The sequence below is a fragment of the Paenibacillus sp. S25 genome, assembly GCF_019454085.1.
GTDB classification, from domain to species: Bacteria; Bacillota; Bacilli; order Paenibacillales; family Paenibacillaceae; genus Paenibacillus; species Paenibacillus polymyxa_B.
Genome location: NZ_CP073683.1, coordinates 972,843 through 1,030,513, shown reverse-complemented (window position 1 = coordinate 1,030,513; position 57,671 = coordinate 972,843). Strand labels below are relative to the sequence as shown.

Sequence of the window (57,671 nt, the reverse complement as noted above, 5' to 3'; positions counted from 1 at the left end):
GGGGATGAGACAGTATGCTCACACTTTGCCGGACGCCCTCCACACTTTCGATCATAGGTACAACCATCACCTGTTTATTCGCTTCCTGAATATACCCGGTGAGTGGATACTTGCCGAACACCCCTGGTCGCCCACTGTTCAGACTCCGCATGCCAAGCGGATGAAAATACGCATGACGAACCGCTTCCTCCACCTGTTCCCGCTGTTCCACATGAGGAATGACAATGCCTTGTGCGCCACAGTCCAATACCTTTAGAATCTCTGTTCGCTCTACCTTCGAGATGCGTACCAGCGGGGTCATTCCTGCCAGCTCCGTAGCACGAACCAGTTCTTCCACCGATTCCATATTCGTTGCGGCATGTTCCAGGTCGATAATTACAAAATCATACTCTGCATGTCCAATCATCTCAATGATGACCGGATGTGGGATAGAGACAAAGAGGCCAAACACCGGCTGTTTACGTTCAATTTTCTCCTTCAGCGTGTTGGTTCTCATCCGAGAACGTCCTTCGCCAGCTTCAGCGGATTGCTGGCCTTACGGAAATACAGTTCCCCATCCCCATACAGGCGGCGCTTGGTCATCTCTTCAATCAGCGCATCCTCGGCAAAAAGATCAAACCACTCGAACCGTTCCTCGTACTCCGGATGCTCCCGCTGATAGTCTACAATCGTGGCCGCGCACAGCTGCCAGAACGCTTCTTCCGTCAGACCGAAATTCTCCAGCGTCAGCGCAATATCCGTCATGCAGATAAAAAAGAACGCATCATACGTATAGTCCCGGACTTCCGACACGTCACCCGCGTAGATAAAGGAATACCGATTAAACTTGCGATGGGTCTCCGGTTCGGGGTGCAGCTTGGGGGCTCGTTCTGGATTCAGCAGCTTCTCAGGTACATAGCGGACACCATCATGAAGGTCCTTGATGATGATCCGTTTCGGCAGATCATTTTCCAGCACCAAAATGATATTCTGGGCATGCGATTCCAGCGCGATGCCGTGTGCATAGAGCAGATGAATAATAGGCAGCGATACCGTTCGAACGAGGGCTTCACTCCACTTCTGAATGCCATGATGCTCAACTGTACCCTGGATAAACGGTACCCCGTTCGACTGTACCAGCATAAGTGCATTTAAGGGCCAGGCTGTCTCGCCTTCTTGCAGATGAACAGATACATTTTCACGCCAGATCGCCCCTATTGTGCCATACGCCCGTCCATACTGGATTGCAGGCAAGTTCTCATACCGGAGCGAGAGTCCCATGATCTCTTTCAGAATGGAAAACTCTTCTCGTTGCAACAACTCATCCTCTTGAATGAGTGCTTCCAGCCAGTCGCTGATTAGCGGTGCATTCTGGGTCGTGTGCTGTGCCAAAATGCGTATGCTCGATGTATTGGTAATACTCAGCGACAGCTTGAGATACGGTGCCTTCGAATTCACCCGGTTCGACAGGGAACGAATGGACTGCTGGGCGCGATAGGTTGAGTCCGAAGGGCCGAGAAAAACGATATCTCTGTCCATTCGTTGCCGGGCAAACACCGATTCCAGCTGGTGTTCCCACTGCCACGGATGAACAGGAATGAATATATAGCGTTTACCCTCCGTGTCTTCCGACTGAAGTATCCGATTAAATCGGCTGATATCCTCTTCTGTGAGATGTTGTCTCACCAACTGTTCTGACGTGTAGCCTGTGGAAAGAGCCGTTTGCACAAGTCCTTCTTTCACGGCAATCCAGTATACGGTCACATCCGAGTTAAACTCTGGACCGTAAGCAAGATTGTCTTTTAGGGTGAAGCCGAGCCTCGACTTGTAGCTGGGATGGTAGAGATGACCGTCGCTCATATGGCTTTCGAGGGCATCATAGTGTAGGTCTTCACCCGGAATCTTCTCAGGCAGCAAAGCCCGGCACTGGCTGTCCTTCACCATCGTCTCCAGCAATTCCTGAATGAAGGCCGCCACATTCGCACCCTCCAGAAGGTTCAGCACCATTTCCTCCAGAAACAGATCCAGATCGGTGCAGGGAACGCCCTCTCTTCGAATCGAGCCCTTCGCCACCTTCACTCGGCCAAATGAAAATTTTCGCTCTGCCTCACAGCTGTATGTCACAGCCTGTCCTGACGTACTCCGCCCCACAGTACACCATTCGTTTCCCCCCACCTTACAGTCAAGGATACCCTCGAACCACATGGCTTCCAGCGCCTGCCGCATGATCCGTTCCTGTACATCCGTGTATACTGCCGTCTTGTGACCTTTCTCAGCCCTGTACCCTATGAACCCCACGCCACTTCACTCCCTATTCGGTTCATTATATTTCTCACCGGCACATACGCCGGGGTCTGACTGATCCCCCTGAGACAGCTCACCAGATTTTGTTTCGCCAGAAAACTGTCCGCGGTCAGCAAATGCTGCACGTACACGTTTCCGGTTCGATCTAGTTCCTTCACCAGCACCTCACGGACCTCTGCCCAGAAATACTCCTCCGGTAAGTTCACATCCCTTGCCATCGCATGAATGAGGGAACCCAGATGATTGATGATAAAGTAATAGGATGTCCTCGCCCAAGCCTTGTCCCGTGAATAAAACAGCAATCTGGAGGGAGCGGTATCCTCCTCATGGATCAGCTCCGCATCGACACTGACTCCTTCCAAGTCACGCACGATAAATGCCTCAGGCATTCCGTCCCTTAGCGTCACGAGAGTATTTTGCAAGTGAGCTTCAAAGTGAATGCCGCGCTCTCCAGCCGCTCGTACAATGGGCAGCAAAGACAAGGTCAGATAACGTGCAAACCAGCGCTCGGCTTCAGCACGTACGCCACCCAGCATCGTCATAAGTCGTGATCGCATTCCCGGCAAGGGGGCTTCTACCAGACTCGACAGGACATATGTACACTCCGGGTCAAACTCAATCGGTCTGTATGCGACGGTAAACAGACTCGTTAATTCTCCCTCCTGAAAGTCACAAGTGGCTACACCTGTCTCATAGGCAATCTGCGTATGCTGATCTGCACCGAAGCAATTCTGCTGCCTGACGTACCTGGAGGCGTCCAGCGTCCTTCGCATCTGCTCCGCACTATTGGTGCGAATCATGTTGGTAATCTGCATGTTCAGCGACAGCTTGATATTGCAATTCAGCTCTGGAATATAGACGGTGCGTACCGAGGAGGTCGGGTAGGCCTTCGGCCCGCCGCTGCCCATCGGAATGAGTTTCTTGTCCAGAATATACTGCTGGACCTCGGACAAGCCCAACACGTACGCATACTGCCAGGGATGGATAGGCAGTAGTTCATACTCATCCCCATGCTCACCGCACTCTGCTTCCCAAGCTTGTTCCACATGCCCGTGCAGGCTGGCATGCAGTTTGATCCTAGTGTGATCATCCACCCATTCCTGCATGTACACATCCTTCCTCACAGCAACGTAACAGAGTTGGAACGAGGTACGCAGTTCTGGGCTGTACATCCGTACGTCGTGTTCGGTGAAGCCTTTGGAGTTTTTCGGAAACGGGTGAAAGGGATGACCATATACCAGAGACTGTTCAGAAGTACAGTAATCATACATGCCAAGTCCAGCAGCCTGCTCGATATACAGCGCAAGATTATTCACGCTGTTGTCTACCTTTTCCGCAAAATCACGCACATCAGCCGCATGGGTCATTCTGCCTTGCTCATGCCGGTTGTTTCCATACGCCGTGTCTTCACTCAGCTCCCGTGTGATCCAGCGAACCAGGTCCTGATAATGCACCGCTTGCCCGCGCTGTTGTACGCTTCGGTACTCATGCTCTCCCATAGCCGAGTAATACGCTAATTGTCCGGTTATCGTCACCCCGCTGGCCTGAAAAGCAACTGCGTACGTCATCGCATTCGGATCAATCTGAATGTCGCCCTCCTTCTCCACCGCAAGCTCTCGGATATAACAATTGAGTAGCAGCTTACAAGAGTGTGTATTCGCCTGCTGCTCTGCTTCAGACCTGAGCCTGTTTTCCATCTCGAACAATGTTGCCAACCTTCTTTCGGGTTATAAATAAAACGAGGGACAAGGTCACAGGATGGCACAGCCGAGCCCCATACTAATCTCTTTCAGTGCCACCCATCTGGCCGTATCTGCTGGTGTTCTGACCCGTTGAACCATTAGCAGACCCATCATCCAGAGTACCTACACTTTTGACCAGTAGCGGAATGCTGGATGGATGCCACCGCTTGCAGCGGGCAGGCACGTACATTCGAATATACCGACCACACCATAGGAGCAAGAACAACGCAAAACGCAAGCGGTCCATTGAGCCAGATCAGGCAATGAACTGCTCTTATTCTGCAATCGACTTTTTGAAATGATGTTCCATCTGAAAAAGATACTCCAGGTACAACCGGACGACATCACGTGTGGTCCCCCCAAAGGGGAAGACATGGTGGGTCAGGTCCGGCAATGCGTTGACTTCCAGAATGCCTCCCTGATCTGCTGTCAGCGGCTGGCGGATATCCTCACAACGGATATCAATGCCAGCCACATCAATCCGGAGGGCTCCTGCGGCCTCAATTGCCATTTGTGCATTGTCAGGAAAAATCGCTTCCGTACAGTCCATATAAAATTCACTGATGTTCCCGGCGGCCGAATTGCGAAGATCATATAGCTCGATCTCTCTTCCTGCCGCAGGTACCTCCTCCAGTGTGATTCCCTGTCCAAGCAGAACGTTTCGCAAAGGCTCTGCGTCTTCATCAATCTTGGGAAAGGCCTCGAACTTCCCTATACTGGTAGGCTGGATTCGCTGCTGGTTCAACATTCGAATCAACGCCCGTATGGTTGAGGTGCCGTCCCCTTTTACATAGACAGGTCGATACTCATTTACTGCCGCCACTTCCCCGTTAATGACCAGTACCCTGTAATCTACACCCGTTACGAATTGCTGCAGCATGATGCTGTTACTATGGGGACCCGCCCGGGCAATAGCCGCTTCCAGTTCCTCGTTTGTTCGAACGTCCAGTGTCACACCTGCACTGCCGCTTGCGTCCAGCGGCTTCACTACAACGGAACGATGCAGTTTCAGAAACTCCGTTGCCTTGTCACCCATTGCCTCGATAACGATAAACGGCGGCACAGGCATTCCCCGCTCATGCAGTAGCATATTACAAACCTGCTTGTTCTTGGCGAGTAGTCCAGCGATCAAGGGTAGACGATGCGATCTGGTTTTATTAATGACTCTGCGCTTATCCCCATAGGATAATTCCAAAAAATCTTCACATTCTGCGAGAAGTGGCTCGCAGGTCATTCCCAGTTCTCTTGCTTTGCTTATGATGAGTCGGTTTTGCAGATTATGAATTCCTTTCGGAAACAATGAAAATCCTCCCCGACCGAATGAAGGCGTTCGCTCCTGGTTGTGCTTTCATCGGATTGATTTGATAGAAATAATATTGATAATGATTATCAGTTTCAAACAAAATCTATTTTATGGCAATTTCAGTCACCTTGTCAATAATAAGCTTTTCAGGAAAAATAAGATGGTTTTTGCAGGGAGAGAATCCCCAAATGAAGGAATGTTCATGGAACAATGGGCACAACAAATAAGACAAGCTCTGAATTTCGTTATGTCATAAGCTTGCCTGTGCTATTCGCTGTATTGAGATGCAATGAAGTATAGGCTGGGGATGTGGATGATGATCATTGGCATTAATGCTTTAATTTGGGGCAGGTTGAGCAGTAATCTTGTGGATCATCTGCAGCGAGATAATAGAAACAACAGGTTGTGCGTACACGAATGGGTGTATCTGAAGCAGCTGTTGCCCGCTTGGGTGTGTTAAACTGCTTGAGCGGATTACGGGATTCACCGAAGAGATGTGCAGATGCATCACGAATTAGATAATGGAAGTCCTCTTCGACACGCTGTTTTTCTTCAGGCGTGGCTCCTTCAGCAAATTTGTTCTCATAGAGCCAGTATACATAAATGGCCGTGTTCTCCCACAGAACTGAACGGGAAATCCGGGTTGCTTTGGACAGCGATTGCCACACCTTGGCCAGATTACCGGCGAACATCTGTTCAATCACCTGATCTCTCCATTTGCCACGCTGATCCGCCTCTGGTGAGGTCGTCTGCCAATCGGTCAGACGAGCCTTGGGGAGCCACGCCTCCCCCTGATAACTGGATTCGATCGTGCCGTTGGTAATCTCATAATTCAGGCCTTTGTTGAAGCGTGACATGGCATAGAGGCCCGAAGCCAAAATCAAGTAAGCATACCGTTTAGCAAAGAGAGATACAGTAGCCGTTTGGGAGTCCGTCTCAAAGATGCTACTAACTCCTTGCAAATAGTTCAGGCTTTTGGACGGGTCCAGCAAGTCCGTAAATGGCATCGAAAATGTGCGATCTGTCGAAGGCTCCCAGGTCAGACGGTATTCGGCAGCCAAGGACTGCATCTCTTGATCGTTAAGCCAAGTTGCTGTAGCGTTTGGTTTCATTTAACTTCCTTCCCTTCCCGTGCGGAATGCACATTGGTGTGCCAAATAGCGGATCAACCGCAATGTCGCACTCCATCTGGAAGACCGCGCGGACCATGTCCTGCGTAACAATGTCTTCCGGTTTTCCTTCCGCGTAAATGGACTTGTTGTGGACAGCCACAATATGGTGAGCATAGCGACACGCAAGATTCAGATCATGAAGGACCATCACTATGGTGCGTCCCTCCTGTTCATTCAAATCGAACAGTAGATCCAGAATATCAATCTGATGGGTCATATCCAGATAAGTCGTTGGTTCATCCAGCAGCAGGGTTTCTGTTCCCTGTGCGAGTGTCATCGCAATCCAGGCGCGTTGGCGTTGTCCGCCAGATAATGCGTCCACGGGCCGATCAGCCAGAGCAGTCAGATGTGTGGATTCCAGCGCGAGCCTGACCATGCGTTCGTCCTCGCAAGACCACTGTTTCAGCCATGTCTGGTGTGGGTACCGTCCTTGCCGAACCAGTTGGTTTACCGTCAGTCCCTCTGGAGCAGAAGGACCTTGCGGCAGAATGGACATACGTCTTGAAATTTCCTTGGTAGGCAACTTCGCAATCTCCTCGCCATCCAGCAGCACCGAGCCTGAACTGGACTTCAGCAGTCGCGCCATCGTTCGCAGTAAGGTGGACTTCCCGCAACCGTTGCTGCCAATCAGGACAGTAGTTTTCCCCTTGGGAATAGTCAGGTTCAGATTCTCAATAATAGGCTCTGCGCCATAGGCGATCGTAAGGTCTTTGGCTTCCAGAATACTCACGGCATTCTCCTCCTCAAAACTGATTTCGATTCTTGAACAACAGATACAGGAAAAACGGTGCTCCTACCCCAGCGGTAAATACCCCTGCCGGAACATCGAGCGGTAGAAATACCGTACGGGCAATCAGATCAGCAGCAAATACAAGCAGGGCACCAACCAGTCCCGAAACGATGAGCATGCTGCCAAACATGCGCCCTACCAGCTTCCGGGCAATATGCGGGGCAATCAGACCGACAAAACCAATCGTCCCAGCGACAGCAACAGCCCCCCCAGCCAGCAGTACACTGCACAGTAGCAGTGCCGAACGATGACGCTGTACAGTGACCCCCAGCCCGGTGGCCAGATCATCCCCGAATTCCTGTGCGTTCAGACTGCGGGCAAACCAGATCGCCACCGGAAGCACGATTACAATCACCGGGATGATCGTTCTGACATCGGTCCATGATGCTCCATACACACTCCCCGTCAGCCAGATATACGCCTGACCAGCCGTATAGAATGGACTAAGGATCAGCATGAAGGTCGTCCCGGCCCCCGTAATGGCTGACACTCCGATTCCGATCAACACCAGTCGAATCGGACTAACTCCTTTTTTCCAGGCAAGAAGATATATGATGATTGTGGTAATCATCGCGCCCATAATGGCAAACAGCGGCAACAGCTTGATACTGATGGTTCCACCCAGCAGGGTGACAAAACCCACAGCGGCAACGGCAGCTCCTCCCGTTATCCCGATCACATCCGGTGAAGCGAGCGGATTACGGATAATCCCCTGCAAGAGGGCACCGGACATGCCCAGTGCTGCACCAACAAGCAACGATAACAGCACACGCGGCAGCCTTAGCGTCAACACGACAAAGTCATGATCGCCTGCGCCCAGTCCGAAGATAGTCTGCAGCACATTCAGCGGAGATATGAAATCATTACCCACACTGGTTCCTAGAACGGATGCAATCAATACCAAAACCAAACAGATTCCGATGATGAACAGCGATTTGCGCTCCATTTGCAAAGATAACGTATCTTTTTTATTGCGAAAAGTAATCATCTTCCTCATATCTTCGTCCCCCCCTTGCGGGCAATATAGACGAAGAAGGGACCACCAATGAGTGCTGTCATAACGCCAAGCGGAACTTCCTGCGGCATGATGATCAGTCGTGCAACAACGTCCGCCGCCAATAACAAAATGGCGCCGCCCAGAATGCAGTAGGGAACAAGCCAGCGGTAGTCGTTGCCAACAAACGCCCGCATGATATGTGGTACAACTAATCCTACCAGACCAATCGAACCGGCCACCGCAACAGAACCACCGGCCAGCAATACCGTAACGACTCCCATAAGCACCTTAACCAGTAGCACATTCTGTCCCATGCCTTTGGCGATATCATCACCGGTCAAGAGCAGATTGATCGCCCGGCCCATAAACAGGGATACTACAGTGGCAACCGTCATATATGGCAGTACAGGATACAGCATGTCGAGTGTCCGACCGCTCACTGAACCTGCAAGCCAGAACAACACGTCCTGTAATCCCGTTCCATCCAGCACCAGGATTGCCTGTGTGAACGAAGCAAAAAGTGCAGAGATAGCGGTACCTGCCAGCACAATCTTGATGGGAGTCAGACCATCACGACCGATGGACCCAAGCGCATACACAATCACTGTTGCAATGGTTGCCCCGGCAAAACCAAACCACATCATCGTACTGAGCGAGGACACCGACAGCACCACGATGGCAATAACGATAAAAAAGATGGCGCCCGCATTGATCCCAAACACACTTGGTGAAGCGAGCGGATTACGAGTTAGCGCTTGCATGAGTCCTCCCGCCACCGCCAAACTTGCACCAACAACAGCGGCAATAATTGTGCGTGGTAATCGTTCCGTCAGAAGTACGACATGCTCCACTGAGCTTTCGTCATAGTGTTGTAGTGCATCCACTGCTATTTGAAATGTTATGTGTGTGCGTCCCAGTATCATGCTGGCTACACAGGCGAGTAATAGCAAAATGAATAAGCCGGATAGTCCATACATCTTCGTACTTGCCTTCGTAAAAAGGGGAAACATATTCTCACTCTTTCATCCGTGAAATGCAAAAAGACCTGCCTGCCCATACGCTTCGTATACGAATGTCCTGGTACATGGCAAGTCTTGCTCCCATTAGTTCAGATTGAACTGCTTGTATAGATCGTCCAGCATCATGTTGGCCGATGTGTATCCGCCCCCCATGTTCCAGGCCACTTCATCAACCTGTACCAGCTGGTTATTCTTCACCGCATCGAGATTTTTCCAGAGCGGACTGCTGGTCCAATCCTTATAATTTTTCTCAATAGCTTCTGTTTCCGTACCTGAATTAAAGTTGAAGATCATATCTGCGTTCATATCCGGGATGTTCTCTTTCGAAGTCAACTCCACACCCCAGGTGTCTTCATCATGTCCAGGCGGTCTGGTAAATCCAAGCTCTTTCAAAATTTTTCCGGCGTATCCCATATAGAAAATGCGAACCTGATCGGCTCTGAAATTCGTAATAGTCGCTTCAATGGGAAGACGGTCACCCATTTTGTCTTTGAAATCCGCTACCCTTGCATCCCAATCGGCAAGCAACTTGTCCGACTGTTCCTTCATATTCATGGCTTCACCAGCCGTCTTAACCGTCTCTTTCCAGTCAAACAACGTCTCGGTAACTACCGTTGGAGCAATCTGGGACAGTTGATCATAGATATCCTCATGTCTTGTTTTGGTGGCAATGATTAGATCCGGCTTCAACTTGTTGATCTCTTCCAGATTCGGCTGTGATTCCTGACCTACTTGCGTCACTCCATCCAGATCCGCTTTCAAATATTTGTATACGGGTTGCTGTACCCAGGATTCCACAACACCCGTTGGCTTCACACCAAGTGCAACAACAACATCATTGGCACCCTGGAACAAGGTTACAATCCTCTTCGGAGTTCCCTTAATTGTCGTTTCACCCATGGCATGTTTGATAACTCTGGTCTGCTCGTCCGCACCACTGCCTACTGTATTGCTCTTATTACCACTTGCAGACTTGCTTGAAGGGTCAGTTGTCCCTGTAGTTCCACCCGAGGCACAACCAGCCAGCACCGATATCATCAGAATAAGTGCTATATAAATATGTAGCTTTTTTGTCAATCCAAACATGTAGCCCAACTCCCCCTTTTCATCCTAATTGATATTAAAAATCATTATCAATTGTATTGTAATTCAGTTGAGTACATTGTTCAAGCATATTGATACTGCTGCGGAAGAACTCCCCATGCCTCTAGTTTCATGTTGAAAATCTCCTTGTACAGTAAAGGCTTGGATGAATACAAAATGCTCAGTATACAAAAAGGTGTAACCCTCCATAGTTGTTGGGTTACACCTTTATAAGTAATTCATGACCTGTCTTCAACAGACAGCGATCGCAGACAAACATACCGATTAAGGTGTATGTCTGCCTACATATTGATAAGTACCTTTCGGGTATGCAATCCACTCATCCCGCTGATTAAAAATGGGCGAGCCACCCGATATACCTTGTCTACGAACAAATGTCCCTCCTTGAGGAAACAATTGATCCTGCGAATGAGGCTCTCCAATCACATCTACTACAGTTTCATGATATTTCAGAACATATGCGACCGTATTAAATTCACTTGGATTATAAAAATGACCCTCTTGATTAAAATAGGCAACATTCGTGACATCCATGAAATCATAAAAGATGCTGTTTATGATCAGATACGGTATTACTGGATTAGCCGGATATAGTGCTATGCTGGATACGTTCATGCGGTTCGTGTTTTTCATGAATTGGTGAACCTCCAACTCATATCCTTCTATTTTATGAGAGAAGTCACATTCTCGGTTGTAAAACAATTGCAGCACGATGCGACCGTCTCCACCATCGACATATTGTGAAAAAAACAAAAGAAATGCCTCCTGTGGTTCCTGATGAACCTGAAATATAGTCGCTCTGCCAGCAATCCTACGACCTACTTAAGCTGGACTCTTAAAAAGTCAAATAATCATTTTCGAGGGGACAGGAGTCCCCTTGATGCTGCAAAACATACCGTTTATGGTGTATGAATGCCGACATATTGATAGCTCCCTTTCGGAAACGCATTCCACTCATCTGGCTGATTATAGGCAGACGACCCGTAGGATATTCCTGGCTTGCGGACGAACGTTCCTCCTTGCGGTGCAAACTGCTCATGCGAATTTGGATTTCCTAATACATCCACCACTTGTCCTTGGTATTTTAAAACGTATGCAACGGTATTAAATTCGTTCGGGTTGTAGAAATCACCCTCATCATTGTAGTACCAAGCATTCGTAATATCCATGAAATCATAAAAGATAGTGTCGATGATTATATATGGCATGGCAGGATAAACCGGATTAATCGGTAAAGTGGTAACTTTCATTTGGTTTGTTTTCTTCATCCATTGATGAAACTCCAGTGAATAACCGTCTGCCCGATGGGAAGGGTCTCCATTCCCGTTATAATGCAATTGCAAAACAATTCTTCCATCCCCGCCATCCACATATTGCGAGAAATATACAGCAGGCGCTTGCTGTGGTTCCTGTTGAACCTGAAATACAGCAGCCCTTCCATCTGCTCCTACTACCCATACCAGTAAAGGTTCGGGGGAAAGAGGGATAGAGGTGCCCATGAGTTCTACAGGACCGAGGAATGTCGATGATGGTGTTCCTCTATATACCAGGAATTTAGATTGTCCTGGGAAATAACTGGACAGATCCACGGTTCTGTGCGGCAAGCCATATTTAACCCCAATCGGAGTGATACCGCCGGAAACCAGCTCCGCGTTGCGTGTATTCAACGTGTATTGAACTGATCCACCCCGATTATCCGCAGCCGTAATAATAATTTCAGCAAGGCCGCTGCCTGTACCCGAAGCCAGTGATAAAATGCTGCCATTAAGCGATGCACTCACCAACGTCGGATCACTGGAGCTGACTGTAAATCGCAGCTCATCCCCATCCTCGTCGTAGAACAGTTGTTGCAGATCATAATCCCTTTGCTGTGTAACTCCGGGAGTCAATACCTGCTCGTTTATAGCCGCTATGACTTGAGGAGCTTGATTAAGCTGAGGCATGCTGACGGTAACCGGGAACGTCGCTCCCTCTGCACGTCCGTACTGATCATACACACTGAGTGTTACACTTGTGGTCCCTACACTCACTGGGTTTAGCTGTAGTTTCTGACCATTCATATGGGCCGTAGCAATTCCTGGATCATACGTGTCTGCTGTCACTGACAGGGATGCTATATCCCAGTTCAACAGGAACGGCGAGAGATCCAGTTCTGATGCAGCATCTCCCAATTGAAGCAACTGCTCAGGAATTGCTGTAATAACTGCATTTTCCAATAGATGAACCTGTAGGTCTGTGCTAATCTCTCCGCCTCTATCGTCTTTAGCCGTGATGGTAATCACGGTATTGCCGCTAGTCAGCCCATGAATGACAAGCTGTTCATTTTGAACTGTAGCATCTGCCACGGCTGGATCAGACGAACTGATTTCATAACGAATCGGATCATGATCCGGGTCGGCAAAGATAGTGGACAGATCCACGGTTCCGTCAGCCTTGCCTAAAATCAGATGTACCGCGTCTGGTACACGGGTTACCACCGGGCTACTGTTCGGTATAGGCAAAACCGTTACAATCAAGGTAACTGTATCTGTTCCACCCTTGCTGTCGTCTGCCGTCAGGGTAATACTTACACTCCCCGCTTGCAGCGACTGCAAAGATAGGTGATCTCTCATTATGGTAGTCTGCACGATAGAAGCATCCGAACTGGTCGCTGTGAACACCAGCGGGTCACCATCTACATCCGTAAATATCGTTGAAAGATCCAGCGTTGTATTAGGCTGGCCTAAAGTAACGGTTAATGGCTGAGGAGCTTGTCCATGCGGAGCATGGTTAGGAGCGCCCTGAACCGTTAGCTTGAATTCAATCTGCTTTTGGCCTGTACTGCCATCTTCTCCTTGCTGTCCGTCATTGGCAGTGACATGAACGATCGTACTGCCCGCGCGAAACGGACTCAAACGCAATTCATCTCCTGTAAGCACCACCGACGCTACAGCAGGATTATCAAGAGTAACTTGATACGTTAAGCTAGCATTTTCCGGGTCCTGAACATAGTCGTTCAAATGCAGTACCAAGTCGGACTGTCCCACAGTAAGCGCCTGATCTGGTATACCTGCAGATACTGGCTGACCGTTCACGATAATTTTGAAGGTCGACGACACTCTTTTTCCCCGTCCATCATTAGCCGATACACTGATGGATGCTTTTCCGACACTGACTGGCGTAAGCTTTAATGTATTGCCAGATACAGACGCCCGTACGATGCCAGATTGAAGAGAAGCTGCCGAGAAGGTCAAGATATCCCCATCAGGATCAGTAAAGAATTGGCGCAAATCGTACAATTGGTCACCAGCGCCTTCTGTAATTACACGCTCTACAGAAGCATTCACGACTTCCGGTGAACGGTTAGCGCTGCTGGATGAACTAGATGAGCTTCCAGAAGATGAGGACGTACCTGTTACACTTGCCACAGCTAGACCCGTAACAGCGTTGGAAGCTACTCCGGTACCCAGTGTGACCGCAGATACCTGTACATTTCCACTCACATTTACCCTAGCTGCCGGGTTGCTGACTTGAATATTTTCAATACTACCTGTAGTTTTCAATTCCAAGGCACCCGTCCCTGTGACGGTCAGCTGCTGGATCGTGCTATTACCTGTCATCTCGACGGATTGGCTGCCAGTTACCTGAACGGTCTGAACCGTTCCCTGAAGATTGACTTTGTCCGCCCCTTCATTAACATTCAACTGCGGCAAGGAAGCATCCGCACTAACCTCAATGCTTGCGCTGGATTGCACGTTCATGACTGTCGCGCTTGTGGTACCACTGAATACAACGTGAACTTCCGGCTTTGTGACATCCATTTGTGTCAACGTTGAGCTATCAAATACAACTGTATTATTATCTCCGCCGTTAATATGGGTCTGTCCCTGCACCTGCACATCCTGTGCATAAAAATCCTGCTGTACTCGGGCATCCACCATTAACTGCTGTCCCACTTTCAAATGCAGTATGGATGTAAAATCACCAGCGATCACCAAATCTCCGTTCAACGTGGAGCCGTGTCCGTTCAGCACAACGTTGCCACTGAACTCCGCTTCACCGTCACGAGCTGAACTCCCGCTGCTGCGAAGCTCCAGCCAAGTGACCTTGTCCACCGTCCGGCCTGTGGCATGGAAACGAATGCCTGCGTTGCGCAGCGCGGTCTGATTATCCGCGTGAAAAATGCCGCGCAGCGGCTCTGCCACGTCATAAGCGATGCCATTGATCCGTATCTGCTTGCCGTCCATTTCCTGGAGCTGCGAAGCACGCTCCTGTGGAAACAGTGCAGATACGAGCAGGCTGGCCGCATCTACGCGGCTTACCGAGTCTTTGGCGTGTAGATTTCCGCCAAATTCACTCATCAGCCCGTCATTCAGCGCCGCCCGAATCATCGGGGTCGCCCACGGGCTGGCGTCCTTCCACGCCGTCGGCACCGTCTGCGCCGACGACGAGTCGGTTGTGCTGGCGGGCGTGCCCGCAGCCGTACCCGTCCCAGCGGACCTGACCAACAGCGCGACCAGTTCTTGAGCGCTGATCAGGTCATTCGGACGGAAGTGTCCGTTGGCATCGCCCTGCATCAGCCCGGCCTTACGGGCTGCCTCTATAGCCGGGCGCCCCCAACTATCGGCGGGCACGTCCGTGAAGGAGGCAGCGCCGTCCAAGTTGCCCGTCGGAAGCTGCAACGCTTTGACCAGCAGCACAGCTAGCTCCTGACGTGTGAGCTTCTGCTCAGGTCTGAGCGTTCCGGCGGGATCGCCTTGGATAATCCCGAGTTCACGAGCTTTTTGTAGTTGTTCCAATTGCTGTGCTGAAAGCTTCTGTACATCCGTCCAGGCGGCAGTATTGTTCCCTGTGGACCCCTTGGATACGGAAGCCGTATCTATCACGGTAGCTTGCTCTGCTCCGGCAGGAAACGAGGGGGTCAGCAGCAGCAAAGCAGCTGCCAGCTGAGCGGTTAACTTCTTATTTTTCATAGTGCAATTCTCTCCCCACCGATAAATGTAATCATGTATTCAAAATCTTAGGATACGTATGTTTTACGGCCGAGGACGACCGATAAAGTCTCCTAAATTAACAGGGTAGTTCGTCCCTTCCACATTCCATTCACTAGCTTGATATGGTTCTGTATTACCAATGATCGTACCGCTATTCCGTCCCAAAGCCTGCCCTTGACCAATAACTGCGATATCAATGAGCACGTTGTTGTAGTACAGCTTAAGCGTTACAGGTTCGGAATTGTTACTTTGTAACTGCAGGAAGGTATAATACCAATCCTCCGATACGAACGAACTCAAATCATTCGCAATAACAAATGTTTGCCCAGGCATAATCACATCCCCGTCATTGGCATTTATGATAATCGGGTCTGGTTGGTCGGATCGCTCAATCCATATTCTATTTTTCTCCAACGGTCTGTTGGTAGGGTTATACAATTCAATCGCCTGGTCCAGATAATCCGGTTCGCCTTGCCACACGACTTCGGAAATGAACAAGTCTCTTTTCTCAACAATCACTGGAATTGTAAAAGATGTCGTTTCACCACGATTATCATTTGCCGTAATCGTAAGGAACGTCATACCATTACGCAAAGGTTGTATGAAAAGTGCATTCCCTTCTACCTGCCCCCCTGCCACCGATGGATCAGAAGACACCACAGTATAGGTCAGCGTGTCTCCGTCCTCATCAGAGAACATATCATTCAGCTGCAATGTTTGCTGACCATCTCCCGGGTCCAAATATTGAGGTTCAGGCACACGGGTCACTACCGGACGATGATTTACGGGTTGAGGAGCTTCAACTTGCAGCATAAATGAAGTGAAAGAAACACCCCCACGGCCATCATTCGCCGTAATTCCAATCATCGTAATACCGGCATTATGCAGTGTTACAAATGAATCTTCTCCATTCTCCACCACACTGCCTACTAGGGGGTTGGAGGAAGTTATGGTATACGTCAAGGTGTCGCCATCCTGATCCATAAATAACGAGCCCGGATACAGCATTAGCTTGTCCTGTAACACATTAGCAACTACGATAGGTAAATGAGGCAAAGCCACAGGTATGTGATTCTCAGGCTGCGGATCAGGCAAAGGCGCATTCACCAAAGCAGCAAACTGAAGCGAGGCTGTACCTCCCTTGCCGTCATGAGCTGTTATCGTCATTAGACTAATGCCGACTTGAAGCGGCGTAAGCATAAGCTGATCGCCTGTAACTTCTCCTGTGGCCACTTCTGGCGAAGCCGATTCCACCGTGTAGGTCAGTGCATCGCCATCCTCATCGTTAAACAAGTCAGACAGGCTAATCTGCTTGCCACCTTCATTTAAGAGCAAAGGAATGTCATTTAGGCTGTTGCTCGCGACAGGACTGTGATTAATGTCCTCCTCATAAGTAGAGCTGGTCACTGTATAGCTGAAAAACACGCTCGCTTTACCGCCTTTTCCATCCTCTGCCGTAACAAATACCTGTGTGCTTCCTACTGATTTAGGTTTTAGTGTAAGCTGTTGATTTGCCACTTCTGCTTCTGCTACGTATACATCCGAAGTGACCGCATGATACGATAGCTCATCCTGATCGGCATCGTAAAACACATTTTTCAAATCCACTAGCGTATCTCCAGAACCCAAAATGGCATATTGATCGGCAGGAACGATAGCTGAGACAGGTACATGATTAGGTGTTGGCGCTGGATTCGTTGTAGAACTGCCACTGCCGCCGCCGGATGAACTTTTTTTAGTACTTGTTGAGGATGTATCCGAAGATGCACCCAACGTGGTATCACGTATAATTTGAGTCTCTGTTCCCCGCTCCGCAAGACGGGTCTGTACAGTCTGTATCCCATTGGCGAGACGTACCTGTGTATCGGCAAAATTCAGTTTAAGCTGCTGCCATACACCACTTCCCTGAATCTGAATAGGCTCATGCGTATCCACGATCATTTCGTTTACATCTGCATGAATCTCTACATTTTTGGCGCCCTGCATCAGGGTTACCTGAGGTAACGTATCACCTTGAATACGCACATAATCCGCTGCAATAGCTAACTTGCCTTTAAATTCTGTCCCTTTGCTATACAAAGTCACCGGTTGTTGGGCTGTACCACTTTGCACAATTTGAAGTGCTGACAGATCAGCTACGTTTCGGTTCGATGCCTGATAGGTCAGGGTAGCCCCTTGAAGCGCCGGCACATTGTCTGCTCCGAACAGTTGCTTCAATTGCTGGCCGATTAAATAGGGCTTTCCATCCATATAGGCGATATCCCCGTCGATACGAGAAAGGATGCCCGTCCGTTCACCCGATTGGAATACATTCACCAAAAAGGCTGCGATATCCTGACGTTTTACCTGTACTTTAGAGTCAAACCGATTATCCGGCGTATCCATTAATCCCAGCTTGAGAGCTGCTTCTACGTTGCTTTTGGCCCATGCGCTCACCTGATCCCCATCAGAAATGTCCTGAACATCTCCGCCTTGAACATGGGTTCCTCCAATCGCTCTCACCAGAATTGCTGCCAATTCCTCACGACTCACTGCAGCATCCGGGCGGAAGGCACCTGATTCATCTCCGGTCATTAGACCTGCCGCACGTACAGCTTCTATATAAGAAGCTGCCCAACTCCCTTGCGTATCCTTAAAAGTTACTGCTTTCTCCGTTGCGTCAAGCTTAAGTGCATTAGCCAGCAAAGCTGCCATTTCCTTGCGCGTTAACGGCTGATCTGGACGGAAGGAACCATCTGGATAACCCGTGATTAGTCCTTGCTTCACAGCCTCCTGTACCGCCTGTAATGCCTGGGATGACATAGTGGACTGATCTGTAAAAGATACTGTACTGGCTTTAGTCACAATCGCTGACGTCTCCCCTTTCGTTTCCGCATGAACAAGCTGGGGACCCCATGCCATACCTGCCAGCAACGTCACCATCAGCACTTTTTGCCATTCTTTATTCGTTTCTTGAATCATCAGACTCTCCCCCGTGAACGGTTCATTCTTGTTATTAGTGAAAAGATCTTATCATCCGCCTCTGAACCAATTCTGAACAATATTAAAATTTTATCTTTTTCGCAGTCTGGACTTAGTAGCAAATGAAAAAAGAGCGCTCAGCCAGACGGGCTAAGCGCTCTAAAACTTCTATAAATGTTGATGTACATGCCTTGTCAGGAAACCGTAGGATTCCATTGAAAGGTAGCTGCGGACTTGGATGGAAGGGTAGATTTGAAAACCTTATTTCCCTGTCGAACCTTAAATGTGTTTGTGTTCTCTCCTGTATTGGCGGCAATCAGGACAAGCGTACCGTCGGGGTTACGATAAGCGACCGTTTCAATACTTCCACTATAATGTGTAGAATCAATACGTACCGCACCTGGACGGACAAATTTGCTGGCGTGCCCAATCGCATAGTACTCCACATTTTTCGTAACTGCACCGCTTAACGGGTCGATGGTCACTACACCTCTACAGTTGGTACAGCCCCCATTGGTCGGACCCCCGGACGGGTCAAGTGCGATATTCCAAAAGAGGACATTTTGCGACCAGTTTCGGGGTGCACCAATGATCAGCTTGGACATGTCCCAGCTCAAATCATCTCCAAAGCCCGGACTCCACGCTCCTCCACTACATTCTGTCATATATACAGGCTTATCAGGGAAAGCATTATGCACATCTGTCATTGCTGTAGGCTCTCCTTTGTAGCAATGAAAGGCCGTTCCGTGCGTATAGCTTCGAGCCTGTTCATCCCCTAACACGGTCTTGGCATATTCTCTCCCTGTATCCCAGTTATGGTCAAAGGCAATAATGTGAGTAGATAAATGGTTTCGATTTAGGGTCGGGCCCAGATATTGTTTAATAAAATTCGCCTGTTCTGCTGCTCCCATGCTCATACTGGGATACTTGGACGTCGTGAATTCTGGCTCATTTTGAATGGAAATTGCCTGAATCGGAATTCCCTCGTTCGCATAAGCCTGTAGATAACGAACAAAATAGTCAGCATACGCCTGGTAGATACGCGGATCGGTATAGTCCAAATACCAGCCATTATAAATCTGTTCCCCATATTTCATCCAGGGCGGAGCTGTCCATGGGGTTCCCATAATCTTTAAATCCTGGTTTCTTCTCAGGATTTGCTTCAACACATCGATCACATCCCGATCCTTGGCGATGGAGAAATGATTCAGCTCATAGTCCTTGCCTGTTGCCACATCGTCATAGGTATAGCTACCAGGCTGTCCCTGTTCATCTACGGAATAATCTGAGGCCCCAATGGTATGGCGAATATAACTTAGTTGAATGCCACTAGCTGTAAACAAATCATTTAGCAGCTGATCACGCTGATTGGCAGACATGCCATAATTCATCAGGTATGCGGACGAACCGGACACCGCTGCGCCAAACCCCTCCATCGTCTGATAATGAATATCTGGCTTAATCTCAATCGTCAGTGTATCCGCATTCGCAACATTTTCTTTACTGTTATCCTTATCCCAACGGATCGGGGTTTGTTGGGTTAGGCGATTCGCCGGATCGGGTGTTGTTAGCCACATGTTGACGTTATTTTCTGCTTTCGGCCCCGGAACATTCCGTATAGCCATACTGACCAGGACCACACAGATCAAAATAGCTACTGCAGCTATAAGCAGCCAGATGTCAGTACGTCGTTGCTTTTGGAGTTTCCTCATCTAATATCCTCCTCTCCCTATCATTACCCTATCCCCATCCTCCCTACTATTTTAGCTTTCACTTGGGTTTCCCTTTGCATACATATGGCAAAAAGAGAGCCGGTGCTTGTGCCCGCGCTCTCTTGAATATAACCATTTTAAAACAAATGTAACGGGATTACTTTTTTGCCTTTTCTGTAGAGGTTGCCGGAATCGTAACACTTCCTGTCAGTCGTAAATCCTGAGAGGAACTGCCCACATAAATGGGCACTTCACCTGCTGGCATAACCCATGCTTTGGACTTTTCATCCCAATATGAGAAAGCTTTCGGGTCGAGCTCAATGCGAACCTTCTTCTCTTGACCTGGCTTTAACTCTACCTTAGACCAGCCTGCCAGTTGACGGGATGGAGTCTCTACGTTTGTCGGAAGCTTACCGCTGTACACCTGTACAACCTCAGCTCCAGCTGTTTTACCCGTGTTCTTCAATTTTAGCGAAACTTCGACGGAACTCGTACGATCGGATTTTTTTCCACTCGCATGCTGTTTTGTTTTCAGATCGCTATATCCGAATGTCGTATAGGATAAACCGTGTCCAAAGGAGAACGCCGGTTGAATACCCGATTTCTCATACCCACGATAGCCTACAAAAATACCATCTGAATAGTCACCTATACCGTTCACACCCGGAAACTTCTCTGGTGAGGACACGGGTGTAGACTGCTCGTTAACCGGGAAGGTTACCGGCAACTTACCCGAAGGATTCACATCCCCGAATAAGACGCGTGCTATCGCATTCCCTTGCTCTTGTCCAGCAAACCATGCTTGTACGATGGAAGGGACTTTGTCCTGCCAGGTATCCATTTGCACGGCTCTGCCGCTCATTTGTACGACAATAGTTTTCGGATTTGCAGCCGCAACCGCACGGATTAGCCGATCCTGATTGTTCGGCAGTTCCATATCGGAACGCTCAACATATCCTTCGCTCTCATACGTACGCGTAACAACAATCGCAACATCCGATTTTTTCGCCAATTTCACAGCGTTGTCAATCAGTTTATCTGACGTATCTGCTGGAGGTTCCCAGCCCAGACGAACCATACCACCGGAATCACGACCATTTGTCGGATAATCAGCGCGGTATTCAATACGTATCTTGTGCTTTTCACCCGCTTTAAGGGAGATGTTCTTCTTCGTAGTGCCCAGCTTTTCACCTTGATTGTCCACGAAAAGCTTATCGTCAAGATAAAGCTTGCTTGATCCCAAACTGGTTAATGACAATGCATAGTCACCATCCTTGGGAGCTGCAATTGCCCCTGTCCAGCGTGCAGATATCAAGCCGTTCAGTGTCGTTGGTGTATTGGGAACTTTAGGGGACTTCGCATTGAAGCCCTGATAATTATAAAATCCAAGGTTCATATTGACTTGGTCATCATTGCGTACAAGAATCGGATTGCCTTCCATCTTGTTATTCTTCCAGTATTCGCCTCGAAGCCCCTGTTCGCCATCTCCATAAGTCGCATACCCAACACTGATATCCTCTTTCTGATCAGATGTAGTCAACAGTGAAGACGGAACAGCCGATGGGCCTGGCATAATGTCTCCTGCAGAGATCGGATCTGTACCCGGTGCATATTGGACGGTAACTCCTTTGCCGACACGATTGCGGATGCCCTCTAACGGACTCACGGTATACGTGGGGTTCACCAACGAACTGCCTCCGCCTGCCACAGTGCCGTTATCTGCATCGGGGCCAATCACAGCAATGGACTTGAGTTTATCTTTAGACAACGGTAATGCATTGTTTTTATTTTGAAGCAGTACCATACTTTCCTCAGCCAATTGACGGGCTGTCTTGCCATGGTCACGGGCATCAATTTGATTATTTTGAGCCGGGTGGTCAAATAAACCTTTGCTGAACATTTGCACCAGAATGCGCCCAGCCTTATCATCAATCGTTTTTTCACTTACCTTGCCATTCTTAACAGCCTCCAGCAACTGATCTCCCCATTTACCATAAGGGGTCCCCGGTGTTTCCAGGTCCAATCCGCTATTTGCCGATTCGACTGTACTCAGGTTCGCACCGTAATCACTCATCACGAAGCCCTTGAATTGCAGTTCCTTCTTCAAGAGGTCCGTCAAAAGAGTTTTGTTCTCACAAGCAGACTCGCCATTGACCTTGTTAAAGGAGCACATGGCCCCTCCCAAATCTGCCTTGGCGATGGCTTCTTGGAACGGGCGTATGTAAATCTCATGCAACGCACGGTCACTGACTTTGACATTGGTCGTGAAGCGCTCTGTTTCCTGATTATTCATAAGGTAATGTTTCGCTGTCGCCAAAACAGGGTGGCTTTGTATACCTTTGACATAAGCGGTCGCCATTTGCGATTGCAGTAACGGGTCCTCACCCATAGATTCAAAGTTTCGCGATCCCCATGGAATACGGGCAATATCCATCCCCGGTCCAAGCGCAACATTATGAGTTGTATTAAAAGCCTCGTCTCCAATCAAATCACCATACTGTTTGGCAGCTTGGGTATCCCACGTTGCAGCCAACGCAATTGGAGCAGGCAACGCAGTAGATTGCTTGTCCTGCACATCTGGATTAGCGATGCGCACACCCGCAGGTCCATCTGCCATCGTCAGCGCCGGAATGCCCAATCGCTCCATCGAATTATTATAGAATCCATAGTAATTGTTGACCTTGCCAGTCACCAAATCTATTTTTTCTTCCAGCGTCATTTCTTTCAGTAGCAACGCTGTCCGTTTCTCAGCCGACAGGGCCGTGTTCATCCAAGGCCGATCTGTCTGGCTTCCTGCCGCTCCTGCAATATTCATAGGTCCGATCACAACAGCCGCGATAACTGTCATCATCACCATACGGAACAACCATGTTGATTTCACTTTCACGTTTGTAATTCCTCCTTGATGTTAGGTCATGAGGTGAATGCCTATTCAACTCTCACAGGCTTGCAAAGGCTCTCGATCCTGCGAGCTCCGACAAGAATCCAGAGCCACGGGATAAGCAAGCAAGTCAGCAAAAACCGCAATGGCTCAAGTGACACGTTTACCACCCTACCGTACATTTTCGAAAATTTCATTGAAAGTTTTTGGAAGTACAGCACTAGGACCTTCACTCTTTTTCATAAAAAGAGAGCGCTCACAATTCAGTTAACTGATAATAAGATTACACTTTTGTAACTTTTTTATGACAGGTTTTTAACTAATTTTAATCACAAAAAATGATTCATATGTCCCACTCTTGACTTACTCATATGGCGTTTCCTAGCGTGTGACCAAAGTCGCTATTTGGGAATTGAAAATACTTATGTATGAGAATTTTTCAAAATTCTGGTATAAAAAATAAACGCTCATAAACAAAAAAAATCCAGAGAACCTGAAAGGTCCCTGGAATTAATGTAATTATTCAAACGGATACCGAAGCCCCCACTGTGAACGAATCTGATCCATCAGTTTCATAATTCCTAATGATTCATCCAAAGAAATAGTAGAACTTTCGAGCAAACCTTCGTTCAAGCAACGCCCGACTTCTTCTGCTTCAAAGGCATAGCCTGTAGAAGATCGGTCATCCTGAAAGTTTTGTGCCTCTTCACCGTCCACAACTAAAGTAGCCGATGTGCTGTTCAGGAATGACGGAATGTGGATATAGCCCTTTGTTCCATGGATGTATGCCTCATTCGTCAATCCGAGACGGACTGCCCCGTTAAGCATAGCCGTGCGTCCTTTTCCATAATCCAGCAAGATCGAAAATGTCTCGTCAACGCCTGTCTCCCCGATATGAGCTGTGCTCCATACATGCTCAGGTTCAGGACCGAAGACCATTGAAGCAAAAGAAACCGGATAAATTCCTGCATCTAATAGAGCACCTCCGCCAAGCTCAGGGTTCAAAAGCCGCCCCTCCGGGTTCCAATCTATTCGAAAACCAAATTCCGCCTTAACCAGCTTTACCTCGCCAATGTGTCCCGCATGTATCCACTCCCGCACTTGGCGAATCGGAGGCAAAAAACGTGTCCACATTGCTTCCATCAGGAATAGCTTACGCTCACGTGCAAAGCCGATCATTTCCTCCAATTCTTTGCTATTGACGGTGAAGGGTTTCTCACACAAGACTGCTTTGCCCGCCCGAAGAGCCGTCAGAACATTTTCTTTATGAAAAGGATGAGGAGTCCCTACGTAAATAGCATCTACCTCGGGATCTTGTGCTAATTCCTCATAGCTCCCGTAAGCCCTTGATATTTGATGCTTAGCTGCAAATTCGGTAGCGCTTTCAATAGTGCGTGATCCAACAGCATACCCTTCTCCATTCGTAACATGCGCCAAATCCGCCACAAATTGATCTGAGATCCAGCCTGTGCCGACAATTCCCCATTTAATCTTTTTGCTCATACTTGTGTCCCTCCCAGCAATTTGGTTAACGTTGACTTACAACATGCCCTTTTATTCTAGCAAACGCCTGTCCTAAACAAAAGAAACATTTGCTAGACGACAGTTTCTTTTGCGACCCAGCAGCATCTTCATTTATACCCATTATTGAATGACGAATCTGTAAAACTTTTTATCCACTTTCATGACTGGAAAACCAATCGGCAATTCTCCTGGAGCTATACTAACAAAGTCATTCTTCTCATAGAAACGATGAGCTGCTACGAATTGTGGTGTTGTTCCAAGATAGATTTCTTCAATAGACCTTTCCCTGGCCCATCCTATGGCATGATGCAATAATTGATTCGAAACATTGAATGTTTTACCTCTATAGTTTTGTTTTACAAACATCTTTCTGAGTGCTGTCTTACGGTTCTCAATATCTAACAAAGCTATAGTCCCTACTACGGTTCCTTCACTAAGAGCCACCCAGAAGTTGCCGTTACCACGCTGATAAAAGTTTTTAATATCAAGCAAATCTGGCTGATCTTCTTTGGTTATGGCGATATTATATTCATTTTTTTGAATATGTAAAATTAAATCGACAACTTGTGATTGATACTCGCTCGAGTACTCTTTTAGAAAGATACTATTAATCATCGTTGTGTTCTCCTATTATCGTCAATTGTTATACTGTTAGATTCTCATCAAACCACAGAACCTAAAATATTACCCATATCTCCTTATTGGCGCTTGATAGACGCTCAATATTAAATAACTCAACCTCCGCAACTAAACTAAGTTTCCACCTACACAGTAGAGGATTTGAAACCATTGTCTAGGTGCGAACGTTGAGTTAATTATGAATCTCTATATATCAGAATTCTATTCTACGCTTGAAGCTGTGTAAGAATTTGCGGGTCCTTGATCTTCTGATCCTCAGCCAACAAGACAATTTTAGATAGAATCTCCGCTGTTCTTGGGTCTTCGTCCAGAAACGGCAGGAAGATGCGTCCACGATGCTGCGAATGCACCGGAATAATATGCAGTGCTCCCTTCGCTTGCTTATAGACACCCCCGCTTCCCAGATGCACAGCATATTCGCCAAGAGTCCCATCTACACGTGCATAATTCCCATCCAAGCGTACATTGCTAATTTTCAGCAAGCGAAGTGATTCCTGCACAATCACCCTACGCATTTCAATGGTCGTCAGACTGGCCTCTGGATCAACGCCGCCTACATGGGCAACACTGACGACCAGATCCACGTCCCGCATAACTTCGGAGAACAAAACAGGAGGAACTTCGTCCAACGGTACGCTCTTATACGTTGTCCGATCAAAGAACTGTACTGTCTCCAGCGTAGGAGCCTCGGTATCCGCTGGTGAGAACCAGTCTGCCATGGCATACAGGTTCGCAATCAGATTCTCGGCATAGTACACCTTCTGGAGTCCGTCCTCATAGCTGACTGTCCATTGGCGACCTTTCAATAGGGATACCGTTTTATTCGGCTGTACCTGGTGTCCCGCATATCGACGGGAAACGGTCACGTTTGCACGTTCATCAGCATTCAGTAGGTACAGCTCACGGAACACCTGCTTAAATGGCTGGCGTATCTGGCGGTCGAATAAGTCCTTTTGGAAGTCGCTCCAACGACCACTTTCGAACAAATGAAGGGGGTGAGCGATAATCAGCTTGTCCTCTTCTCCTATAGTATGCTGTTCAGCAAAAGGAGCCGTCAATACCAACGTTTCCTCATTAAAATATCCGAGGTGATCATCAGCCTTGAAAACCAGTGTTCGCACCAACGGAGCAAGCACAGGATTACCCAGCAGTCCTCTCAATTCCTTCACCATAAAGGTCGTACCAGACTCCATAGAGCGTTCCAATTCTTTACGAGCTCTGCGGTACTGATCCACTAGATCTCCTTTAAGCTCCTTCAGCGACGTAACATACTCATCCTTCTTGAAACGAGCCGGAATGGATTTCAGCGTCTTGCCTTTGCTGACAATTTCAATATCTGCCGCTCCTTCAGCATCAATGACGAGCTGTACCGTTGTAGCCTCGTCCAAAGCATGTGGCTCAAAATAAGATCGGAGATCATCCAGCTTACGAGCTTCCATGTCCCATACGAGACGGGTTACATCATCATAACCTGCGTTACGTGCCAAATTCCCGAGTGCAATCCGTGAAACGAGTGCCTCACTGGCCTTACGCTGTGCCCCGAATTTTTTGCTTTGTTCCAGAAACCTCTGAATAAAATCATAACGTTCGCGTACATCTGGTTCAGGCGGCTGAGCAAGTGGAATCAGACTGTAGGTCAGCAAATGGTCTTTGTTTCGCTTGTCCTCCACTGACTTTTCCATTTCACTCCGTTTGAGTTTCCCCAGCGTCGCATCCGCAAATAACTGGGACCGACGATGATTGGCTCCAGCTGAAATATACTTGGCACAATCGTACAGCAGATCAAATCGTTCCTCGCCCAACTTCTCATAGGCCTCATGAAACCAGTGAATATCGAAGGCACCATCATTAAAATCTTGCGGAGCAATCGGCGAGTAATGAGCTACAATCGTTTCCTTCTCGGCCGAAAAACCTTCATTGATATGTGCATGGAAATACCATGCCGCACTGCGAAGCCCTTCCCAACCGAGATAGTCTGCTACAATCTCAATCCACTGTGGAGCATACATAGCAGCCTCCAGCAGACGTTTATCCGTAATTTTAGTGTTTTTCAGCTTTTCCTTGAGCAACGTGGCATTCTCGCCATCACTCGGATAACATGCTTTGAGCAAGTGGCTGAACGATTCTTTTTTGGTAATACGATCACCGTAGCCGTACACATAACCACGCACAAACGTTTCCTTGTCGAGACCCTCCAGAATACGGATGAAATAATCCATACCTTCAATCCGGCTCAATCCCATAACCTTTGGCGTAGCCTCGGTAGGCAAATCGCCTCGAACCAATTCAACCTCTAACAGTCGATCAATAACCGTACGACGTATTTCCAGAAATTCATGTTTGCTAGAAATCCATGTATTGCGGGCATTGGTTAAGGAACTCATATGTCTTCTGCTTTCACTACCAGCCAACAGCTCCCGATACACTTCACCTACACCGATCAACCCTTTTTCATATGCTTTGAAATAATCCTCCAGATCCAGTGGGGAATAAAAACGATTTTCTGCTCCTGGCAGTTCTGCGTAGTTCACAAAGCTATGGAAAAAGCGCTTAAAGGACTCACCATCATGGACCTGCCCCTTCTCCAGTGCTACCCACGGGCCGGACAATAGATGGAGCATTCCCATATCCTCTACAGGTCTGTCCTTAGGCACGCCCTGCATTAGTGAATTTAAAGCAAGGTCAATTACGTCAAATGTTTGGTCACCGGATGTGTCCATAAAATAAGCATTAATTAATGTGCTTACCTGATCGGAATAGGTCAGCTCTGCCATCCACTTCTGAACCTCGTTAATCCGATCCAAAGGATACATTTGCTCAGCGAAGTCTTTACGCCATCCTTCCAGCAGCTTGTGCTTGCTTTGTTCTGAATAGTTCATGTTAAAAGAAAAGTATCGATAGTAGCGATCCAGCGTTCGGTCCATAGGCTCCAATCGGTCATAAAAAACAAGCTCCAGCAGTTCACGCGCTTCCATGCCGCTTTCCTGCAAATAACGGTCCCACTCCTCATATAGAGGATATAAAGACAGTCTGGAATCTACTTCTTCATCGACCTGAACCAGCCGTAGAGGACGAAGGTTCGTCCCAATAAGCAATGTATCTTTGTAGCCCGAATAATACTCCGCAGTATATTCCACATCACGATGATGATGAACAAGCTCATCCAGTCCACTCAGAAACTGCTTGAGCTTCTCCAATGGACTAACAAAAACATCGGACAATCGAAAATCACCCAGATCAACTTTCTCTTCCAACCAAGCTTCCTTGACATTCGGATCGTACAGGCCAAAACCGTTAGCCCCTGTATGAGCATCCTCCTGTCCCAGCTTGGACAGCAGTTGCTCCTCTTTGGCTGTAGGTTGCTGAATGATATCCGCCAAAGCCCGCAGGCTTTCATACTGTTCGGCACGATCCGGGTCTGCATATATCTTCGTCAATACTTCCAGTCCACCCAATCGTTGCAGCTCCGCCTTAGCACGAAGCAAGCGTTCCAATGAGCCAGCCAGCGGCCCTTCCGATTGTGAGAGCAACACACCAATGACACTTTGTCGCAACGATCCCGTCTTGAGCTTTAATAAGGCTTCCATTTGTTGCATTTCTGGTTCCGACAGCGTCAGCTTACGCGCCTTGGTCACAGCGAACTCACGGATACTCATACTTTTGTCAGACAAACTGGAAAAAATAAAATCACGCTGTACCGTATCCTCAGGGTTTTGCACAAAATGGTTCAACAGTTCGCCACGCAGATTAGGGCTAATCTGTTCCTTTAAGGCTATGATTTCCCCAATCCAAGAAGCGTCCATATCATAACCAGCGAGATACAGCATTTTTTGAACAGGTGCATCTGAGCGGTGATACAGATTTACAAAATCCAGCACCTTGGAGGGCTCGGTGGACTCACCCTTTTTCATATGTACAAACAGGTTATGAAGTCGTTCAAAATCCTTACGCCGCTCCTCTTTGCTCTCCAGCAAAGGAGTGCGCACCACTTTAACAATCCGATCCGCGACCGTCCCGCCTTCTATCCATTCATAAAAATAATTGCTTGTATAGTTCGTCAGTATCCAATATTGAAGCTCCGGGTCCGTTTCATCCAGATATTCTCTCGCAATTCCGAGGCGCACATCCTTGTTGTCACTGTTAGACAGTACATACAGTGCTACAATCTTCTGGTAAGGTGCTCCCTGCTCCAGGAGTTTCCGAACATGTCCATACAGATCACATTCCTCATGTACTGCGGTAGCCCACAGACTCATATATACTTCATTAGCATTTGAGCTGGTCAGCCATTCCTGGCGCAGTTCACTTCGAGTCAATGCTTCATATGCCTGCTCGATCAGTTGGCGAACGACCCGCTGATTGGCGGATTCCAAACCCATTCCCGTCCATACTGCAAGCGCCCGCACTACCGAGCTGTAACGAATGAAGCCTTGGTCGATGATCACCTTTAACAGATATATTAGAGCCTCCGGTGTTCCTTCATCCATTTGTTCCACGATACTTTGGCGCAATCCCTCCTGGAGCTTGGCGGCTGCCAAGAGCTCACCGATCATGCGATAATTCTCCTCCTGATGACTCAGGAGCATGCCTTTAATCATATTGCGCGTCAGTAACGCCGCCTGATTATCTCCATAAATAATAGCTTTTAACGCCTCAAGCACCTGTAAATTACCGTTATCCAGCTCATAAGCAATCCAGTCACCAATCGTTTCCTGAATCCGGTAATCCCTGCCTGGTTCATAATCCTTTTTTGTTAAATAATCCATTACGGAGAACCCGATACAGTTCATTCGGATCAACTGCACCATTCTTTTATAAATCCGGGAAGTATGGGCCGTAATATCCGAAGTCCGAAACGGTTTTCGCGCATACCCTGTGCTGTATGGATATTCAGTCACATGCTCTGTTAAATGGGCGAATACGTCGCCCGCTGCTTGTCCAATTAGAGCACGTAATACCTCTGTCAGTGGCTTAAACAGCGGTTCTCCGCTTTCCGTCGCCCGTTCTTTTAATATTCGCTGACATTCGTTAAATGGCTCCTCGTTCTCCTGTATGTAATGAAGCTTACCCAGTTCCACAACATACTGAGCCAACTCCTGTTGTTGTCCATCCAGTTGCGCCGCGCGCTCCTTCAGTGTGGTGAAATATTCTTGCTCATTGTTCTCTTGATGCATATTTCGTTTCCCCCTCTACCATAGGCCTCCAGCCAGCATTGTGAAGCGTATAAATACAATCTCATGCCCATCCTTCAGTGACAAAGGAGCATCCAGCTCAATAGTTTCCTCGTCACATACAAAAACCCTGTATAAACCATCTTCAAAAGCCTGCATCGCCGTGTTCACGGCATCCTTAATATCCGGGACACCCTCATTATATATGGAACCGAATCCTACTTTGCCTATCTCGCCTTGTGCCTGAACTTCCTCTCCCGTGAGGAACGGAATCAGCGCGACACTCTCCTGCTTTTCCCGTAGCTTTTGAACATTCAGAGCAACCGTTGCAGTGATCAAATCTCGCAATGTTTCTGGAGCAGGACTCAGCTCTAATTCCTGTCGTGCGAGTGCGGGCTTGCGCTTTCCCAGACTTTTTACAGTTACAAACAGCTTCATGTCGTTCCCCTTCCTTTTTATTCACGCTTTTGGCCCGTTGTCAGCTGAATTTTTTGACCCATATAAAAACACCGTTAACGAAATCGAAAACGAATGTTTGTTCGTATATTTATTTTAATATGTTCCTTATCATTACTCCATCGCCCTTTATGACCAAAATTCGTAGCGGTGTAACACCCTAAAACCTTAAAAAATAAGACTTTATACCCTGTTTTCGATGAAATTTATCCATATTAAGGATGGAAAAGAAAAAGACCTGCACAAGGGAGACCATCTGCTCTTCGCAGACTTTCTTCCATATATACAGGTCATATTTCATCATAAAACGATGTTTCAACATACTTATTTCAGGATTTTGCAAAATTCGATTCCAGTCGCTCCAAAGTGCAAGATATAGACGAACTAAACCATTTCGATCTATATCTTATTCATTGGAAGTCGCTTATTGGATTTTTGCAAAATCCTCATTTATTTAAAATGCTGGAACAACGCTATCCTTGTAATTGTCCTCAAAAAATTTACGTACTTCCGGTCCGGTCATTCGCTTTGCCAGCTTTTGAATGGCATCGGAATCTGCATTATCCTTACGCGCTACCAGATTAATGGCAAAGTGCGTATCGTCTTTTTCGGTAATCAGCGCGTCCTTCTTCGGTGTCAGACCGAGCGGCTTGGCATATGCGGGATACATGGCAGCCATGTCCACATCATCCAGTGAGCGCGCCAGCATCAACAAATCCACCTCTTTAAACACAAACTTTTTCTTATTTTCAATAATATCAGCCTGTGTAGCATTATAGCCTACGCCTTCTTTAAGCTTGATCAAACCGTTTTGCTCCATCATTACTAAAGAACGTCCAGTATTGGCCGGGTCATTGGCAATGGCAATAGTCGCACCTTCGGGCAGGTCTTTAACGTTCTTGTATTTTTTGGAGTACGCGCCATAAATGGCGTTGTAAATTGGTTTTATCGCTACCAAATCAGACTTGTTGCTTTCATTATATTGTTGCATAAAAGGAGCATGCTGAAAGAAGTTAGCATCCACTTCATGGCTTGCCAATGCGTTATTCGGTTGGATATTGTCTGAAAGCACGACGATTTCCAGATTGACTCCGTCCTGTTTAAGCAGCGGCTTCACGATATCCAGCACATCTGTCATCGGTGGGATTAGCGTTGCTACTTTCAAGGTCACTTCTTTTTGGGAAGTTGCTTCTTTAGACTGTGTTTCTTGAGCAGCCTGCTTTTGACCACCGCATCCGGCAACCAGTAGCATAACGACAGCAAATAGTGTAAGTAATTTCAAGTTCGTTTTCATGTTGTTTTTCCGACTCATTAGATGAGGAACCTCCAAGTAAATTGTGATTGGGAAGATAAAAAATGAGTTACAGTGGGAGCCGCAGCCGCTTCGCGAATGATTTGATCTTACGATCGCTGTTGAAACGGGATTCTCTCTGATTTGTAACACAATTTATAGGTTAGAATCCCATTTCAAAGGCGAACGCTAACGCTTCTCCAGATTCAAATCCTTCGCTCCGCTTTTGAGGTACTGTAAAGTCATTTTCATTTCCCATAGTGAGTTGTGCAAGTATAGTGAAAGTTACAATTCCACCTTACCGCTTGTCGATCCGGCGGGATATGGTGCTTCCGGTGAACTGGATCGTTTGTACGAAAATAATCATGACGACGATGGTGAACGCCATCAAGCCTGTTTCAAAGCGCTGGTAACCGTAACGGATGGCAAAATCGCCTACCCCGCCGCCGCCCACAATGCCCATCACCGTGGAGTAGGAGATGAAGCTAATGGTGGACGTGGTCAAACCCAGTACAAGCCCAGAACAAGCTTCCACGTACAGAAATTTAAAAATAAGCTGGAGGGTGGATGCCCCCATAGAAGTAGCGGCTTCAATTACACCCTTGGGCACCTCAAGCAAGGATTGCTCCACCAGCCTCGAATAATAGGCGATGGCCACCACTGACAAGGGAACCGTAGCAGCCATCGTGCCCAGCGCCGTCCCTACGACCAGACGTGTAAATGGAATCATAAACACGACAAGCAACAAAAACGGGAACGAGCGGATGACATTGACCACACTGTTCAAAATGGTGAACAGCAGTCGATTTTCATATTTTTGCCCTTTGCCGCACAAATACAAAATCGTTCCTGCCGGAAGCCCTAACAGTACAGCTGCTGCGATAGAAATCCCCACCATGATAAACGTCTCTCCGATGGCTTTCCATATCTCAGACTGATATTGCGCAATGATGCTCAGCATTTCATTCATCAGCTTCACCTGCTCCCGCTGTTGAACCTACCGCAGCGTCAGCTACACGTTGCGTTGAAAGCAGCTGCCCATCCCGCATTTCTGATACACGGGTACAAATATTGCGTACCACGTCCATATCGTGCGTTACGATTACAATGGTAACTCCCAGTTCCCGGTTGATCTCCCGTAACACGCCCAGAATATCCGCGGTCGTCTGCGGATCAAGCGCCGAGGTCGGCTCATCACACAGCAGCACCGCAGGTCGATTCGCCAGCGCTCTGGCTATCGCCACACGTTGCTTTTGGCCTCCGCTCAGTTGTGCCGGATACTGTTCTGCTTTATCAGCTAAACCGACGAATTGCAGGCATTCGCGCACACGTTCCGCTCTCTCTTTTTTCGCGACACCTGCCAGCTCCAACGGCATTGCCACATTTCCACTGACCGTCCGATTGTGAACAAGATGATAATGCTGAAAAATCATCCCTATGGATCGCCGCGCTTCACGGAGACGTTTTTCCGGCATGCGAGTCAGATCTACCCCGTTCACAACCACGTTTCCCTCATCCGGCCTTTCCAATACATTCATCAACCGGAGCAACGTAGACTTACCGGCACCGCTGGCACCTATGATACCGTGAATTCCCCCCTCCTCCACTTGAAGGGACACGGATTGAACCGCATGAAATTGGCCGCTTGAGGTGGTATAATACTTGCTTACCTGATGCAGCGTAATCATGAAACCTGGCCTCCTGATGATCCATTTCTCAGGGAAAATGTAATAAGCCCGCCAGCCCAGGCGGGTCTGTACGAGCCGTCAATTCCCATTGCATTAATATACCACAGAGCAGAAAACGGGCAAAGCCTTTTGACAACAATTAACGTACATCCCACACCCCCACATAAGGAAAGCAGATACCGAGTCCCCAAGCCAGCGTAAGCATGATGACAAAATAGAATATGAACACAATATCTACAGCCGAATAGCCAATCGCATAATAATACGTGCGTTTGGTTTCATTGGTAAAACCCTTGGCTTCCATGGCAATAGCAATTCGCTGTGCACGCCGGATACTTTGAGCGAGCAGCGGAATTGCATACCTGCGAAGCGTGGCATACATGTTCCATTTGGACACATGCTGATGTAAACCTCGAATGCGATGGGCTTGTCTCAATGCCTGGAATTCCTCCACCATCATGGGCATCAACCGCATGGCTGCCAAAAAGCTATACGCATACTTCGGAGAGAGCCTCCATTGCTGCATCAGTGAATAAAAAAGGTCCACCGGACAAGTCGTTAAACCAAACAGCAACCCTACCGCAGCCATACTCAGCGCACGAAAGCCCAGATGCATGCCTCGGTAAAAGCTTTCCTGCGTTATATGGATCAAGCCCCATGTCCACCAGGTCGTCACCCCTTTGCCGAACATCATCATGCCCGTTGAGGTTGAAATAAACACCAATATAAAGGGAGATCCATACAGCAGCAGCCGCTTCCATGGATGGCCTGACCAGACAAGCAGCAGCAGCATAGCACACGCAACATTAAACATGACATTCGGATCATGAATGACTATAACGACCACAAACAGTATGGAAAACATAACGAGCTTTAGGCCCGGATTCACACGATGCAGCCATGTTTTATGATGGGGAAAGGACAGACTCATACCGTAGTTCCCCTTTCTGAATCCGCCATATATCGGTACAATATCGACGGACAATTTCCGGGTCATGCGTGACCATCACAATGGCCGTGCCTGCCGCTCTCAGCTGCTCCAACATATCCAGCATGACAAAGGTATTACGCGCATCCTGCCCAAAAGTCGGTTCATCCAGCAGCAGCACTTCCTGCTCACGGATCATAGCCGTAGCAATACTCAACCGCCTTTTTTGGCCCAACGAAAGCTGATACGGATGACGTTCGTCCAGCCGCTCCAGTCCGAACTGTACGAGCATCCGATCGACCTGTTCCCGGCACTGTTCAACGGTAAACAAGCTCTTGGGTAACGAATACTCTAGTTCCTTTCGTACGGTGTGTGCTACGAATTGCAGCTCGGGATTTTGAAACGCGAACCCGATACGCTCTGCCAGTTGTTCCGTACTGCCTGCCTCAATTCCGCACATGCTATAACGTCCCTGTGTTCGAAGTAAGCGCATCATGGAAAGCAGCAGCGAGCTTTTGCCAGCTCCGTTTTCACCGACCACGCCAATCCAGTCGCCAGGCTTCACCTGCGCATGCTCCACATAAATCACTGAACTTAAACTACGGAGGCCGCTAAAATGTTCCAGCTCCAGCAAATCAATCCCCGCACCGTTCTGTTGCGTCACCGCTTCACTCCAACGTGGCGAAGACGATTCATTCCATACTCCCGGATACCACACACCGTACTCGGACAATGCCTGCCGATGCACATGAAATACTTCTTCCGCCCTTCCATCCGCAATAATCTCCCCTTGAGCAGAAAGCACTACAATCCGGTCCACATCATGGACAATTTCATTAATTTTATGCTCCACGATCACCAGTGTCTGGTCTACCGAAATGTTGCGAATGGTATCCCACACCTGTGTAGTGCCTTCCTCGTCCAACAAAGCCGTGGGCTCATCCAGAAAAAGCACTTCTGGCTCCATAGCCAGCACAGACGCAATCGCCAGCCGCTGCTTCATTCCCTGTGACATGCTGCCAATGGGCATGTGTATATCCTCCGTCGATAGACCAACCTGCATCAGCAGCTCGCGAATACGGGATCGCATCTGCTCACGAGGAACCTGATTATTTTCCAACACAAAAGCCAGTTCCTCATCTGCATATGACATACAGAACTGCGTATCAGGATCTTGAAATACAATACCTGAGACACTTGGGATTACAGCAGCATCGCATTTCATAGGCACTTCTATCGTGCGTGGAATCAGACCGCTTAGCACTTGGAGCAGCGTTGATTTACCGCATCCACTCGGTCCCAGTAGCAGCAGCTTTTCTCCCTTGCGGACAGACAAAGACATATTGTGAAAAAGCAGCTCCTGCTCACCGGGGAATTTCAACCGAAGACGGGTGATCGAAGCCACCACATCTTCGGTTGCCTGGCTCATCAATCCAGCCCCTTATAATCTTGTTCCGTTGCAGGCCTCAAACTTCGCGTAACTCCGGTTACCTCCAATGCCTTAGCCAGATAGAAAGCGAATACCCCGGCAATCACAATGCTGCCAATCATGCGAAAACCAATATACAAAACATAGTTCCAGGTCGAAAGCTGATCAATATACCCGTAGCTGAAGTCTAAAATTAGAGAAGCGACAGCCGCCCCAGCCGCAGCTAGCGAAGCAACCCACAGGTTTGCGTTCCGATACAGAAAAGCCGCAAAAAACAGCTCCGCCCCCAAGCCTTGCAGCAGGCCATAGTACAAAGTGGACATCCCCCATTCGCTTCCCAAAAAAGCACTGACCGTTGCCGCTGCCACCTCTGCCAAAATTGCAACACCTGGCTTGCGAATGATGAGATAAGCAAACGTGCCTGCCATAAACCACATGCCATACATCAGTTGCTCGGCGTGTAGACCAAATGGTTTCATTAAATCATAGGCAGGTCCCCATATTTTGTAGACTAACCCGAACACAACAGCGATCACAATCGTGACCAAAATATCAGTCAGCTTCAACCCTTTGGACGCTCTTACAGCAGTATTCATTATTGCGTGCTCCCCTTTTTCCTTATAATTGGCCTCTTGGCCATAAAAAAAAGCTTGTCTGGAGCTGAATCTCCAGGCAAGCTTTATGCGCAGTAAAAGGTGAAGTACCATACAAAACATCATTCGTCGATATGCCTTATATAACCAGTAGTCTAAGCTTCTACACTGATACCAAGCCAAAGTCAGGATCAAGGTAAAATGCTAGGACATACATTGAATCTATCGACAACCGCAAAACAAGCGGCATTCCTGTATAGTGTTCTTGGTTTCTCTACGCTGGCATTACCCAGATCAGATTTCACGGTCAGTGGCAAGGGCCACCCTCTCAGCCTGACTTTCTCAAGCTCCCGACAATGCTTTTTTAATTCACTATAATATATACCACATCTATGGCTTTGACAATCCTATAATCCGAAGAAACGTTTGGCTGTCTCCGTCGTGGCGATTTCGATCTCCATCATGCTTCGGCCTGTACATTCGGCAACCGCAGCAGCAATGTGAGCGAGATACATCGATTCATTACGCCCTTCTTTGGGCTTCACGGGCAAATTACGCGGGGTCAAAAATGGAGCATCTGTTTCAATCATCAGACGGTCCAAGGGAATATCTCTGACCAGTTCACGCAGATGTTTGCCACGCCGTTCGTCGCAAATCCAGCCGGTGATCCCGATATACAGTCCCATTTCTACATACCTATGCAATTCCTGTTCCGTGCCGGTAAAACAATGCACTACCGCTTTATCGACAAGCCCTTGATACTCCCGAAGCATAGCGACAAAATCCTCATGTGCATCTCGTTCATGCAAAAATAACGGCATATTCAGCTCACCCGCCAGTTGGATTTGCTCGCCAAACCATCGGCGCTGCACATCACGCGGCGAAAAATCACGGTTATAGTCCAATCCGCATTCCCCTATGGATACGACCTGCGGCTGACTCGCCAGCTGGCGGAGCTGCTGAATCGTATCTGCGCTGCAGTCTTTGGCATCATGGGGATGCACGCCAGCTGTCGCATACAGCTTGCCCGGATAACGTGCTGCATACTGAGAAGCCTCCCGACTGCTGCGGACACTGGTCCCGGTAATAATCAGGGGTGAAATTCCTACAGCTGCGGCTCTCTCTACCACCTGTTCCCGATCCGCATGAAACGAACGGTGCATCAAGTTCACGCCAATATCAATTAACGGTGTACCCCTTTCCATCTCAATCCCTCCTTCGCAAACTACAATCTCGGATCAATCGGCTCCGATTCCAGAGATAGCGCGGCAAGGACGCATTCATGAATACGATCTACCGTATCCTTGCGGACAAAACGTTCCACGGCTTCCATACCAAGCGCTCCCTCCATCAGGGCATGACGCTCCTTTTTGTTCGTTCGACGCTGCTTCAGACGCTTTAAATTCTCAGAGGCAAGATAATCCATACCGTAAATGATGTGCAAATACTTCCGGCCTCTCACCTTGATTGCAGGCTGAATCATCTTGTCCCGATTTTTCATCAAAAAGCGTTCCGGCTTGATCACAATCCCCTCATGACCATCCTCTGTCATCTCGTTCCACCAGCGAATGACCTCTTCCTCGCTTGCTTCGTCCGTGATAACGCGATACTCTGTCTCCATAAACAGAGAAGACAGCCCAGCCAGCTCCCGGTTTTGCTCCATATGCCAAATATGAGAATGGCCGAAAAAAGTCTTTCCGCTGTGTGCCAGCGTATGGAACGGTGCGATACGAATTTCATCCAGACCGTCCACATCCCAGCAATATTTTTGAAAAGCCTCTTGAAACGTTACGGCATTCGCGTACTTCTGTTCCATTTCCTCCAACCAGTCTCCAACCTCTCGACCTGCAACCTTCGCCTGCTTCAGCTTGTCTACCAACTTACTGCGATCCAGCAGAGCTGCCTCCCCCACATGCGCATACTGTGCAGCAATCAGTTCCCGAGCCTTGAGATTCCACGGTACAATTTCCGCATCCAGCAATACAAAATCCGTCTGATTCCGTTCAAAATATCCAGCAGTCCGTAGATCCACATTCAGCTTCTCCAGCACTTGCTTCCCAAGGCTTTGTTCAAAGAAAGCTCTCCCACTCCGACTATAGATCGTGCCCAATGTCGGGTAGCCTACATATTCAACAGCGGCCTGTTCGTTTTTGAATAATAGTAGAATAGCCCGGCTACCCATATGTTTTTTCTCGGCCACCATCGTTTGTACTCCTTGCCCGCGATAATAAGCCAGCGCCTCACGTGGATGCTCCAGATATCCTTCCTCTGCAGACACCGCTGGAGCAGGGCTCATCGTCGGTGGAATATACACCAGCTCCTCCATGGGTACAGTCACATGTGACACGGTATCTATAGCGGATTTGATCCATTCTCCTTGTACGCGCACTTCGCCATACGATTCCGTCAGCACACTGTAACCAGCGATTAGCTTGCGTAAATTCGGCGGGGAAAACCGTTTTCTCTGCCACCGGACAAGTGGGCTATCGGGATCATTCGCATAATTCTCATGTGCCGGAACGCTGACAAATTCCTTTTCCGGATAACGATAAGCGGTCAGCATACCGCCAAATACCACACCCTGATCAATATTCACCGTCTGGTTCACAAGGGTAGGCTGCGGTCTCGGATCATGTCCCCATACTACTATTTCTCCCGATTCATGGTCCACGAACCAATCCTTACGGATCGGTTTTCCGTTCGCATCCTGCCCCTCCGTATCTCCATAGCGGCAATAATCAGAAATACGTGCCGACTGTTTGCCAATAAAATGATCCTTAATCCCGGCATGAGCCACGACCACGTGTCGCAATCCATTTCTGCCAAAAATAAGATGAGAGGGTGCATGTAGCAGAAAATCCCTTAACTCGCTTCTAAGCTGTTCCGCCGCTGTCTTGCCCGCTTTTTGCTCATATTGGGCCAGTTCCTCTGCAAATCGTTCATCGCCATGACTGAGAGTCACCTTTCTTCCATCGAGGTAACGGCCGATTTTCCAGCCATGATTGCTGTCAATCATATACGCTAGTCCGGCATCCACGTGCTTTTTCCAGAACTGCACCGCTTGTAACGATTCTGGGCCACGGCTCATCACATCCCCGACAGATACTAGTCTTCTACCATCTGGATGATGGTATAGTCCTTCCGTATCTTCCGTATATCCTAGCCGCTCTATCACTTCCAGCATCTCACGGTAGCACCCATGGATATCACCAATGATGTCAATACCTGAACCAATCTCATGAAACAGTGGCTGCACACGGCGAACAAAGTTCATTTCTTCTACATCCTTAAGGACATAGCAAGCGTTAAAGCCTTCCTCACGGATACCACGCAGGTTCCGTTTTAACAGCTGTGCCTGCTGCTTGACCCGTTGGCGGCCACGCGGATGCTCCCTGCCTAAATCACGTTCCAGCAGCACAGCTTCGGGTACATCCAGTACCAAGGCCATAACAGGAACATGAGCCTTGGCTGCCAGCTGTACATATTTCTGGCGATCCTCAGCGTACAAATGAGTGGCATCCACAACCGTCAGCTTATTCAAGCGACAGCGCATAGCCAGAATCGTATCCATCGCCTCAAACGCCTTGGCTGACATTTGCTGATACTCATAGAACAGTACGTCCGATTCCAGCCTTGGAAGTCCACTCCAGTCTATAAATTCCGTATCTCCAACCAGCTTGCGAAAATGATCCGAGGATACCACTTCTGTCTCCATTAGAATCCCTTCGCTCACCAGCCTGTCCAATAATGTGGTTTTGCCACTGTTGGAGGCCCCCACCAACACAACCAGTCCAGCATGCGGTAAATGAATCGTACGTTTGGATGAATTGCTCATGCTTCCTTCTGCTCCTTTCTGCGCGTAAATATAGCCATTTGGGTCGGTTGTCCAAAGCCTTCAACCTCTTCTCCGATCCCCTTCAGCGCTATCGAATAAGGAGCTTCCTCAATCCACTGCTCACATCGTTCCTGAAACTCGCTTCTATTCCATTCAAAACGGTGATCGCCATGCCGCAGCTCTTGCTGGTTCATGCGATATACTTCATTATATTCACGATTGGGAGTCGTCACGATCAGCACATTTGGCTGATACTCCGTCACAATCGTCTTCATCACCCGGTTCAGACGATGCTCGTCCACGTGCTCAATGACCTCACATAGGATCATCACATCTTTGCCCCGCAATTGTTCATCATAATAAAAGAGAGAGCCCATCATGGGTGTAGGAATGATCGCGTCGGTATGCCTTTCCAGCTTGGCAAAACGCTCCATGGCTCTCACCTGTGCATACGCAGACGGCTCCACCGCCCAAATTTCTTCAATGCCCGTCATTCGGGCCATCCGAGCCGAAAGCTTCCCTTCTCCTGAACCAAAATCTACGATTTTCTGTCTGCGAGGCAGCTTGCGAATCACGTCCATAATAGCTTGATACCGCAGCTCATTCAGCCGTACAGCAGGCTGTTGCTTCCCTTCCTCCTGTGGCTGTTCTGGCTGTTGAATCTGTTCGTGCTTATCCTTTTGAGCTTGGACAGTTTCCTTTTCAATATGTTTTTTAGTACCTGTTTCAGCAGAATCAGATTGCTCAAATTGCTCAATCAGATTGGTAAAACGAAGCGTGCGTCGAATGATGAGCTCGCGTAGCGGATGCTCTGGCAACCAGCCTTCACCGTAACGTCTCAGCTTGTCAAACTCTTCTTCACTAATATAGTAATGCTTATAATTATCCAGCACCGGAATCAACAGCAATAACTGACGCAGCGCATACTGTACCGTCTGGTGGCCACTTAACGTGACATATCTGACGGTGCTTCGATTTTTCAGCTGAAAAGAATAATCCGCTTCCCCTCGTTCTATGGCCACTTGATAGCCCAGCGGAGCAAATAGTCCCTCCACCACAGAATCCGGCAAATCCGAAGCAACGGGCCCAAACGATAACTCCAGCGCAAAAGGGTGCGTCACCCATTCTGTATAGTCTTCCTTGGGTTTGCCATTCAGGGCTGTGCCAAGCGAGCCACGAATATAGGTGCAAAATAAGCTGCTGGTTACAAACTCCCGGTCATTAATATATTGTGTAATATCATAGCTGTCCGGACTGTTTTTGACCAAATCAATCGAATCTGGCGAAGCCTGAATGACGATCTCAGCCTCTTCCTCGGTAAAAACAGTGTACACCATGCGTACACGTGCACCTTTTTCTGTGCGATCATACGTATTGTAAGGATTCTTAGCAAGCAAATGCGAAATCATCCCTGCATGGGTTCCGGTTGCTTTTAGCGTAATGTGCATACTCCACTTCTCCTTCCCAGCTTATGCTTTCCATACTTCATTCACCGCAACGCGGAACAAATCATCCAACTGCTGATCAAGTCCACTTTCCATATGCTGAAGCAAGGGCGCCTTTTGTTCAAAATAAGCAATTTGCTGCTGGATAAAATCATTCACCACCGAAAGCCGTGGCTCAATATCCAGTTCCTCGCCCGCTTTTTTACGTTGCAGCAAATGCCCGATCACCTGATAAAGTTCTGTATCGGCCGGAATTAATTCCTCTAGCAAGTCTACGAATTCCATCGGAGGCATGCTGTTGTAACGTTCAATCCAGCCACAGGCCAGCAGTGGGCGCAGTACATAAAAATACTTTTTAATCTTCACCTGTTCTCCTTGCAAATAATCCCGATAGTTCCCTCGCGCCATATTCAGGTAATGGTACACACAGGACTTCGGAGAGAAGGTTAACGGTGATATCGCACGAATCTGGTCAGCCACTGAATACTGCTCCAGATAGGGAATCGGAGATTGCAGCCATTCCAGTAAAGGCGGATTGGACTTGCGAAACAAATGGAGTGCCTTTTTCAAATCCCAGCCGTTCATATCCAGCAAATTGCTGATTGGTCGCTCAATCACATCCCGCTTATCAAAAATAGACAAATACCATTCTACGGGTCTTACATAGATAAATCGTACATCATAGTCACTGTCCTGTGAAGGAAACCCCCATGCCCGACTGCCTGATTCACAGGCGTACACAATGCGCACCTGCTCCGCCTGCTCCAATGCGCGCAGCTCACGCAAAATCATTTCGCGCATTTCTGGTTGAATGAAACCCTGCCCATGCTTCACATCTGTCATGTTGTTCCCTCCCTTATCATTAAAGTATTTCCCGAATCTGTTCTCTAATCGACTCCTCCGTTTCAGCTACCGATAAGCGGCGAAGGCGCTCTGTCGTTTTCTCTCCCCACATCTCAGAAGACCATACCTTGAGTACATGAAGCGCTGCACGGCGATTGGAGGTCACCGGACTCCAAAGCCCGGCAGCAACTAGCTCTTGTCCCATTCCTTCGTGAGAAGACAATAGTTGCAACAGCATACCCAGACATTGATGCGCTTCATACTCCAGTCCATACCCAGGTAGATTAGCAGGGCCGGAAGCAATCTCTCCCAAGGGCAAGTGCTGTTCTGCAAAAGCCACCAACTTGCGTACCCGCTGTTCATCCTCTGTCTTGATGAGTTCAAAGTACAGAGTCGGCTTAACTGGATATCTGCTTAATTGATCAAATAGCACAGGCCATACATCTAGTGTCAGCATTCGAGCTACACGAATGGCGTAGTGGAGATGAGGTGAATCTGCATGCTGCAATTCCTGCTCCACCAGCTTCACCCACTGCGGATCGTCCATCATCTGCTGGCACAGCGACGCGTAACGTCTACGCAATTCCGGTGTCCATTCATGCTCATAACGTGTCTCCCATGAATCGTCCTCTTCATCCAGAAAGTCTGCAATATCCATGATGATCGTAAAATGCTGCACCGTCGTGCACATGGCCTTGGCATGACGAAGGTAGTTACCTATAACCATAGCGGCATGCTCATAATCGTCTATACTTTCCGCAGGTCCGCCTGCTGCCAGCAAAGCCGACAATATATCGCCTGCCCCTTCAAACAACTCCTGATCAATCTGCGGAACGGCGATGACTGTATGCAGCTCGCCTTTATGAGCGCACTCATAAGCAAGATATTCATACATGACATTATTGCGGAATCCTTCCCGCAGTAGCCAATCACGTATTTCTTGACGCGCAGGCTCCAGCCGTTCCACTACGTGAATACGTCCCCATCCATGTACTTGATTGGCTAACGTATACAACTGTTCATTGGCTTGCTCCGAAATATTACGGATTGCCACAGCCGCATATAGCGTGAATTCATCATGCTTCGCTAGTGTAAAAATAAGCTCGTGATGCTGCTCTGTCTCCAGTAATCCAAGCAATGCAATGCCGATTTTCACCACATTACGGTGTGCTCCATGTTCAGCCAGCCAACGCGCTTCCTCATACAATCGGTCTGGCTGAATTGCTGGATGCTGGCGCACCGCATCCAGCAACGGATCAATCAGACTGAGCGCATTTTCCTCCATCAAGCGTACATACGTCTCACGTCTCGTCTTCATTCCTGGCTTACGACATTGTCTGGACAACAGCTGCACCAGATCCTTGATTTTGTCGGCTACATGCTCGCCAGCACCATGATGCCCAAATGCTCCATCTAATCCTCCTGCCACCCAACGCATCGTGTGACCTGCCCAATATTCTTCATCATCCGGTAATTGATCATCAGTAAGCCTACCCTGAGTATCCATTCCCTGCATAATCGTTTCATAAATCGAAAGCTTGCCTACCCATGGATATAACACTTCATTTTTGCGTCGTCCAAACATGTTGCATCACCCTTCTGTTATGTATTGCTTCTTATTTCATCGTGCTATCTTATATTTCTATGATGCTTTATTTTGGAAGTCGTGAACATGGTGAAAGTATTACAAAGAAGAATAATTTCCCTTTTTCCTGCATCCCTTCCCTGTTAGAATAAAGGGATACTTGCTTTCGGAGATCGGCAACAGAAACGGAGAATGCATCATGGCGAGAGAGAGTTTTGATAAAGAAATTCAATTCCTGCGCATGCTCACACTGACCAGCGGCGCTTATAATCGGCAGCAATTTGCAGACAGACTGGGCATTTCAGTGCATACCTTTGATAAAACAATCCGGCGTCTCAAGGAAATCGCCCAATCCGTACAACAGCAGTTGCCTGAGGACCAGGGACATGATTTTAATGAGATGCTGCGCTTTAATTATTACGAATCCGCTGATCCATTACTACTATTCCTGTTTCGGGCCAAATCGCTCAAGGAATCAGAAAGCGTCCGCTTATCTCTTCTGCTCACAGCGCTACAGTCACAGCCTCTGACCACTATGGAATTGCTGGATGCTTGCTGCAACGGGCTGCCTTCCGACAGTTCGCTACCGGATGAGAAAACGATTCGTTCCGATCTGAAATATCTGGTCGAAGTCGGCGTGGTTCGCAAGGAACCCGGTGGCAGACCTTATCGCTATGCTGTCCGCAACGATCTGGTGACAGGACTGACAGACGAGGAATTACTGGACTTATATGATTTTGTAGACATTATGGCCAACACCCAGCTTCCCTCTGTGCAGGGATATCTGTTGCGAGATCATCTTAAAAAGGCCATGCGCCGTCAAGCCGGAGATCGGGATATAATCGAACCTTTTTTATATAAATACCACTATTATTCACGCATTCTGGACGAAGCCCATATTCATCCGCTTCTGCACGCCATTCGGCAACGCCGCTGTGTAACTTTTTTATATTTTTCGACATCCAAACGAAGCATGTACGGGTCACAGAACACAAACCCGCTGTTTGAAAAAGAGACGGAGGGCCGTGAACATACCATTCTACCCCTGCAAGTCATCTATGATCATCAATATGGACGTTGGTATGTGCTCGGTCACGTAGGCGGCAAAGGAATCATGAAGTTTCGTATGGAGGGCATGACTCAATTGGTGGAGGGCAAGCCTGTACCAGAGCAGTTTCATGCCGACCTCCTAGCGGTGTTGGAAGAAAAAATGCGGTACAGCTGGCTCGTTGATACCGGTCGCCCTGTGAAGGTACGGGTACGTTTTTTTAATCCTGAGGGCGCGAAGCGCAACTTTATTCGGGAACGTGTGCTGTCACAGGGACAATGGGGTACGATTGCGGAGGAAGAAAGTGAATCCTTTATCTATGAAATCACCGTGAATGGAATCACCGAGATTAAACCGTGGATTCGCAGCTTCGGATCAAGCTGTGAGGTATTGGAGCCTGAGCGGCTGCGTAAGGAATTCAGACAGGAATGGAAGGAGCTGCAAGCCTATTATGAGCCTGTTCGAGAAAATATTTAACTACCAGATCGTCTCTCGGCTGGATGAATCGGGCGCTTTTGCTACCACATCGCAGGAAAGAGTCTGGCTCCAATCTATGCTGACAGACTCGGCAGCAATAGAGGCTTTCACCCCGTCTACGCTTGATAAGCTTCGGCAGATGCTCGCAGACGACGAGCCTCTGGAGGCCGATGGAAGTTTGCGGGAAAAAGCAGGTATCCCTGCTGTCTCGGTATATCATCCACTCTTGCGTGAATTGCGTCCTATTCTGCGGTCCCGTTCAGGCATCTGTATGACCTACAAACTGCGCAACGGACGCATGCATGAGCGAATGTCCGGTTTTCCATATAAGCTGGAGTTTTCTATGGTCAAAAAAGAATGGAGCCTGCTGTGGTATAACCGCAGACACCGCGCGCTCATGTCTACCAAGCTGTCTAATATCGTGAACATCAGGGAAGATGAGCTTCTACCCGAAGAGGCCGAAAAATTCACCCAACGTATTCTCGGTATACTGGAGTCGCGCAAAGAGCAGGGCATCATCGAAATTATTCCTGTATATAACGGAGAAATGTCCCGTATTTTATATGCTTTTTCCTGCTTTGAAAAAGAGGTCGAATATGTTCAGGAAGCAGATACCTATCGTATTACGCTCACCTTCCAAGCAGACGAATGTGAATATGTACTATCCAAAATCCGTTTCCTTGGCAAACGTGTCAAGGTCGTCCAAGGCTCCCGGCTGATTTCACGAATGAAGGAAACAACGGCCAAGGCCCTTGCACGATACGAAGAGGAATAGCTGCTGAGGCAATATGAGAGGCCTCCATGTAAATAGACCCTCCCTCCGTCTGTTAATGAGACGAAGGGAGGGTCTATTAAACTACGGTTCGTATAAACAAGGTCATACACTTACGCCTGCTGTAACAAGCGGGTCCGCAGTACCAGTTACGGCAAGGCTTGTCCGCGCGCACTGACATACAATTTATACCATTCCTCACGGGTCATCAGCTCGCTCTGGCGTTCCGCATCCTGACATGCCTTGATTCGTTCAGGATTGGCGCTGCCAATGACAGGCTGAATCCGTGCCGGATGTTTCATAAGCCAGCCAAGGACGATCGCTTCACTTGTCGTTTCCTTTTCAGAAGCTAGCTTCTGCACCAGTTCTGCCGTCTTAACGACATGCTCAGGCTGTCCTTCCAAAGGACCTCCGCTAAAACGTCCCTGCGCCAGCGGTCCCCAGGCTTGGAGCTGAATATCCTCGGTTTGGCAATATTCCAGCAAACCTTCGCCAAAATGTATATTCGTCCCCGCCTGCTGGTTCACATGTACTGTCTGATCTACAAAATGCAGATGCGCCAGGCTCATTTCCAGCTGATTAGCGATCAGCGGCTCCGTTAGGCTCCGCTCCAGAAAACGAATTTGGCTTACATTCATATTGGAAACGCCAAAATGCCGTACTTTGCCAGATGTCTTAAGCTCGCTGAACGCCTTCGCTACTTCTTCCGGCTCTACCAGCGGATCGGGGCGATGCAGCAGCAGGATGTCCAAATATTCCGTACCCAGACGCTTCAGAATACCATCCACGGACTCCATAATATGAGCATATGAGAAATCAAAACGGCCCGGGAGCGTACCATCCGGCAGAAAAATGCCGCATTTGGACTGAATTACGATTTGTTCACGCAAGCCCGGCTGTCCCTTTAAAACCCGACCGAAAATTTCTTCCGCTTTCCCCATACGATAGATATCCGCATGATCGAACATCGTAATCCCAATGGATTGTGCAGCTTCTACAGCTCTTTCCGCTTCAACGACATGCGCCTGCGTAAACGGTGCATGGCTCCATTCTCCACCAAAAGGCATACAACCGAGCGCCAGCCGACTATCGGAGATTCCACGTTTCTGTAAAGGCATAATCTTCATGCTGCTCCTCCTTCAACCCTCAAAATATTCCCTGATTTATCCACATATGAATAGTTCGTGAAACCGCTATCACACACCTATTTTACCACTTACTTACGGTCGTGTATCACTTTGGTCCCAATCCACATCTTTTTATCCGAATATCCCCATGCTCAGATAACGCTCTCCGGTATCCGGGGCAATGCAAAGTACCCGTTTGCCTGCTCCCAAACGCCGAGCTTCCTGAATCGCCGTCCATATCGTAGCTCCGCTAGAGGGGCCAACCAGAATCCCTTCCTGGGCAGCAATCGCCCGTGTCATTGCAATCGCATCCTCATCGGAAACCTGCACGATTTCGTCATACACTTCCGTATTCAGCACGGTGGGAACAAAGCCTGGACTGGTGCCAACCAGCTTATGTGGACCGGGTTTTCCTCCAGATAGCACTGGCGAGCCTTTCGGCTCAACTACAACAATCCGCAGATCCGGCAAATACTGACGCAGCACTTCACCTGTTCCCGTAATGGTACCGCCCGTTCCCGAAGAAGCGACGAACACATCCAGCTTTCCTTCCGTTTGTTCCAAAATTTCAAGTGCTGTGGTCATACGATGGATATCGGGATTGGCCTCATTTTCAAATTGATGCGGGATAAAGCTCCCTTCAATTTCAGCCCCCAGTTCGAGTGCCTTGCGAATCGCTCCTGGCATCCGTTCTTCTGCTGGTGTCAGTACGACCTCAGCCCCGTAGGCTTTCAAAATATTGATCCGTTCCTTTGTCATATTCGAAGGCATCACCAAAATTGCACGGTAACCTCGAGCTGCCGCATTCATCGCAAGACCAATTCCCGTGTTGCCACTTGTCGGCTCAATAATAGTGCCTCCTGGCTTTAAATGTCCTGCCTTTTCCGCCTCGGCAATCAGGTTGCCCGCCGCCCGATCTTTAACACTGCCGCTTGGATTAAAATACTCCAGCTTCACATACACTTCCGCATCCTGCGGCCCTGTGAGCCGTTGGAGTCTTACACAAGGTGTATCTCCTATTAAATCTGTAATACTATGTACCACTTTAGGTGCCATCGTCATATCCTCCTTGGATCGTTCCTTACAGCGTCATTTACGATCTTCATATCATACTACCAAAATAACATACTTGCCTCCTTCCTACCTGTCGCTTTTGTAAATTACATAAAACTTATCAACTTAGTATGTAAAATTCTTGCAAAATGGGTCGCCAGATATCGCCTGTAATGATATACTCGCATTACTATTTTTTCAGGAGGATACAAGACACTTATGAGTAACCAAGAAAATATGACAGCAAATCGCTTCCCCCCCTCCTTGCTATGGTTGACCCTTGGTGCCTTCGCCATCGGCATGACCGAATTCGTCATTATGGGACTTCTGCCTAATGTAGCCCATGATCTTCATGTTACGATTCCGCAAGCCGGGCAGTTAATCACCAGTTACGCGCTTGGTGTGGCCATTGGAGCACCTGTACTTACTGTATTAACCCATAAGGTTCCGCAGAAAAAGCTGCTATGCCTCCTAATGACTATATTCATTTTAGGTAATCTTTTTTCCGTTATTGCTCCCAATTACGAACTTCTGATTGCGGCCCGTATGGCTACTGCATTATCGCACGGAACCTTTTTGGGAGCCGGTTCACTGATCGCTGCCCGACTGGTTCGTCCTGACAAACGTGCAGGTGCTATTTCTATGGTGCTGACCGGTTTGACCGTGGCGAACATTATTGGGGTGCCCTTTGGTACTTTTATCGGACAACAGCTCGGCTGGCGTGCTTCCTTTGGAGCCATTGTGGTCATCGGCTTGATTTCTCTCTTCGGTATCATTCGTTACATTCCGGTAATTCATCAGGACAAGCCTTCCAGTCTCAAACAAGAAGTCAAAAGCCTGTTTAATCCAAAAGTGCTGCTGATGCTGCTCACAGGTGCAGTCGGTTGTGGTAGCCTGTTCACTGTCTTTACGTACATTACGCCTTTGCTTACGGACATTAGTGGCTTTGCCGAGCATAGCATTACCTGGATTCTCGTCCTGTTTGGCCTAGGGGTAACGATCGGCAACATCGTTGGCGGCAAGCTCGCAGATTGGAAACTGCTGCCATCCCTGATCGCAAACTATGCTGTACTGGCTATTATTTTGACCATTCTGACATTTACGCTTCAAAGCCAGATATTGGCCGTCATCACAGTCTTTATCTGGGGCATTGCTGCGTTCGGCATCATGCCGGGTATTCAGGTTCGCATCATGAATCTGGCCTATGAGGCTCCTTTGCTTGCCTCTACCTCCAGCCATTCCGCATTAAATCTGGGTAACGCAGGCGGCGCTTTTATCGGGGGAGTCGTTATTAATCAAATGGGGCTAGCCGCTATTCCATGGGTTGCATCGCTTATCACTGTCGGCGGTCTACTCCTTATGGTGGTCAGCTACATTGTGGATCGCAAGACGGCTCATCCTGAAGCGATAGCGGAGATACAATCATAGAATCGTTTAGCAAGTTGGACGTAAACGAATGGTTCATTTTTCATAGATTGAGAGATATTGTCCAGTCTCTCCTTCTACATTCCTCATAGTATGGCATTGAAATACCAATTTATGAGGAAAGAAGTGTGTATGATGAGCCTTTATTTTACTAACAACACGAGTAACACGATCTATGCTGCCTATGCTTATCCTGATTCCGACTGTCATCCCATGAATTATTCTAAAATGGGCTGGTATCGGATAGAGCCTGGTAGTACGAGGGAAGTATGGAGCGGTTCTGTAGGGGGAACCACATTCTACTATTATGCTGAAGATCACTCCAATAGGTGGAGTGGTACGTACCGCACACGGCTTCCGAGAAGTACTGACCATGATTTTCATTGGTGTTGGAACTATAGCAGCGGATCATCCAGACGAGTGGGGATGCGTAGACTACCCATTGACGATTCTATAGTCAATTTCACCCTCGAGTTCATCACCAGTACAAGTAAAAGCAAACCGGCATCAAAGAAAACTCGTACGGCGTTACCTTCCAAATCCGCAGAATCCAGCATTCGCAGAATTCCGAGAAGACCGGTTCGCTTTAAAAAAGGAACCCCAGTTCCGGTAAAGTCCAAACGATAAGTCAAAGAACCGTAACCCGCAAGATGGACATTTTGAAAAAAGTGACCCCCTTGCGGGTTATTTTTATTTCACTCTGGACATTCAGACGCTTGTTGCAACCACAGTATTTTTCCTCGCCGTTCAGCTTAACCAATGATCAAAAAAGTCCCGATAGCCCTGCTTCATCACCTGACTTGAAAACTGTTCCATAGCGTATGCCTGATTTTCTGTAGAAACCCGGCGCGGTGAGGCGGCAGCCATATTGACCAGCTCGAACCAGTTTTTCTCATTCCCTGAAAAAGAATGCGTAGAGCTGATATGTCCATAGCAAGGATGCTCTGGCTTCACGACGATTTTACCCATAGCCAGCGCTTCGGTCAGTGGCATCGCGAACGTATCGAATTTGGAGCAGCTCCAATACACCTTTGCCGTGTTCATCAGTGCAAACACCTCATCTTGCGTCAACGCAAATTGAAGTTTAACATTGTCCGGGATATCGTACTTCTTCATACTTTCCTTGTAGCGTTCACCGCCAAATACCATATAGACATCCTTGTCAGGATTATGCCTCGCATACTCCAGCACCAAGTCCGGACGTCGGTTCTCCTCATCTCTACCAATCCACATCACCCGGTTCTCTACCACTTGCGAGGGATCAAAATGCTTTTCCACCAGCCGCTCATTAAATCCGATCGGGATGACTGTCACATCGGTTACGCCAAACTTCGAAGCCATCTCCTGCTTGAGAAAGGCAGTCTGTACGATAGCCTTGTCCACGATCTGATAAAAAGGCTTCATCATCTCATAGCCTGTAAGTGCCGGATCAGGAAAACTATGCGGAAAAAGCACGCTGTTTTTAAAGAACATGTTCAAATAGGTAAAGCCAGATACCGTATAAATAACGTGCTCAATCTGCTGCTCATGGAGTTGGTCCAGTACGACGTCATAGTTGACCAAGTCGCCCTTTTCGTGCTCATAGCCCGGAAGCCAGTCATGGCTGCTCACATGGCGCTCTGGTGATACAAATACGATGTCCACCCCCAATTCCAACCCGATCTGCTTTAGACGTTCTGCAAAAATACGAGGACCCTGTGCTTCAGCAAATTGTATTTTTCTCATGACCAAACCGACTTTTTTCATGGATTTATTCCCCACCTTCTTTTGCTAACTAAATACAGTCTATGTCTTAAGCTACTATCTACATTGTTGGGCTTGTCCCCAATCCATCATCGCTGCACATTGGTTCAAACAGGCTAACGTTTCATCCAACTGGGACTCTAATTGCTCTTTTGACCATTTATCGCCGTTTCTATGCAGGTTCGTTCCAATCCTTTGCAAATCACTTGTGATTAACAACAGCATCCAGAGCGAAAATACCACCGCAAACATGCCATATTCCAGCATAAATGCCGTTTGATCCACTCTTATCCCCAACAGCTCCAGCTGCTCCACGTATGTGTCCAGCATACGAATACGCAATTCGGACGTCATGCGTCGGGGAAACAACGGATGGGACATGTCGATCAGGTGATATACATCCCACAGCGGTGTGTTCAGATGAGCATGCTCCCAATCCAGTACCATAAGCCGTTCCCCGCTCAGCGCATAGTTCCCCGGATGAAGATCACCATGAGACAGTACAAGCTGCTGTGAAAAAGATAAATGCTCCAGCTGTACATACATACGCTGCATCTGTTGCTTAGATAATCCCAGTGAGCTGCAAAGCTTTAACACATCCGGCTTGCGCGTGTATAGCTCGGAAACTATCTCCTGAATAAGTGGCTTTGGTCCTCGCAGCGGCATCCCAGCAAAACGATCCGTCGGCAAAGCATGCCACCATGCAACAAGTCCAACAGCTCGCAATAAAGTTTCGTCTGCGTGTAGATGATGTAACGGACCAAGGTCCTCAAAAACCATCCATTCTCCTCCGCCATCCGCACCTGCATCAGACCAGGCTAGCAATCGGGGATAGATCGGTGATAACGCAGGAAGCACATGCTCATACACCCATCTCTCCCGCCCCTCCTGATCATCGTTGGTTAGCGGTTTGAATATATAACTTTCAGAGGAAGACACGTAAAAACGTTCCACATGCCGACCATTCGTACCTGTATATAAAATTTCACGATTCCGCACCAGCGTATCATTCAAGGTGCCGTCAACATACACATATTGATGAAAAGGATTCATAGCCACCCAACTTTTTTGTATAAAATGTAATAGCACGATCATATCACAGTCCTCGTTCCGAACGAAGCCCAGACCATCTTTGGGTAACTCGACGTACCAAAAAAGGGGCTTGTCCAATCAGATCCACACGACCTGTTGGACAGCCCCTTTTCATATCCGTACTCCTATCCTACTCTCCGATTAATATTTAGTATTGCCGGATTCACTCGTATTACTGGATTTAAAGCCTTTGAACAATTGTTTCACATTGTGATAACGAGTGTTCGTAATTTTTGCTTTGCTGTTAGGACCGTCCGATCTCAGAATTGAATCCTTAACGTTGGAAATATCCGAGTTATCTAAAGTCATATTCACTCTAAAAGTAGAGTCTCCCAGCTGGCGAACCAGTTTTCCGATATCATCGGCTCTAAAGTTTTTAATGTTAATCGTGCCTTCGGCATTAATTTGGAACACTTTATCGTACGCATGGAACGCTCCACCGCCCGTAATGTTTACCGTGCCTGGTTCTTTAAGCGTCAATGCATCTTCACCTACATCCTCCCATGTTACGTTGGAGATTGTGCCGTTGCCATATACATGCACACCATCCGCAGCAGGGGCAGCGATGATCACATTTTTCAAAGTTGCATTATTTTCAAGCTTGAAAATAGGCTTTTGAGCCTCTTTCTGGCTTCCGTCTCCCAAGGTATCGGGATCAGCCACTACAGTCTTGCCCTTACCATCGTATACTTCTCCGGCTTTAACAAGTATGGTCTTATGAACGACTTCTGGAGCTGCATGAGCAGAATAATTGCCGACAAATAAAGCAACCAACATTCCTGATAAAGCGATACTGAGTCCCTTTTTCAATACTTTAGCTGTGTTTGTTTTCATTTCAATTCATCCCTCTCGTAGATATTTTTTATTGTTCCAATTCTTCGTTGACTAGAACGCGTAGACCGTATCACCACCTTCGCACAATGAACCCATTGACCGATACATGTCTATAAAGCATTATTCAACTATTTGCATATGTATACTTGGTTTTTGGCCCAAAGCAATTTTGTCTTCTAATTAATATAAAGCACAAATTGTAAATAGAGCGATTACATTTACAATTTGCATAACTCTATTATAATCAAACTTCCAGTAATTTCAATATATTTTCCGCCAAAATATGTCCTTTTTTTCAATTAAGTACACAATATTGCCTCTTTTATACTTGTACAAGTTTATTTTATGACAATTTACGCATCAAATCGCTGAGTATCTAGTCTCTAATGCGCGCTCTATGTCACTAGAATGTAATCAGAACCTTATTTCGTCCTATACCTCATTTTTGATGTAGTCTATACTATTGAATGACACGTTTGATGAACGTATAATGTATTTAGTGCTTTGAAGCGTCACATCTCAACATTACTGGTGAGAAAAGAGTGGTTATCGTGCAAAACAATAGTGAGATTCCATTAAAAGAACAAAATATTGTGCTCATCGGCTTTATGGGTGTAGGCAAAACAACGATCGGTTCCCAACTAGCGCGCAAGCTGTATCGCGATTTCGTGGATATTGACCAGGAGATTGAACGAGAATACAACATGCCAACAACAGAGATTTTCAAAACTTATGGAGAGAAGCGTTTCCGTGAGATTGAAAAAGAGCATATTATGAAGCTGTGCAGCAACACACGCCTTAAAATCATTTCCGTTGGCGGTGGTGCATTTTTACAGGAAGAGGTGAAGCAAGCTTGTTTGGCTTCATCGATTGTTTTCTTCTTGGATTTAAATTGGGATTCCTGGAAAGATCGGCTCAAGATGCTGATTGACACCCGTCCCAATCTACAAAACAAGACTTTAGGGGAAATTGAGGATCTCTTCCGTTCCAGACAGGACATTTACGCGGTGAATCACTCCAAGATCGATACGGATCAGTTGGATGCGGAAGAAGTCGCAGACTATATTATTCAAACGCTGAATCTAGGTTGGGAGTTGTATGAACCTACTCGGGGATTGAATTAAGAGTTACACAAAAAGGAGGGCTCCAGCATGCTTACCGCATGGGGGCCTTCCTTTTTGGTTCACTGCGGATATATTACTGACTGGCGAGTAATGCCTATCCATCTTTTAAGAATGGCTATGCAGCACCGTCAGTATCTCTCTCAGTTCAGTGACAGGAATCTGTCCCGGTGCGGAAGCTTTCTTAGCAGCACCAAAGGTCAGAGCCGAACCAAATAGTTCTCCGGTCAGGCGGCTCACGACACCTTTCCCTGCCATCGACATCGTAATAATCGGCCGATCTGCATACTCTTCTGCCATGGTACGCGTGGCATCCAGCAAAGTGAGTACATCGGCTGTATTGGTTGGCATCACTGCTATCTTAGGCAGATCGCCTCCCAATTCCTGAGCCTTACGTAACCGGGACACAATCTCCTCCTTCGACGGCGTCTTATGAAAATCATGATTAGATATAATCACATATACGTTATGCTTATGTGCTGCTTCTACCAGCGTCTTCACATCAGCTTCCTCATTAAAAAGCTCTACATCAATAAGTTCGACTTGCCCCGTTTCGGCTACTGTACGGTTCAATTCCACATAACTCGCTGCACTGATTTCTTTTTCTCCGCCTTCCCGAGCGCTACGGAACGTAAATACGAGCGGAACATTTACTAAAATAGAACGAATTTCATGTAAGGCAGCTTTAACCTTTTCCAGATCCTCCACATGCTCGAAAAAATCGACTCTCCACTCCACGATATCCAGGTCGAGCGTACGTAAATAAGTGGCCTCTTCCTTCAACTGCTCCAACGTTTCTCCCACCATTGGCACACAAATTTTTGGCGCTCCTTCACCGATCAGAACATCTTTCACCTTTACGATTTTAGCCATCTCTATCTCACTCCCAAATTACAGTTTCAAGTCGAACATGTACAATAATTCATAGTATAACGCATTCTGAATAAGCATGCAGATGATTAGGTCCAGTCGTCATTTATTTGGTATCAAGTACGATTTCAGGGGACAATTTGCGACTTGCTGGAAAAACTAAACTGTACCGAAAATTAACAAACACCGCCAGTACGATCCCTAGTACATTCACAATAATAGCTAGCATAAAAACACTCGATATCTGAGAATGTTTCAAAAGAAAGCCTGTAAACACGGGGATGACCGTGTATGACAGCGAGGTTGCTGTATACACAAACCCGGTAATCTGTCCTTTTCGTTGACTAAAAAATTCACTCATTACGGTTAATGTCAGTTGAAGTACACCTGATATTGAAAACCCGATGACACTCGCACAAATAATGGCCGCAGCCCCTGACTTGAAAAGGAGAAGCGCTCCAAAAGCCAAGAGAGAAATACATGGATAAATAAGAATAATGTGAACAGGTTTAACCCATTTTCTTAACACAATTACTAATACAAACACGGAAATCAGCGAACCGACATTGTAATAAACTAATAATCTGAGAGACTCTGATTGGGTCATACCGATAAACTGTTGTCCAAAAGTAGGAAGCCATAACTGCACAATATAAAGCAAAGTCGGTCCGGTAAATCCGAGCAAGATAAGGCATACCCCTTCCTGCCAAAACCGCGGCTTACTCCGATCATTTGCCTCCAATTTTCCCGCTTGCTCAACGCTCGATACAGAAGTATCACCAACTGACTCCTTGGGTGACTGAACCCGCATGTCTGGGAACTTCATCTTGAATAGGTAAATTGCATTTAAAGCGAATATGAGGGCTGGTAAAAAGAAAGAGAACCCGTAGAAAATGTCGTGATTCATAAAAAAGATAATCATTAACGGTAAAAATGCTGCCCCGATGGATATAAAACCTCTTACCAACACTGTAGCCGAACCAGAGGATTGGGGAAAAGCTTCGATCAGCGCTGGATAAGTACCTGAATCAAGAAAAGAATTCGCTACGCCTGCCAGCACAGCCAGTACGATCGCCATCTCAAAGCTGGGACTCAGCGGTATACCGACCAAGAATACAGCCATTAGTAGCCCTGCTACCACAATAAACGGCTTACGACCATAACGATCGGAGAGCACCCCGGATATGTACAGCGTAAACAGCCTGCCAAATCCCATCGCAGAAACCAAGAGACTGATGCCCGTCTGATCTGTATGCAAATGCTCTGTTAAAAAGGACATGTGGGACGCCAGCATAATATTAAACATGCCGAACAAAAGATAGTTTACATAAAGGCCTGTCGCCACTGGAAAAGAAGAACGTTTTATCATGAATTCACCTGCTTTTGTAAGTAAGTCTTGTAGTATTAAAAATGTGAATCATTTCACATTACCTGTGTCGATGATGAAGTATAGAACACATTTTAAAATTTATCAAGTTTAAATATTGCGGGACCCCAGCCTAGACGCGCTGATGCGTTTTCAGATAAAACTCCTTGCCGTAGCTTAGTGCAAAGTTCCGAAAGTCCACTACTGCCGGGGATAAATACCTATTTTTGATGCTGGCCAGGTAGATAAAACGCTCGTATTCTGGATTTACAATAGGCAATGTTTTGACGTTAAAATAATCTAACGATGAAATTCGAGGCATAACTCCAATTCCGTAATTGACAGACACCAGCCCTGCCATTGCTGTATCCTCTTCAAT

42 protein-coding genes and 1 riboswitch (2 of these 43 cut by a window edge) are annotated in these 57,671 nt (G+C 47.7%); of the genes, 5 read left to right on the top strand and 37 right to left on the bottom strand.

The features are described 5' to 3' along the window. The 29 genes from KAI37_RS04600 to KAI37_RS04460 form a co-directional block, all read right to left on the bottom strand. Nucleotides 1–496, bottom strand: partial view of an HpcH/HpaI aldolase family protein gene (locus KAI37_RS04600; protein WP_220030815.1) — the 5' portion only. 281 nt of this gene lie to the left of the window's left edge; 496 of the gene's 777 nt are visible here — the first part of the coding sequence; the start codon lies at nt 494–496; its stop codon lies off the left edge, out of view. Next, the gene (locus KAI37_RS04595) at nt 493–2,277 is read right to left on the bottom strand and encodes an IucA/IucC family protein (protein ID WP_220030814.1); all 1,785 of its coding nucleotides are present in this window, start codon (nt 2,275–2,277) and stop codon (nt 493–495) included. Before KAI37_RS04595 ends, KAI37_RS04600 begins: the two co-directional genes overlap by 4 nt. Beyond that, nucleotides 2,265–3,980, bottom strand: a complete 1,716-nt coding sequence (locus KAI37_RS04590; RefSeq protein ID WP_258383077.1) for an IucA/IucC family protein — start codon at nt 3,978–3,980, stop codon at nt 2,265–2,267. The genes KAI37_RS04595 and KAI37_RS04590 overlap by 13 nt, the downstream gene beginning before the upstream one ends. Before the next feature lie 319 nt (nt 3,981–4,299). Continuing rightward, nucleotides 4,300–5,325, bottom strand: coding sequence for an ATP-grasp domain-containing protein (locus tag KAI37_RS04585; protein WP_076293382.1), 1,026 nt, complete (start codon nt 5,323–5,325; stop codon nt 4,300–4,302). Between the two features lie 332 nt (nt 5,326–5,657). Then, on the bottom strand, nt 5,658–6,440 hold the full coding sequence (locus KAI37_RS04580; protein WP_076293381.1) for an IucA/IucC family C-terminal-domain containing protein: 783 nt from the start codon (nt 6,438–6,440) through the stop codon (nt 5,658–5,660). Beyond that, complete coding sequence (locus KAI37_RS04575; protein WP_071639709.1) at nt 6,409–7,230, bottom strand: ABC transporter ATP-binding protein; 822 nt, start codon at nt 7,228–7,230, stop codon at nt 6,409–6,411. Before KAI37_RS04575 ends, KAI37_RS04580 begins: the two co-directional genes overlap by 32 nt. Before the next feature lie 13 nt (nt 7,231–7,243). Beyond that, nucleotides 7,244–8,287: a FecCD family ABC transporter permease gene (locus KAI37_RS04570; RefSeq protein ID WP_071639708.1), complete on the bottom strand. Its 1,044-nt coding sequence runs from the start codon at nt 8,285–8,287 to the stop codon at nt 7,244–7,246. Further along, the gene (locus tag KAI37_RS04565) at nt 8,284–9,297 is read right to left on the bottom strand and encodes a FecCD family ABC transporter permease (protein ID WP_025722912.1); all 1,014 of its coding nucleotides are present in this window, start codon (nt 9,295–9,297) and stop codon (nt 8,284–8,286) included. The genes KAI37_RS04570 and KAI37_RS04565 overlap by 4 nt, the downstream gene beginning before the upstream one ends. A gap of 93 nt (nt 9,298–9,390) precedes the next feature. Next, nucleotides 9,391–10,392: an ABC transporter substrate-binding protein gene (locus KAI37_RS04560; RefSeq protein ID WP_069081282.1), complete on the bottom strand. Its 1,002-nt coding sequence runs from the start codon at nt 10,390–10,392 to the stop codon at nt 9,391–9,393. Between the two features lie 282 nt (nt 10,393–10,674). Continuing rightward, a complete protein-coding gene (locus KAI37_RS04555) occupies nt 10,675–11,163 on the bottom strand; it encodes an RTX toxin (protein WP_220030812.1) in 489 nt (162 codons plus the stop codon). Between the two features lie 146 nt (nt 11,164–11,309). After that, nucleotides 11,310–15,362: an S-layer homology domain-containing protein gene (locus tag KAI37_RS04550; RefSeq protein ID WP_220030811.1), complete on the bottom strand. Its 4,053-nt coding sequence runs from the start codon at nt 15,360–15,362 to the stop codon at nt 11,310–11,312. A 63-nt stretch (nt 15,363–15,425) separates the two neighbouring features. Continuing rightward, nucleotides 15,426–18,344, bottom strand: a complete 2,919-nt coding sequence (locus KAI37_RS04545) for an S-layer homology domain-containing protein (protein WP_220030810.1) — start codon at nt 18,342–18,344, stop codon at nt 15,426–15,428. Between the two features lie 194 nt (nt 18,345–18,538). After that, on the bottom strand, nt 18,539–20,056 hold the full coding sequence (locus KAI37_RS04540; protein WP_220030809.1) for a glycoside hydrolase family 30 protein: 1,518 nt from the start codon (nt 20,054–20,056) through the stop codon (nt 18,539–18,541). Nucleotides 20,057–20,213: 157 nt separating this feature from the next. Next, nucleotides 20,214–22,943: a beta-glucosidase gene (locus KAI37_RS04535; RefSeq protein ID WP_220030808.1), complete on the bottom strand. Its 2,730-nt coding sequence runs from the start codon at nt 22,941–22,943 to the stop codon at nt 20,214–20,216. 513 nt (nt 22,944–23,456) lie between these two features. After that, nucleotides 23,457–24,440, bottom strand: a complete 984-nt coding sequence (locus KAI37_RS04530) for a Gfo/Idh/MocA family protein (protein ID WP_023987166.1) — start codon at nt 24,438–24,440, stop codon at nt 23,457–23,459. A 141-nt stretch (nt 24,441–24,581) separates the two neighbouring features. Next, on the bottom strand, nt 24,582–25,076 hold the full coding sequence (locus KAI37_RS04525; protein WP_220030807.1) for a GNAT family N-acetyltransferase: 495 nt from the start codon (nt 25,074–25,076) through the stop codon (nt 24,582–24,584). Between the two features lie 230 nt (nt 25,077–25,306). Beyond that, complete coding sequence (locus KAI37_RS04520; RefSeq protein ID WP_220030806.1) at nt 25,307–30,274, bottom strand: DUF4132 domain-containing protein; 4,968 nt, start codon at nt 30,272–30,274, stop codon at nt 25,307–25,309. A 15-nt stretch (nt 30,275–30,289) separates the two neighbouring features. After that, nucleotides 30,290–30,709, bottom strand: a complete 420-nt coding sequence (locus KAI37_RS04515) for a hypothetical protein (protein ID WP_071639699.1) — start codon at nt 30,707–30,709, stop codon at nt 30,290–30,292. A 472-nt stretch (nt 30,710–31,181) separates the two neighbouring features. Continuing rightward, entirely contained in the window at nt 31,182–32,039 is an 858-nt protein-coding gene (locus KAI37_RS04510) for a MetQ/NlpA family ABC transporter substrate-binding protein (protein WP_071639698.1), read from the bottom strand. Nucleotides 32,040–32,316: 277 nt separating this feature from the next. After that, nucleotides 32,317–32,988, bottom strand: coding sequence for a methionine ABC transporter permease (locus tag KAI37_RS04505; RefSeq protein WP_220030805.1), 672 nt, complete (start codon nt 32,986–32,988; stop codon nt 32,317–32,319). After that, on the bottom strand, nt 32,981–33,706 hold the full coding sequence (locus KAI37_RS04500) for a methionine ABC transporter ATP-binding protein (protein WP_076293372.1): 726 nt from the start codon (nt 33,704–33,706) through the stop codon (nt 32,981–32,983). Before KAI37_RS04500 ends, KAI37_RS04505 begins: the two co-directional genes overlap by 8 nt. 139 nt (nt 33,707–33,845) lie before the next feature. Further along, nucleotides 33,846–34,637 carry an energy-coupling factor transporter transmembrane component T family protein gene (locus KAI37_RS04495; protein WP_220030804.1) on the bottom strand — a complete coding sequence of 264 codons (792 nt, stop codon included), beginning with the start codon at nt 34,635–34,637 and terminating at the stop codon, nt 33,846–33,848. Continuing rightward, nucleotides 34,612–36,063, bottom strand: a complete 1,452-nt coding sequence (locus KAI37_RS04490; RefSeq protein WP_076293370.1) for an ABC transporter ATP-binding protein — start codon at nt 36,061–36,063, stop codon at nt 34,612–34,614. Before KAI37_RS04490 ends, KAI37_RS04495 begins: the two co-directional genes overlap by 26 nt. Further along, a complete protein-coding gene (locus KAI37_RS04485) occupies nt 36,063–36,659 on the bottom strand; it encodes an ECF transporter S component (RefSeq protein ID WP_076293442.1) in 597 nt (198 codons plus the stop codon). The genes KAI37_RS04490 and KAI37_RS04485 overlap by 1 nt, the downstream gene beginning before the upstream one ends. Nucleotides 36,660–36,909: 250 nt before the next feature. Further along, nucleotides 36,910–37,019: riboswitch (TPP riboswitch) on the bottom strand. Between the two features lie 44 nt (nt 37,020–37,063). Continuing rightward, on the bottom strand, nt 37,064–37,861 hold the full coding sequence (locus KAI37_RS04480) for a TatD family hydrolase (RefSeq protein ID WP_220030803.1): 798 nt from the start codon (nt 37,859–37,861) through the stop codon (nt 37,064–37,066). 20 nt (nt 37,862–37,881) lie between these two features. Continuing rightward, the gene (locus tag KAI37_RS04475; RefSeq protein ID WP_220030802.1) at nt 37,882–40,491 is read right to left on the bottom strand and encodes a polynucleotide kinase-phosphatase; all 2,610 of its coding nucleotides are present in this window, start codon (nt 40,489–40,491) and stop codon (nt 37,882–37,884) included. Further along, nucleotides 40,488–41,939 (bottom strand): 3' terminal RNA ribose 2'-O-methyltransferase Hen1, encoded by a 1,452-nt coding sequence (locus KAI37_RS04470; protein ID WP_220030801.1) that lies wholly within the window; start codon nt 41,937–41,939, stop codon nt 40,488–40,490. Before KAI37_RS04470 ends, KAI37_RS04475 begins: the two co-directional genes overlap by 4 nt. Before the next feature lie 21 nt (nt 41,940–41,960). Then, the gene (locus KAI37_RS04465) at nt 41,961–42,779 is read right to left on the bottom strand and encodes a nucleotidyltransferase domain-containing protein (RefSeq protein ID WP_104496642.1); all 819 of its coding nucleotides are present in this window, start codon (nt 42,777–42,779) and stop codon (nt 41,961–41,963) included. A gap of 19 nt (nt 42,780–42,798) precedes the next feature. Further along, a complete protein-coding gene (locus KAI37_RS04460; RefSeq protein ID WP_220030800.1) occupies nt 42,799–44,364 on the bottom strand; it encodes a limonene hydroxylase in 1,566 nt (521 codons plus the stop codon). 199 nt (nt 44,365–44,563) lie between these two features. Here KAI37_RS04460 and KAI37_RS04455 point away from each other — a divergent pair, with 199 nt between their 5' ends. Together KAI37_RS04455 and KAI37_RS04450 are read left to right on the top strand one after the other, a co-directional pair. Next, nucleotides 44,564–45,889, top strand: a complete 1,326-nt coding sequence (locus tag KAI37_RS04455) for a helix-turn-helix transcriptional regulator (RefSeq protein ID WP_220030799.1) — start codon at nt 44,564–44,566, stop codon at nt 45,887–45,889. Continuing rightward, nucleotides 45,864–46,664, top strand: a complete 801-nt coding sequence (locus KAI37_RS04450) for a WYL domain-containing protein (RefSeq protein WP_220030798.1) — start codon at nt 45,864–45,866, stop codon at nt 46,662–46,664. The genes KAI37_RS04455 and KAI37_RS04450 overlap by 26 nt, the downstream gene beginning before the upstream one ends. Before the next feature lie 146 nt (nt 46,665–46,810). Here the strand turns inward: KAI37_RS04450 and KAI37_RS04445 are convergent, their stop codons facing one another. Together KAI37_RS04445 and cysK are read right to left on the bottom strand one after the other, a co-directional pair. Further along, entirely contained in the window at nt 46,811–47,788 is a 978-nt protein-coding gene (locus KAI37_RS04445; protein WP_220030797.1) for an aldo/keto reductase, read from the bottom strand. Nucleotides 47,789–47,920: 132 nt separating this feature from the next. After that, nucleotides 47,921–48,844 carry a cysteine synthase A gene (gene cysK / locus KAI37_RS04440; RefSeq protein ID WP_071639687.1) on the bottom strand — a complete coding sequence of 308 codons (924 nt, stop codon included), beginning with the start codon at nt 48,842–48,844 and terminating at the stop codon, nt 47,921–47,923. A gap of 216 nt (nt 48,845–49,060) precedes the next feature. Here cysK and KAI37_RS04435 point away from each other — a divergent pair, with 216 nt between their 5' ends. Together KAI37_RS04435 and KAI37_RS04430 are read left to right on the top strand one after the other, a co-directional pair. Then, nucleotides 49,061–50,269 (top strand): MFS transporter, encoded by a 1,209-nt coding sequence (locus KAI37_RS04435; protein ID WP_220030796.1) that lies wholly within the window; start codon nt 49,061–49,063, stop codon nt 50,267–50,269. 129 nt (nt 50,270–50,398) lie between these two features. Next, a complete protein-coding gene (locus KAI37_RS04430; protein WP_158659094.1) occupies nt 50,399–50,893 on the top strand; it encodes a DUF1036 domain-containing protein in 495 nt (164 codons plus the stop codon). Between the two features lie 120 nt (nt 50,894–51,013). Here KAI37_RS04430 and KAI37_RS04425 read toward each other — a convergent pair whose 3' ends face one another. The 3 genes from KAI37_RS04425 to KAI37_RS04415 all read right to left on the bottom strand — a co-directional run bounded on the left by KAI37_RS04425 (nt 51,014) and on the right by KAI37_RS04415 (nt 53,935). Further along, nucleotides 51,014–52,012 carry a glycosyltransferase gene (locus tag KAI37_RS04425; protein WP_025721310.1) on the bottom strand — a complete coding sequence of 333 codons (999 nt, stop codon included), beginning with the start codon at nt 52,010–52,012 and terminating at the stop codon, nt 51,014–51,016. A gap of 54 nt (nt 52,013–52,066) precedes the next feature. Then, on the bottom strand, nt 52,067–53,104 hold the full coding sequence (locus KAI37_RS04420) for an aminoglycoside phosphotransferase family protein (protein ID WP_220030795.1): 1,038 nt from the start codon (nt 53,102–53,104) through the stop codon (nt 52,067–52,069). A 138-nt stretch (nt 53,105–53,242) separates the two neighbouring features. Then, entirely contained in the window at nt 53,243–53,935 is a 693-nt protein-coding gene (locus KAI37_RS04415) for a pectate lyase (protein ID WP_071639684.1), read from the bottom strand. 551 nt (nt 53,936–54,486) lie between these two features. On the opposite strand from KAI37_RS04415, the gene KAI37_RS04410 reads away from it, so the two are divergent. Further along, nucleotides 54,487–55,059, top strand: coding sequence for a shikimate kinase (locus KAI37_RS04410; protein ID WP_220030794.1), 573 nt, complete (start codon nt 54,487–54,489; stop codon nt 55,057–55,059). Nucleotides 55,060–55,164: 105 nt separating this feature from the next. Here the strand turns inward: KAI37_RS04410 and aroD are convergent, their stop codons facing one another. From aroD to KAI37_RS04395, 3 genes are all read right to left on the bottom strand, one after another. Next, nucleotides 55,165–55,929, bottom strand: coding sequence for a type I 3-dehydroquinate dehydratase (aroD, locus tag KAI37_RS04405; protein WP_104496651.1), 765 nt, complete (start codon nt 55,927–55,929; stop codon nt 55,165–55,167). A gap of 103 nt (nt 55,930–56,032) precedes the next feature. Then, nucleotides 56,033–57,295, bottom strand: coding sequence for an MFS transporter (locus KAI37_RS04400; protein ID WP_220030793.1), 1,263 nt, complete (start codon nt 57,293–57,295; stop codon nt 56,033–56,035). Nucleotides 57,296–57,425: 130 nt separating this feature from the next. Then, on the bottom strand, nt 57,426–57,671 hold the 3' end of the coding sequence (locus tag KAI37_RS04395; RefSeq protein ID WP_220030792.1) for a LysR family transcriptional regulator. Its footprint extends 666 nt past the window's final position; 246 of the gene's 912 nt are visible here — the last part of the coding sequence; its start codon lies off the right edge, out of view; the stop codon is at nt 57,426–57,428.

What these genes read in the sequence shown, in the direction of transcription:
- aroD (WP_104496651.1), bottom strand. Translation starts at nt 55,929, where the DNA reads ATGGCTAAAATCGTAAAGGTGAAAGATGTTCTGATCGGTGAAGGAGCG.
- KAI37_RS04465 (WP_104496642.1), bottom strand. Translation starts at nt 42,779, where the DNA reads ATGACAGATGTGAAGCATGGGCAGGGTTTCATTCAACCAGAAATGCGC.
- KAI37_RS04415 (WP_071639684.1), bottom strand. Translation starts at nt 53,935, where the DNA reads ATGAAAACAAACACAGCTAAAGTATTGAAAAAGGGACTCAGTATCGCT.
- KAI37_RS04525 (WP_220030807.1), bottom strand. Translation starts at nt 25,076, where the DNA reads ATGATTAATAGTATCTTTCTAAAAGAGTACTCGAGCGAGTATCAATCA.
- KAI37_RS04495 (WP_220030804.1), bottom strand. Translation starts at nt 34,637, where the DNA reads ATGAGTCTGTCCTTTCCCCATCATAAAACATGGCTGCATCGTGTGAAT.
- KAI37_RS04545 (WP_220030810.1), bottom strand. Translation starts at nt 18,344, where the DNA reads ATGATTCAAGAAACGAATAAAGAATGGCAAAAAGTGCTGATGGTGACG.
- KAI37_RS04475 (WP_220030802.1), bottom strand. Translation starts at nt 40,491, where the DNA reads ATGAGCAATTCATCCAAACGTACGATTCATTTACCGCATGCTGGACTG.
- KAI37_RS04425 (WP_025721310.1), bottom strand. Translation starts at nt 52,012, where the DNA reads ATGAAAAAAGTCGGTTTGGTCATGAGAAAAATACAATTTGCTGAAGCA.
- KAI37_RS04400 (WP_220030793.1), bottom strand. Translation starts at nt 57,295, where the DNA reads ATGATAAAACGTTCTTCTTTTCCAGTGGCGACAGGCCTTTATGTAAAC.
- KAI37_RS04580 (WP_076293381.1), bottom strand. Translation starts at nt 6,440, where the DNA reads ATGAAACCAAACGCTACAGCAACTTGGCTTAACGATCAAGAGATGCAG.
- KAI37_RS04485 (WP_076293442.1), bottom strand. Translation starts at nt 36,659, where the DNA reads ATGAATACTGCTGTAAGAGCGTCCAAAGGGTTGAAGCTGACTGATATT.
- KAI37_RS04450 (WP_220030798.1), top strand. Translation starts at nt 45,864, where the DNA reads ATGAGCCTGTTCGAGAAAATATTTAACTACCAGATCGTCTCTCGGCTG.
- KAI37_RS04550 (WP_220030811.1), bottom strand. Translation starts at nt 15,362, where the DNA reads ATGAAAAATAAGAAGTTAACCGCTCAGCTGGCAGCTGCTTTGCTGCTG.
- KAI37_RS04510 (WP_071639698.1), bottom strand. Translation starts at nt 32,039, where the DNA reads ATGAGTCGGAAAAACAACATGAAAACGAACTTGAAATTACTTACACTA.
- KAI37_RS04490 (WP_076293370.1), bottom strand. Translation starts at nt 36,063, where the DNA reads ATGAGCCAGGCAACCGAAGATGTGGTGGCTTCGATCACCCGTCTTCGG.
- KAI37_RS04470 (WP_220030801.1), bottom strand. Translation starts at nt 41,939, where the DNA reads ATGCACATTACGCTAAAAGCAACCGGAACCCATGCAGGGATGATTTCG.
- KAI37_RS04455 (WP_220030799.1), top strand. Translation starts at nt 44,564, where the DNA reads ATGGCGAGAGAGAGTTTTGATAAAGAAATTCAATTCCTGCGCATGCTC.
- KAI37_RS04570 (WP_071639708.1), bottom strand. Translation starts at nt 8,287, where the DNA reads ATGAGGAAGATGATTACTTTTCGCAATAAAAAAGATACGTTATCTTTG.
- KAI37_RS04480 (WP_220030803.1), bottom strand. Translation starts at nt 37,861, where the DNA reads ATGGAAAGGGGTACACCGTTAATTGATATTGGCGTGAACTTGATGCAC.
- KAI37_RS04460 (WP_220030800.1), bottom strand. Translation starts at nt 44,364, where the DNA reads ATGTTTGGACGACGCAAAAATGAAGTGTTATATCCATGGGTAGGCAAG.
- KAI37_RS04565 (WP_025722912.1), bottom strand. Translation starts at nt 9,297, where the DNA reads ATGTTTCCCCTTTTTACGAAGGCAAGTACGAAGATGTATGGACTATCC.
- KAI37_RS04420 (WP_220030795.1), bottom strand. Translation starts at nt 53,104, where the DNA reads ATGATCGTGCTATTACATTTTATACAAAAAAGTTGGGTGGCTATGAAT.
- KAI37_RS04520 (WP_220030806.1), bottom strand. Translation starts at nt 30,274, where the DNA reads ATGCATCAAGAGAACAATGAGCAAGAATATTTCACCACACTGAAGGAG.
- KAI37_RS04500 (WP_076293372.1), bottom strand. Translation starts at nt 33,706, where the DNA reads ATGATTACGCTGCATCAGGTAAGCAAGTATTATACCACCTCAAGCGGC.
- KAI37_RS04560 (WP_069081282.1), bottom strand. Translation starts at nt 10,392, where the DNA reads ATGTTTGGATTGACAAAAAAGCTACATATTTATATAGCACTTATTCTG.
- KAI37_RS04590 (WP_258383077.1), bottom strand. Translation starts at nt 3,980, where the DNA reads ATGGAAAACAGGCTCAGGTCTGAAGCAGAGCAGCAGGCGAATACACAC.
- KAI37_RS04430 (WP_158659094.1), top strand. Translation starts at nt 50,399, where the DNA reads ATGATGAGCCTTTATTTTACTAACAACACGAGTAACACGATCTATGCT.
- cysK (WP_071639687.1), bottom strand. Translation starts at nt 48,844, where the DNA reads ATGGCACCTAAAGTGGTACATAGTATTACAGATTTAATAGGAGATACA.
- KAI37_RS04505 (WP_220030805.1), bottom strand. Translation starts at nt 32,988, where the DNA reads ATGAATGAAATGCTGAGCATCATTGCGCAATATCAGTCTGAGATATGG.
- KAI37_RS04515 (WP_071639699.1), bottom strand. Translation starts at nt 30,709, where the DNA reads ATGAAGCTGTTTGTAACTGTAAAAAGTCTGGGAAAGCGCAAGCCCGCA.
- KAI37_RS04540 (WP_220030809.1), bottom strand. Translation starts at nt 20,056, where the DNA reads ATGAGGAAACTCCAAAAGCAACGACGTACTGACATCTGGCTGCTTATA.
- KAI37_RS04530 (WP_023987166.1), bottom strand. Translation starts at nt 24,440, where the DNA reads ATGAGCAAAAAGATTAAATGGGGAATTGTCGGCACAGGCTGGATCTCA.
- KAI37_RS04445 (WP_220030797.1), bottom strand. Translation starts at nt 47,788, where the DNA reads ATGAAGATTATGCCTTTACAGAAACGTGGAATCTCCGATAGTCGGCTG.
- KAI37_RS04435 (WP_220030796.1), top strand. Translation starts at nt 49,061, where the DNA reads ATGAGTAACCAAGAAAATATGACAGCAAATCGCTTCCCCCCCTCCTTG.